We start from the raw sequence: 54,096 nt of genomic DNA, 5'->3' as shown, positions 1-54,096 counted from the left end.
TGCTGACCATGTCGGCCGCGCTGGGCCTGCCTGGCGCGATGCTGCAGCCGCTGGGCAAGGAGTTCGGCTGGAGCACCGAGCAGATCTCTTCCTCGCTCGCGCTTCGCTTCGCGCTCTTCGGCCTCATGGGGCCCTTCGCCGCGGTGCTGATGGAGCGCTATGGCCTGCGCGCGGTGGTCTGCACCGGCCTCGCGCTGGTCGGGCTGGGCATGGCGCTTGTCACCATGGCCTCGCAGCTGTGGCAGCTCTTCGTGCTCTGGAGCCTGATGCTGGGCCTGGGCACCGGCATGACGGCGCTGGTGCTCGGCGCGGTGGTGGCCAATCGCTGGTTCGTCGCGCGGCGCGGGCTGGTGGTGGGCATGCTCACGGCCAGTTCGGCGACGGGGCAGCTGGCCTTCCTGCCGCTGGCGGCCTGGATGATCGAGCACTGGGGCTGGCGCTCGGCCGTCGCGCCGATCGTGGTCGGCACCATCCTCATCGGCCTGCTGGCGCTGCTGCTGATGCGCAACCGGCCATCCGACGTGGGCCTGCTGCCCTACGGTGAGAAGCCGGGCACGCAGCCGGCGGCGCCCACTGCGGCCGCGCCTGCGATGAATTTCGCCACGCCCTTCCGCGTGCTGAAGGAGGTGTCGACCAACCGCACCTTCTGGGTCCTGGCAGGCACCTTCTTCATCTGCGGCCTGAGCACCAACGGGCTGGTGCAGACGCACTTCATCTCGCTGTGCGGCGACTACGGCATGGGCGCCGTGCCTGCCGCCTCGGTGCTCGCGATGATGGGCGCCTTCGACTTCGTCGGCACCATCCTCTCGGGCTGGCTCTCCGACCGCTACGACAACCGCAAGCTGCTGTTCTGGTACTACGGCCTGCGCGGGCTGTCGCTCTTCTGGCTGCCGCACTCCGAATTCACCATCTACGGCCTGGGCATCTTCGCGATGTTCTACGGCCTCGACTGGATCGCCACCGTGCCGCCGACCGTCAAGCTCGCGGGCGCCGCCTTCGGCCCCGCCAAGGTCGGCCTGGTGTTCGGCTGGGTCTTCGCCGCGCACCAGCTGGGCGCCGCCACGGCCGCCTACGGCGCCGGCTTCGCACGCACGCTGCTGCTGACCTACACCCCGGCGCTCTACACCGCCGGCGCGGCCTGCCTGGTGGCGGCGCTGATCGTGATGACCATCCGCCGCCCCGCGGCCAAGTCCGGATCGCCGGCCACGCCGGCCGCTGCCCGCGCCTGAACCGGGAGGGCTCCAGCCATGACTGCACCCCAAGCCTCCACCGAACTCGATCCACGCACGCGCCGCCTGCTCGAGGCGCCCATCGTCCCCACGCTGCTGCGCCTGGCCGCGCCCAACGTGCTGGTGATGGTGGCCCAGGCCTGCGTCGGCCTCATCGAGACCTACTTCGTCGGCAAGCTAGGCACCGACGCGCTCGCCGGCATGGCGCTGGTGTTTCCCATCGTGATGCTGATGCAGATGACCTCCAGCGGCGCCATGGGCGGCGGCATCGCCTCGTCCATCGCCCGCGCGCTCGGCGCGCGCCGCCGCGACGATGCGAACGCGCTGGTGTGGCATGCCATCGTCATCGCGCTGGGCTTCGGCCTGTGCTTCACGCTGGCGCTGCTCTTGGGCGGGCGCTGGCTCTACGGGGTGATGGGCGGCACCGGGGCCGCGCTGGAAGCCGCGCTCACGTACTCCAACTGGGTGTTCGCGGGCGCGACGCTGGTGTGGCTCTTCAATTCGCTCGGCGCCATCATCCGCGGCACCGGCAACATGTCGGTGCCGGCCAACGTGACGGTGGTGGGCGTGGTATTCCTCATCCCGGCATCGCCGCTGCTGATCTTCGGCATCGGGCCGCTGCCGGGCATGGGCATCGCGGGCGGCGCGATCGCGCTGCTGCTGTACTACCTGCTGGGCTCCATCGCGCTCATCGCCTACCTGCGCTCGCCGCGAAGCCTGCTCAAGCCCACGCTCGACGCGCTGAAGCTGCGCTGGCCGCTGTTCCGCGACATCCTGCGCATCGGCCTGGTGGGCGCGGTGTCGACGGTGGCGACCAATCTCTCCATCGGCATCGCCACCGCGCTGACCGGCCATTTCGGCTCGGGCGCGCTGGCGGGCTACGGCACGGCCTCGCGGCTCGAATACCTGCTGGTGCCGCTGGTCTTCGGCCTGGGCGCGCCGCTGGTGGCGATGGTCGGCACCTGCATGGGCGCGGGGCTGCGCGAGCGGGCGTTGCGCGCCACCTGGGCCGGCGCGGCCCTGGCCTTCACGCTCACCGAGACGATCGGCCTCGCGGCGGCGTTGTTCCCGCGCCCGTGGCTGCTGCTGTTCGGCAACGACCCGGCGATGCTGGAGACCGGTTCGCACTACCTGCGCGTGGTCGGGCCGATGTACGGCCTCTTCGGCGTCGGGCTGGTCCTGTACTTCGCCTCGCAGGGCGCGGGCAGGCTGCTGTGGCCGATGCTCGGCAACATCGCGCGCCTGGCGGTGGCGGCCAGCGGCGGCTGGCTGGCGCTGAACTGGGGCGCCGGTCTCACCGGCGTGTTCGCGGCGCAGGGCGTGGCGCTGGCGGTGTACGGCATCGTGACCGCATCGGCCATCGCGGGCGGTGCGTGGTTCGGCCGCGTGGGCTGGCCGCGCACCACCACCGGACTGCTGCGGCGCATGGCTCAGGCCTGAAATCCATCGACTCATCCACCTACCAACGAAAGACTCGTCATGAAAATCAAGGACTCCGTGGTCTTCATCACCGGCGCCAATCGCGGCCTCGGTCTCGCCTTCGCGAAGGCTGCGCTCGCCGCGGGTGCGCGCAAGGTCTACGGCGCTGCGCGCGACCCGAAGAGCGTCGACCTGCCCGGTGTGACGCCGGTCGCGCTCGACGTGACGCAGCCCGCGCAGATCGAGGCGGTCGTACGCGCCTGCGGCGACGTGACGGTGCTGGTCAACAACGCGGGCATCTCGCGCGGCTCCAGCTTCCTGGGTTCGCCCGATGCGGTGGCCGCGGCGCGCGCCGAGTTCGAAACCAATTTTTTCGGCCCCTGGGCGCTCACGCAGGCCTTCGCGCCCGTGCTCGCGGCCAACGGCGACGGCGGCGTGATCAACGTGCTGTCGGCGCTGGCCTGGACCACCTTCCCGAGCGTGGCGACCTACAGCGCGACCAAGTCGGCCGCATGGTCGCTGAGCAACGGGCTGCGCAACGAACTGGCCAGGCAGGGCACGCAGGTCACGAGCCTGCACGTGGGCTACATGGACACTGACATGGCCTCGCACGTGCAGGGCATCCCGAAGGCATCGCCCGACGAGGTCGCCCGCCAGGCATTGGCCGGCCTGGAAGCAGGCAAGGCCGAGGTGCTTGCCGACGAGACTTCGCGGCAGCTCAAGCAGGGACTGTCGAGCCCGACACCGCCCTACGCCAGCGTGCCCCAGGCGGCCTGAGCAGAAGACCCGGGCGCGAGGCCCGGGCCTTCATTCATGCCGCTCAGTAGCGGTAGGGGTTGTTGGGACGGCGGTCGTAGCGGTTGGGCACACCGTCGCCGTCGTTGTCCCTGCGGCCATAGCGGCGGCGGTCGTCCCAGCGGCGGTCGTAGTGATGGCCATGGCGGTAGCCGGGGCCGTAGTAATGGCGCGGCGGAGGCGGCGGCGCGTAGTAGCGGCGCGGCGGTGGCGGCGGCGGAACGACGTACACCTGTGCCTGGATGAACGAGCCGCCCGTCTGTGCCTGGGCGGGTGCGCTGATGGCGGCCAGCGAGAGCAGGGCCGCGGCGCCGAATGCGAAAGTGAGCTTTTTCATCTGATCCCCCGGTTGTGAATTGGAGCCTTCATCCTCGCGGCCTTTTGTTAAGTTGCTGTAAGGCTTGAGCGAAATCGGATGAAGAGCTGTAAGCCGGTGCGCGCAGAGCGCGGCACGGGCGAGACACAATTGTGAAGGGAGTCTGCCCCGCGGAGCCCGTCCGCGGGGTAGGCCGTCGGCTCTATCGGCCGAAGGCTCAGCCGCGCGGTGCGGGCAGGAGTCGGCGCAGTGCCTCGAAGAACAGGTCGGACTGCTCGCGTTCGCCCTGGATCTGCGCCGCCACGTGGGCGGCCAGCTTCGGGTCCACCGGCGCCAGCGGGCGACCGGTCGACTGCGCGATCACCTGGTGCAGGCAGGCGCGCTCCAGGTAGTAGAGGTCGTCGTAGGCATGGGCGATGGTGCCGCCGGCCACGATCACGCCGTGGTTCGCGAGGAAGGCCACGTCCTTGCCCGCCATGGCGCGCGCGATGCGCTCACCCTCGGCGTCGTCGAGCGCGAGGCCGTTGTATTCGGCGTCGATGGCGATGCGGTTCATGTAGCGCATCGCGTTCTGGCTCGCGGTCGGGTCGAGCGCGCGGTCGACCGTGATCGTGAGCGCCGTGGCGTACGGCATGTGGCAGTGCAGCACCACCGCATGGCCGGTGAGCCGGTGCACCGCGCCGTGGATGAAGAGGGCGGTGGGCTCCACGCGGTGGCGGCCTGCCAGCACCTCGCCGTGAACGTCGATCAGCACGATGTCGTCGGGGCCGATCTCGCTCCAGTGCAGGCCGCGGGGGTTGATGAGGTAGCGGTCCTGCGCGCCCGGCAGCATCACGCTGAAATGGTTGCAGACGCCTTCCGACAGTCCGTGATGGTCGGCGGCGCGCAGGGCGAGGGCGAGGTCTTCGCGCAGCTTCCGGACGGCGGGGCTGGCGTAGAGGGCATCGGCGGACATCGGTGGGGGTCTCCTGTTTCTTCTTGGGGTCAGGCGAGCGTGAGGCCTTGCCAGGCCGCGACGAATTTCCGGGCGTCCTCGCGCACCGCCGCGGCCTGCTTGCCGGGCTTGTAGAGCGAGGAACCGATGCCGAAGCCGGCGGCACCGGCCGCGCGCCATTCGGCCATGTTGGTGGGAGCGATGCCGCCCACTGGCATCACCGGCGTGCCGGCGGGCAGCACGGCCAGCAGGGCTTTCACCACCGCGGGCGAGGCCAGCTCGGCCGGGAACAGCTTGAGCCCCGTGGCACCGGCCGCGAGCGCGCCGAAGGCCTCGGTCGGCGTCATCACGCCGGGCAGGCACACCATGCCAAGGCGCACCGCCTCGGCGATGACTTCGGCATCGAAGTTGGGCGAGACGATCAGTTCGCCGCCCGCCTCATGCACCTCGCGCACCTGCCGGGCGCCGAGCACCGTGCCAGCGCCTACTAGCGCTTGCGGGAAGCGCTTGCGCATCAGCGCGATGCTTTCGAGCGGCTGCGGAGAATTCAGCGGCACTTCGAGCAGGCGGAAGCCGGGCTCGACGATGGCGTCGCCCACGTCGGCTGCCTCGGCGGGCGTCAGGCCGCGCAGGATGGCCACCAGCGGCAGCTCGCGCATCGCGGCGTTGAATTTGTCGATAGGGGTGGTGGAAGAGGTCATGCCGCAGTCCTGTCGGAATCCAGAAAGCCGGACAGGGCGTGGAGCCCGGCCCAGGTGGCCTCGGAGCCCAGCGTGCGCGTGGCGACGCCGGTGGCGCGAAGGGCCAGCGTGTAGCGTTCGGTGAGGTTGGACGAGCCGATCAGGATCACCTCGCCCGATGCCTGCAGTGCCTGCGTGCGCAGCTCCTCGCCGATCAGCAGGCCCGAGAGGTAGCTCGACAGCTCCTGCTTCGGCATGCGTTCGAAAAGCGCCAGCGTGCGCGCGCCGAAGGCGTTGTGCAGCAGGCCGTGTCCGTTCTCGGAGCGGGTCACGCCTTCGAGGAAGGCCGCCTCGTCGAGCGGCGCCGAGGCGTCGAGCGTGCGCGCCAGTATGGAGTGCTGGCTCAGCAGCGCGTAGAACTCGCCCGTCATGTAGGTGCGAAAGCCCGCGACGCGGCCCTTCTTCACCGTGGCCCACTTGTTGTGCGTGCCGGGCAGCACGAAGAGGCCTTCGCTCAGGCCGGTGAGCTCCATCGCGCCGAAGATCTGCACCTCTTCGCCGCGCATCACGTCGGGCACGCCCGCATGCTCGTCGCTCAGGCCGGGCACCAGCGCGATGCGCGCACCCGGGAAGGCGTCGATGTCGATGATCGTGCGGCCCACTTCCACTCGGCCGGCGGGGCAGGCGCAGTAGGGCGCCTCCACCCAGCCCTGCTTGCTGCCGGCCATGCCGGAGATCAGGCAGCGCGCGCCTTCGAGGCGCATCCAGTCGCCGAACAACTTCTCGAAGACGGCGGGAAAGCCGCCTTCGGGCACGGTGAGAATGCCGCGCGCATCGCTGCGCTCCTCGAGCACCTTGCCGTCGGCGTCCAGCAGCGCACCGCGCAGTGAACTCGTGCCCCAGTCGATCGCTACCAGTCTTGTCATCTAGTGATTGTCGCGCGGCACGAAGGCGCCGCGGCGACCGCGCAGGAAGGCCAGGTCGGCGCCCTGGTCGGCCTGCAGCACCGTATCGACATACAGCTTCCAGTAGCCTGATTCGAGCGGCGCCTTGGGCGCGACCCAGCTGGCACGGCGCCTGGCGAGTTCTTCGTCGCTCACGTGCAGGTGCAGCCTGCGGTTGGGCACGTCGAGCTCGACGATGTCGCCGTCCTGCACCAGCGCCAGCGGGCCGCCCGCGGCCGCCTCGGGCGCGGTGTGCAGCACCACGGTGCCGTAGGCGGTGCCGCTCATGCGCGCGTCGCTGATGCGGACCATGTCGGTGATGCCCTTGCGCAGCACCTTGGGCGGCAGCGGCATGTTGCCCGCCTCGGCCATGCCGGGGTAGCCCTTGGGTCCGCAGTTCTTCAGCACCATGATGCAGTTCTCGTCGATGTCGAGGTTCTCGTCGTCGATGCGCCTGTGCAGGTCGTCGGCGCTCTCGAACACCACCGCGCGGCCCTTGTGCACCAGCAGTTCCGGAGTGGCCGCGCTGGGCTTGATGATGGCGCCGTTGGGCGCGAGGTTGCCGCGCAGCACGCAGATGCCGGCCTTGTCCTTGAAGGGTTCGGCCAGGGGGCGGATGACCTGCGGGTTGAAGTTCTCCGCATCCTTCACGTTCTCCCAGATGCTCTGGCCGGTGACGGTGAGGACGTCCTTGTGCAGGTGCTGGGCGATCTCCTTGATGACCACCGGCAGGCCGCCCGCGTAGCAGAAGTCTTCCATCAGGAACTGGCCCGAGGGCTGCAGGTTCACGAGGCAGGGCAGCTCGGAGGCGAGGCGGTCGAAATCCTCGAGCGTGAGTTCGACGCCCATGCGTCCCGCGATGGCCAGGAGGTGGATCACGAAGTTGGTCGAGCCGCCGATGGCCGCGTTGACCTTGATCGCGTTCTCGATGGCCTGGCGCGTGAGGATCTTCGACATGTTCATGTCTTCATGGACCATGCCGACGATGCGCCGCCCCGCCTGCCGCGCGAGCACGTTGCGGCGGCCGTCAACGGCAGGGTAGGCCGCGTTGCCCGGCAGGCCGATGCCCAGCGACTCGACCATGCTCGCCATGGTGCTCGCGGTGCCCATCGTCATGCAGTGGCCGTGGCTGCGGTGCATGCAGCTCTCGGCCTCGAAGAAATCCTGCAGCTTGAGCGTGCCGGCGCGCACCTGCTCGCTCATCTGCCACACGCCGGTGCCGGAGCCCAGCTCCTGGCCGCGCCACTTGCCAGAGAGCATCGGGCCGCCCGACACGCCGATGGTCGGCAGGTCGACGCTGGCGGCGCCCATCATGAGCGCGGGCGTGGTCTTGTCGCAGCCCATGAGCAGCACCACGCCGTCGAGCGGATTGCCGCGGATGCTTTCCTCCACGTCCATGCTCGCGAGGTTGCGATACAGCATCGCGGTGGGCCGCAGCAGCGTCTCGCCGAGCGACATCACCGGGAACTCGAGCGGGAAGCCGCCTGCCTCGTACACGCCGATCTTCACCTGCTCGGCGAGCGTGCGGAAGTGCGAGTTGCAGGGCGTGAGTTCGCTGAAGGTGTTGCAGATGCCGATGACCGGGCGGCCGTCGAACTGGTCGTGCGGCACACCCTTGCCCTTCATCCAGCTGCGGTAGATGAAGCCGTCGCGGTCGTTGCGGCCGAACCATTGCTGGCTGCGGAGTTCTTCGGGTTTCTTCCTTGGGGCGGTGCTCATCGGATGTCTCTCTTTGTTGTCGAAACCTGGGCCCGATCGTCAGGGTTTGTCCTGCCGGTGGGGCGTTTCAATCATCATATGATAAGCCCGCACAACGCGCCGGACCCTTAGTGTTTTCGAGCGACGCGATACCAGTTTTCACATCACGCATGATCAAGAACATCCACGGTCGCACGCTCGAACTCCTCGGTGAAGCCGTGGTGTCGGGCCGCTATGCGATCGGCGCGTCGATCCCTTCCGAGCCCGTGCTCGGCGAGGAACTCGGCGTGAGCCGCACCGTGGTGCGCGAGGCCATCAAGTCGCTGGTCGCCAAGGGCCTGATAGTGACGGGCCCCAAGGTCGGCACGCGCGTGCTGCCCAAGGACAAGTGGAACTGGTTCGACCCCGACGTCATCACCTGGCAGGCGCGCGCCGGCCTCACGCCCGAATTCCTTCGCGACCTGCAGGACCTGCGCCGCGTGGTGGAGCCCGCGGCCGTGCGCCTCGCCGCAGAGCGCGCCACCGAAGAGGACATCGGCGAGATCGAGCGCGCCTTCGCGGGCATGAAGGAGGCCGTCGAGAACGGCGGCGACTACGTCACCTTCGACCTGCGTTTCCACAACGGCCTGCTGGCCGCGGCGCGCAACCGCATGCTCGCGCAGATGAGCAAGGTGCTCAACGCGCTGCTGCGCACCAGCTTCGAGATATCGACCACCAAGCCCGATGGCCCCGCGCTCTCGCTGCCGCTGCACCGCGAGGTGCTCGACGCCGTGATCGCGCACGACCCGGACAGATCCGAGCGCGCGATCATCCGGCTCATCGACGGCGCACGCCAGGACATCGAGGACGTGCTGGGCTCGCGCCGCCGCCTGCCGCGCCTGAGCAGGCCGCCGCCCAGGCTCAGGGCCAGCTAGCCGCACCGGCGGCCTTCGCGTTTCACGTCCGGTTCTTTCACCCCACGCTCGCACGACGAGCCAATTCCACCCAGAAGAGAAGGAGACAACGTCCATGAAACTCGTCAAGTCGCTGATCGCGCCGACGCTGGTCGCGATGGGCCTGCTGTCGGCAGGCCACGTCGCCGCGCAGGAAAAACTCACCGTCTGGTGGGTCAAGGGCTTCTACAAGGCGGAGGACGACGCGCTGTACGCCGCCATCAAGAAGTTCGAGGAGAAGAACAAGAACGTCAAGATCGAACTCTCGCAGTACCCGATCCAGGACATGATCCCCAAGACCGTGTCCGCGCTCGACTCGGGCAGCCCGCCCGATGTGGCGTACGCCGACGTGTACGACTTCCAGGTCACCGGCAAGTGGGCCTACGACGGCAAGCTGGAAGACATCAGCAGCGTGCTCACGCCGATGAAGGACCGCTTCGCGCCCAACACGCTGGAGACCACCTACCTCTACAACGACCAGACCAAGGGCAAGGCGTACTACGCCTTCCCGATCAAGCAGCAGACGATGCACATCGAGTACTGGCTCGACATGCTGACCGAGGCCGGCTTCAAGGAGTCCGACATTCCCACCGCGTGGAAGGACTACTGGGCGTTCTGGTGCGAGAAGGTGCAGCCCGCCAGCCGGCAGAAGAGCGGCAAGCGCAACTTCGGCATCGGCATGCCGATGGGCGTGGATTCGAGCGACGCGTTCTATTCGTTCCTGACCTTCATGGACGCCTACAACGTCAAGCTGGTGGACGACAACGGCAAGCTGCTGGTCGACGACCCGAAGGTGCGCACCGGCCTGATCGGCGCGATGACCGACTACACCACGCCCTACACCAAGGGCTGCACGCCGCCTTCCTCCACCAGCTGGAAGGACCCGGACAACAACGTCGCCTTCCACAACAAGACGACCGTGATGACGCACAACGCGACGATCTCCATCGCCGCCAAGTGGCTCGACGACTCGAACAACGCCTCGCTCACGCCCGAGCAGCGCGAGGAAGCGCGCAAGAACTACACCGAGCGCATCCGCACGGCCGGCTTCCCCAACAAGCCCGACGGCAGCAAGATGGTCTACCGCACGGCGGTGAAGACCGGCGTGATCTTCAAGGACGCGAAGAACAAGGCCCGCGCCAAGGAGTTCGTGTCGTTCCTGATGCAGGAAGAGAACCTCACGCCCTACGTCGAGGGTTCGCTGGGCCGCTGGTTCCCCGTGACCAAGGCCGCGCAGCAGCGTGACTTCTGGAAGGCCGATCCCCACCGCCTGTCGGTCTACAACCAGTACGCCGCCGGAACCGTGACCTTCGAATTCACGAAGAACTACAAGTTCACCGTGCTCAACAACGAGAACGTCTGGGCCAAGGCCATGAACCGCATCGTCACCGACAAGGTGCCCGTGGACAAGGCCGTGGACGAGATGATCGCCCGCATCAAGACGGTGGCGGGGCAGTAAGCCGCGCAGAGGCACCCCCCGGCACTTTCACCACCAGCAGCACGCCATGAGCAGCGCAACTGCCACCACCACCGCCGCCGCGCCGAGCACCCCGGCGCCTGTCGTCAATCCCGGAGCGCGGCATGCGCGCTGGCAGTTCTGGGGCGCGGTCATGGTCGTGCCCTACCTGCTGGTGTTCGTGGTGTTCGTGCTGTACCCGGTGGGCTACGGCCTCTGGCTGGCCCGCCAGCCGCAAAGCTACGTGAAGCTGGTCGAAGACCCGATCTTCTTCCGCTCCGTGATCAACACGGCCGTCTTCCTGGTCGTGGCGATCAACCTCAAGATGCTCGTGGCACTCGTGCTCTCGGGCTTCTTCGTGACCTCGCGCTGGTGGATCAAGATCGTCTCGGCGATCTTCATCCTCCCGTGGGCGATGCCCTCCATTCCCACGATCCTGTCGATCCGCTTCATGCTGAACCCCGAGTGGGGCGTGATCAACAGCACCATCTTCCGCCTGACCGGCGCCGACGGCCCCAACTGGCTCAACGACCCTTCGCTGGCACTGGCCTTCGCGATGATCGTGCACATCTGGAAGTCGCTGCCGTTCTGGACGCTCATCCTCGTGGCGGGCCGCCTGGCCATTCCCACCGAGCAGTACGAGGCGGCCTCGGTCGACGGCGCCTCCTCGTGGCAGAAGTTCCGCTTCGTGAGCTGGCCCGCGCTCAAGACGCTCTACATCACCTCGCTCATCCTCTCGATGATCTGGACGCTGGGCGACTTCAACAGCGTCTACCTGCTGACCGGCGGCGGGCCTGCCGACTTGACGCACGTGCTCGCCACGCTGGGCATCCGCTACCTGCGCCTCGACCAGGTCGACCTGTCGATGGCTTCCATCGTGGTGGCGATGCCATTGGTCCTGCCACTCGTGTACTTCATGATGAAGAGGCTGTCGAAATGAGCCCCCACGTTCATCACTTCGTGTATTCACTGCCTCCCGAGGGGGCTCCCGCCCTCCTGGAGGCGGCTCGTCGGAGGGCGATATGAAGCGCTGGACCCCGAAAGCCGTGCTCACCGAGGCCCGGCTGCTGCTCATCGGCATTCCCGTGCTGCTGTGGACGCTGATCCCGGTCTACCACATGGTGCTGTTCGCGATCTCGTCGAAGGACTCCGCGACCTCGGGCCACCTGTGGCCCAAGAACCCGACGCTGGACAACTTCCGCATCGTGTTCCACCAGAAGCACTTCTACCTCGACCACTTCTGGCTGCAGCTGTGGAACTCGCTGCTGATCGCGCTGTCGGTGGGCGTGCTCACGCTGTTCGTGGCGACCACCGCCGCCTTCGCCATCAGCCGCCTGCGCGTGCGCGGCGGGCGCACGGTGATGAACATGGCGCTGTTCACCTACTTCATCCCGGCGGCCTTCCTCGCGGTGCCCATGTACAAGACCATGGGCAACTACGGCCTGCTCAACAGCCAGTGGGCGCTGATCCTGGCGATGGTGACCATCGCCTCGCCGTACTGCATCTGGGTGCTGAAGCAGGCCTCAGACAAGCTGCCCTACGAGCTCGACGAAGCCGCGCGCATGGACGGCGCCTCGCCGCTGCAGCTGTTCCGCCTCGTGTACCTGCCGCTGATGGTGCCGTCGCTGGTGGCCGTGGGCACGTATTCGCTGCTGCTGGCCTGGAACGAGTACCTCTATGCCTTCCTGCTGCTGTCGAACGACAAGAGCGTGACGCTGGCGGTGGCGCTGGGCAACTTCCTGTCGGCCGACGATTCGCCGTGGGAGCTGCTGATGGCCACGGGCCTGATCTATGCGCTGCCGCCCGCGGCCATCTACTACGCCTTCAAACGCTACATGGTCGGCGGGATCACCGCCGGAGCGGTAAAGAGCTGACCCCAGGCTTCGCGCACTTCGTGTCGCTTCGCCAACTCCCTTTCGGGGGGCGGCACCTGCGGCCCGGCAATGCCGGTTCCGCGGTGTTCCGCGAAGCACCCCAGGTGCAAAGACACACTGAAGAGAGAGATCCCATGGCATCCGTATCCTTTCGCAATATCCAGAAATCCTTCGGCAAGGTCCAGATCATCAAGGGGCTGGGCTTCGACATCACCGACGGTGAGTTCGTGGTGCTGGTCGGCCCGTCGGGCTGCGGCAAGTCGACGCTGCTGCGCATGCTCGCGGGCCTGGAGGACATCAGCGGCGGCGAGATCGTGATCGACGGGCGCGTGGTCAACGACCTCGAGTCGAAGGACCGCGACATCGCCATGGTGTTCCAGAGCTATGCGCTCTATCCGCATATGACGGTGGGCGAGAACATGGGCTTCAGCCTGCGCCTGCGCAATGCCGAGAAGTCGGTGACCGACGAGCGCGTGGCCAAGGCCGCGAAGATCCTCAACCTCGATGCGCTGCTCGGCCGCTATCCGCGCGAACTCTCCGGCGGCCAGCGCCAGCGCGTGGCCATGGGCCGCGCCATCGTGCGCGACCCGAAGGTTTTCCTCTTCGACGAGCCGCTGTCGAACCTCGATGCCAAGCTGCGCGTGGCGATGCGCGCCGAGATCAAGGCGCTGCACCAGCGGCTGAAGACCACCACCGTCTACGTGACGCACGACCAGATCGAGGCCATGACCATGGCCGACCGCATCGTCGTGATGCACGACGGCATCGTCGAGCAGATCGGCACGCCGCTGGAGCTCTACGACCGGCCCGACAACCTGTTCGTCGCGCAGTTCATCGGCTCGCCGTCGATGAACGTCATCGAGGGCACGGTGCGGCGCTCGGGCGGCGAATGCTGGGTCGAGGCGCAGGGTGCGCGCTGGCCGGTGCCGGCCGCCACCGCGGTTCCCGACGGCCAGCCGGTGCACTACGGCGTCCGCCCCGGCGACATGACGCTGGGCGGCGGCTCGCACGGCGTGGAGGCCAGGGTCGTCGTGGTGGAGCCCACCGGGGCCGAGACCGAACTGCTGGTGCAGGTCGGCGAGGCGAAGCTGGTGCTCGCGGTGCACGGCCGTGTCGATGCCGGGCCCGACGACATCGTGCGGTTGGCCATCGAATCGGAGAACGTCCACCTGTTCGACCGGCAGACCGGCCGCCGCATGGGTTGAAGAAGCCGCTTGCCGCGAAGGAAGATCAGGCCGTGCGCAGCCGAAGCAGGGCGCGCACGAAGCCGTGGTCCGAACGCGAGCGGTCGCGCCCTTCGTGCAGGTGGTCGTTGAAGTAGTCGACGCGCCGCACGTCGCCCAGGCTGTGCCGGCTGGTGGCGACGAACTCCTCGCTCACGAGGATCTGGTCGAGCACCTCCGGGTAGCCCTGGTGGATGTGCGAGTAGGCCACGTCCTTCTTCAGCGCCGCCTCGCCCTGCATCTCGTAGGCGTTGAAGAGCGCCACGTCGCGCGCGGCCTTGTCGTAGGCCACCTCCGAGGTGGCCGCCACGAGCTGCGTGGTGACGCTGTGCGGGTTGTCGTTGAAGTCGCCCATCACCACGAGCGGCACGTTCGTGTCCTGCAGCAGGTCGATCACGATGCAGCGCAGGGCCGCGGCCTCGGCGCCGCGCATCAGCAGCGAACGCAGCGAGGCCATCACGCCTACCTTGCGGTCGTCGCGGTCCTCGAGAGCATTGCCTTGCGCATCCTGCAGGAACTTGGGGCGCTTGGACTTCAGGTGCACCGTGAGCACGTGCACCTGCTGGCCATGCTTCATGCACACCGTGGCGAGCAGGGGAGGCCGCTCGAAGCGCGTGTGCGGACCGAGCCCTGGCACATCGACACCGAAGCCCGGCGGAAAGTCGACGAAGGAGCGGATCGCATCCACCTTCAGCCGCGTCGCGATGCCGACGCGCGGCGTGCCCTGTGCGCCCGGCCTCGCGGGCGTGCCCGCGGGGCTTCCGGGCGGCGGCGAGTTCTCTGCGCCGGGCACCGAGACGAAGTCGTAGCGCAGCCCGCTGCGCGCGATGCAGGCCTTGAGTGCCGACTCGTCCCACACCTCCTGCACGGCCAGCACGTCGGCATTGAGCGCATGGAAGCGCTCGCCGGTCCACTCGATCTTCCGCTCGTACTCGCGCTCGGTGTAGGCATCCTGGTTCTCGTAGTACACGCGGTTGGGCGCCGCGAGGTTGAGGAGGTTGCAGGTGGCTACGAAGAGGGTGGCGTAGTTGGGCGGGATGTATTGCATGGGGTGACGATTGTGTCCCGGGTTACGATTCCCGGCCAAGGTGCACCCGCCATGTCATTCGAGGCCGAGGCCGGCGGCACAAACAACAATGAAACGAGGGAGCCGCCCCGGGGCGGAATGTATGAAGTTGATCCATATCACCGCTTGCGCCGTGGCTGCGTTGCTCGCTGCGGGCTGCGCTTCCAGGGGCAATCCATCGATGTCCTTCGGCGGCAAACTTGTCGAACACAGCTTGCTGCGCATCGACGATCACGTTTCCTTTGCGCTGGAAGACGGGCCCGAGACCCGCAACTTCACTGTCTCGTGCGATGCCGAGCAGGCGTGGTTGCTCTACACCGACTTGCGCACCGGCCGAAGCTATCCGGTGACCGGGCCGCGCTTTGGCGTGCGCAAGGAATTGGTGGAGCGCCAGGCGCAGGCCCTGAAAGCGTTGCCCGAGGTCGAGCGTGCGTGCCGAGCGGCGCGGCCCGACTGGCGCGAAGTGCAACGCAGCCCGGACGGGACATTCACGCTCATGGACATCGCAAGCGTCGACACATCGGACGGCGCATTGTTCTTCTGGGGTGCGTTCGACTATTCGCGAATGGACTTCGACCTGCCTTACCGGGCCCCCTTCGGCCAGAAGCGCGAGCGCTTCAGGCTCGAATGCCAAACGAAGTCCTATGCCCAGGTGAGCGGCTTCGACATCGACGAGCGCGGTCGTGTCACGGACGGGCGGATCGATGGCGCCAAGGCGAAGTCGAACGCTATCGGCACCGATACGAACTCGGACTACCAGGCGCTCTTCAAGGCGGCCTGCGGCGGCACTTCGGCGGCGCAGGCGCTACCTGTTTTCGCTCCTCGCGCCAAGTCGATGCCCGATCCCCGAGGCCTGACGGCACTCAGCCCGGAGGTGACGGCCGCCGTTTCGCGATCGGGCCTTCCCCCGGCGCCCAAGCGCCTGAAGCGCGTCGTGCTCGAAGGCACATGGACCAGGGACGGCAAGACGACTCCAACCCGCAGCGAGGTCCAGATCGAGCCGGACGCCACAGCTTCCCTTTTCCGGACCCGCACCAGGGAGGCCGACGGCACGCGGGGTCAATTCGCCTCGTTCGCAGGTTTGGCCGATTTGAGTGCCTTCGTCAACTTTCTTCCCGGCCCCGCCACGATCAGCCAGGTCGTGACCGATCTCTCGCTGACAGGGGACTGGCAACGCATGACCGTCGGCTCCGAGTTGCGTTACGCCACGAAGAAGCTGAGCCTGTTCAGCATGATGGGTGGAACGACCTACGACTACACGACCGTCTGCAAGATCGTCGGGGTCAGCGCGGCTGCCGAACTTCATGCCGATCTGAGCGGCGAGGCCAAGCGCCTGCAGTGCCATATGGAGCCCGACTCGCTCGGCCGGACCAGCACCTATGCCTACCTGACCGACTATGGCTACGCGGTGCAGCTCGGGGAGGCCGGGGCAAAGCCGCCTTCCGAAGGCGTCAAGAAGATCACGGCGGTCGAGCAATGAGCGGCGTGTCCATCACACATCGGCGCGGTTTTCTGTGCAACCTGGGGCAGGTGATGACTTGCGCAGCCCTGCCTGCCCTCGCCGCATGCGGCTCCGGTCCCAGGACGCCGCCGCCGTTGCCCAAGATCACTCGCGTCATGGTGATCCCCGTCGCCCCCATCGAGAAGATGCACACCGAGAACAAGGGCATCCCCCTGGGCGTGCTGTGGCAGTCGCTGGCCGACCGGATCAAGGGCGCCGATTTCAACGAGCGCATGGAGGCAGTGCGCCGCGGGATGGGCCCCAAACTGACGGCTGCGCTGGTGCAGCAACTGAATGCGCAGGGCTACCAGGCAGAAGCGCTCGAAGGCGTGACGCGTCCGGCGGCGTCGCCGGACAACATCGATTACAGCCGGCTGCCAACCACCGAGCCGGTGTTGCACGTGTACTTCAACGAGGTCGGCATGTATTCGGCGCGCTTCTCCACCGACTATGTCCCGCGGGTCAACGTGAGCGCCTACCTGATGGATTCGAAGGACGGGGACACCGTCTATTCCGAAACCCTGTACTACGGGGCCGATGCGAGTGGAGACAAAACGGTCAATGTGCCGGCCGACCCCGGCCACCGATGGGGCAGCTTCGGTGAGCTGGTCGCCCAGCCGCAAGCGGTTGCCGCGAGCTATGACGCGGCGGTAGTCGCGCTTGCAACCCGCATCGCCAGGAACATCCGGGCGCAGACGGCACCACCCCTCTGAGGGCGGTTGCTGCCCGAGGGCAAAAAAAGAAGGGGCACCGAGGTGCCCTTTTCAGTTTTCAAGCAGGTGTGCTGCTCGCGGCGCCTTCTCAGCGGCCGAACGAACGGCCGCCGCCGCCACCGGAGCGATTGCCACCGCCGCCGTAGCCACCGCCGCCGCCCGAACGGCCACCGCCGCCCGAACGGTTGCCGCCGCCGTAGCCGCCGCCACCCGAACGGCCGCCGCGTCCGCGGCCGCCCATGTGGTCGACGCTTGTGCGCAGCGGATCGGGCTGGCCGGCGCCGCCGCCGATCGCTTCGGCGCGCAGGTGCGCAACCTGGTTGGCCTGCGTGGGGCTGTGGCTGTTGCCGTGGTGGCGCGGCTGGCGCTCCTCGTGCGGCGCGTGATGGTGATGCTGCGGGGCGCGTGCCGGTCCCTGCGGGCTGCGGGGCTGCTGCTGCGGGCGTGCGCCCTGGCCGCGCGGGCCCTGGCCTTGTCCTTGGCCCTGGCTGCCGCCATTGGCATTGCGGCCCTGGCCGTTGCCGCCACCCTGGCCGCCGCCACGACGCTGGCCGCCGCCATTGCCGTTGCTGCCGCCCTGGCTGGCCTTGTTCTCGCGGATGCGCTGGAGCATCTCGGTGCGCGCGGCCTTGGCGGCCGCCTGCATGACTTCGCGGCTCGGCGGACGGCCGGCGCCGCCCCAGATGGTCTGGCGGCCCATGGCGATGGGCTCGGCGCGCTCGCCTTCCTCGGGGCCGAAGCCCTCGATGACCTGCACGGGGATCGTCTGCTTGGTGAAGCGCTCGATCTCCTGCATGAAGCCTTCCTCGTCCAGGCACACGAAGCTCACGGCCTCGCCGCTGGAGCCGGCGCGGCCCGTGCGGCCGATGCGGTGCACGTAGTCTTCGCTGACGTTGGGGATCTCGTAGTTCACGACGTGCGGCAGCTCGTCGATGTCGATGCCGCGAGCGGCGATGTCGGTGGCCACCAGCGCGCGGAGTTCACCGCTCTTGAAGCCGGCCAGCGCCTGGGTGCGGGCGCTCTGGCTCTTGTTGCCGTGCAGCGCCATCGCCTCGATGCCGTTCTTGGTGAGGAATTCGGCCACGCTGTTGGCGCCGAACTTGGTGCGCGTGAAGACCAGCACCTGGCTCCACTTGTTCTCGTTGATGATGTGCGCGAGCAGCGCCTTCTTCTTGCCGCGGCCCACGGGGTGGATCACCTGGGTGATGCGCTGCACCGTGGTGTTGCGCGGCGTGACCTGGATGCTCTGCGGGTTGCGCAGCAGGGTGGCGGCCAGGTCGCGGATCTCGTCGCTGAAGGTGGCCGAGAACAGCAGGCTCTGCTTTTCCTTGGGCACCAGCGCCAGGACCTTCTTCACGTCGTGGATGAAGCCCATGTCGAGCATGCGGTCGGCTTCGTCGAGGATCAGCATCTGGACCTGGCCGAGGTCGAGCATGCCCTGCTGCTGCAGGTCGAGCAGGCGGCCGGGGGTGGCCACTAGGATGTCGACGCCCTTCTTGAGCTTGCTGATCTGCGGGTTCATGCCGACGCCGCCGAAGATCACGGTCGAGTCGAGCTGCAGGTACTTGCCGTAGGTGCGCACCGACTCTTCGACCTGCGCGGCGAGTTCGCGGGTGGGGGTCAGCACGAGGGCACGGATGCCGGTGCCGCCAAACTTGTTGGTGGCGCTGCGGCTCATGGTGAGCTTGTGCAGCATCGGCAGCGTGAAGGCGGCGGTCTTGCCGGTGCCGGTCTGGGCGCCGCCGAGCAGGTCATGGCCCTCGAGCACCGCAGGGATGGCTTGCGCCTGGATGGGGGTGGGGGTGTCGTAACCGTGCTCGTGCACAGCCTTCAAGATGGCGGGAGCCAGCTTCAGTTCGTCAAAAGTCATTGAAAACAATAAGCGCCATACACGGCGCAGTGGCATCGGCCCGCTTGGCGTCTTGTTGACGCCGAGCCAGTCAAGGCAGATGAGGGTCAGGGGTGGGAGCCGGAAAGTCCGCCCTCGCAAAAGGGTGAAATGGGCCTTTCTTCGTCCCCGGCAGAGAGCCGGTGTCGCGGGCAACTGGACCCGGCAACGGAGCCTATTGTCGCATGAGTCGATAATCGGTGGTTTGCCGCGCCCGAATGCCTCCATTCCGGCGGCCGCGCGTTCCCTCGAATCCCGCTACCCAAGGTAACCAACCACACATGGCTCAATACGTCTATTCGATGAACCGTGTCAGCAAGACCGTGCCGCCCAAGCGGCAGATCTTGAAAGACATTTCGCTGTCCTTCTTCCCCGGCGCCAAGATCGGCGTGCTCGGCCTGAACGGCTCGGGCAAGTCCACGCTGCTCAAGATCATGGCGGGCGTCGACAAGGAAATCGAGGGCGAGGCGCTGCCCATGCCCGGCCTGACCATCGGCTACCTGGAGCAGGAACCCAAGCTCAACCCCGAGCACACGGTGCGCGAATCCGTCGAGGAGTCGATGGGCGCCGTCAATGCGGCCAAGAAGCGCCTCGAAGAGGTCTACGAGCTGTATGCCGCCGAAGACGCCGACTTCGACGCGCTCGCAGCCGAGCAGGCCGAGCTCGAAGCCATCATCGCCACCGCCGGCACCGATTCGGAGCACCAGCTCGAGATCGCCGCCGACGCCCTGCGCCTGCCGGCCTGGGACGCCAAGATCGGCGTGCTCTCGGGCGGCGAGAAGCGCCGCGTGGCCCTGTGCCGCCTGCTGCTGAGCAAGCCCGACATGCTGCTGCTCGACGAACCGACCAACCACCTGGACGCCGAATCGGTCGAGTGGCTCGAAGTGTTCCTGCAGCGCTTCCCGGGCACCGTGGTGGCCATCACCCACGATCGCTACTTCCTCGACAACGCCGCCGAGTGGATTCTCGAACTGGACCGCGGCCGCGGCATTCCATGGAAGGGTAACTACAGCACCTGGCTCGAGCAGAAGGGCGAGCGCCTGGCGCAGGAGCAGAAGAGCGAGGAAGCCCACGCCAAGGCCCTGAAGAAGGAACTCGAGTGGTCGCGCCAGAACCCGAAGGCGCGCCAGGCCAAGAGCAAGTCGCGCCTGGCCCGCTTCGAGGAGCTGAGCGACGTCGAATACCAGAAGCGCAACGAAACGCAGGAAATCTTCATTCCTGTGGCCGAGCGCCTGGGCAGCCAGGTGTTCGAGTTCAAGAACGTCAGCAAGTCCTTCGGCGACCGCCTGCTGATCGACAACCTGAGCTTCAACGTGCCCGCCGGCGCCATCGTCGGCATCATCGGCCCGAACGGCGCCGGCAAGTCGACGCTGTTCAAGCTGCTCGCGGGCAAGGAGAAGCCGGATTCGGGCGAGGTCGTCATCGGCCAGACTGTGAAGATGGCTTTCGTCGACCAGGCGCGCGACGCGCTGGCCGACCAGAAGACCGTCTGGGAAGACATCTCGGGCGGCCTGGACATCATCAACGTCGGCAAGTTCCAGATGGCCAGCCGCGCCTACGCGGGCCGCTTCAACTTCAACGGAGCCGACCAGCAGAAGAAGGTCGGCACGCTGTCGGGCGGTGAACGCGGCCGCCTGCACCTGGCCAAGACGCTGATCGCCGGCGGCAACGTGCTGCTGCTGGACGAACCGTCGAACGACCTGGACGTGGAAACCCTGCGCGCGCTGGAAGACGCGCTGCTCGAGTTCGCCGGCACGGTCATGGTGATCAGCCATGACCGCTGGTTCCTCGACCGCATCGCCACGCACATCCTCGCGGCCGAAGGCGACAGCCAGTGGACTTTCTTCGACGGCAACTACCAGGAGTACGAGGCCGACAAGAAGAAGCGCCTGGGCGAGGAAGGTGCCAAGCCCAAGCGCATGCGCTACAAGGCGTTGAAGTAGGGCTCGCCCCCAGGCTGCGCGACACTTCGTGTCGCTGCGCCAACCCCCTGCCGGGGGCAACACCGGAGGCCCGGCAAAGCCGGTTCCTCGGTGTTCCTGGAAGGGGCCTCAGGTCATCTCGGCAAGAGCGTGCGGTTCCGCAAGGGGCCGCGCGCTTTTTTCATCGTCCGCCGCGAACACGTCGCGCGCCGCGAAGAGGCCGTTGAGCGCGGCCGGGAAGCCCGCGTAGACCGCCATCTGCATCATGACCTCGACCACCTCGTCGCGCGTCACGCCCACGTTCAGCGCGGCCTGGATGTGCACCTTCAGCTGCGGCGTGGCATTGCCCATGGCGGCGAGCGCGGCCACCGTCGCGATCTCGCGGGAGCGCAGGTCGAGGCCGGGGCGCGAGTAGATGTCGCCGAACGGGAACTCGATCACCAGTCGGCCGAAGTCCGGCGCGATGCCGGCCAGGCTCTCGACCACCTTGACGCCGCCTTCGCCGTCGATCTCATGAAGCTTGGCCAGGCCACGCGCGTAGCGCTGGCTGTCGCCCTGAACCTGGTCTTGCCGTTGTTGTTGTGTGTTCGTCATCGCTCGTCTTTCCTTTCCGGGCCTTGCCCGACAGAGGAGGACGCTCGTTCGTCTTCTCGACCTTGCGGTAGTGGTCGATCTTGAGCGACAGCGCCTGCATGGATTGCTGCAGCGCCGCCACCTTGGCCTGAACCTCGGCGAGATGCCGCTCGAGCATCTCGCGCCGTTCGCCGACGCTGGCGTCCCCCTGGCTTCGAAGCCTGACGAAGGCCTGCATGCCCTGGATGGACATGCCGGTCTCGCGCAGGCGCAACAGGAAATCCAGCAGGTCCATGTCGGCGCTCGCATAGCGCCGCTGGCCGCCCGGCGCACGGGACACCGCGGCGATCAGTCCGATGCGTTCGTAGTACCGCAGCGTGTGGGCCGTGAGGCCGGTTCGTTCTGCGACTTCCGCGATGGTCAGGCTGGTTTCCATGGCATCGATTCTCGAAATTAGAGCGCGCTCTAAGTCAAGCGCCTTGTCGAACTATTTTTGAACGCCGTCCAGGTCGGCGTCCAGCCAGCCGCGCAGGCTGTTCACGAAGGCCAGGGCCTGCACGCGGGGCAGATCCTCCACCCGCACGACCGCTTCGGCAAGCTGGCCGTCGCGCACGCGGTTGGCCCGGCCGATGCCGTTCAGCAATCCGCAGTGCAAGGGCGGCGTGACCCAGCGGCCATCGAGCAGCAGGGCGATGTTGCCGCGCGTGCATTCGGTGATTTCGCCATCGCGGTTCCACAGCAGCGTGTCGAACACGCCGGGCTGCGTGGGCGCAAAGGCTTCGTAGTGGGCGCGGCGGGTGGTCTTGAAGCGGGTGAATTCGCCATGGGCCTCGTCGAACGGGCGCGTGGCGAGCTGCAGGCGCACGCGCGCGGGCGGCGCCTCCATTGCGAAGGCTTCGGCGCGCGGCATGCCCTGCGCATCGAGCAGCAGGCGCACGCGCCACGTGCCGGCGCTGTGCCGGGCCTTCAGGTCGTCGAGGCAGGAGGCGACCGACGCATGGTTCCACGGGCGCCCGAAGTGCGCCGCGGCGGCAGCCATGCGCGCCAGATGCGCCGGCGCGTCGCGCAGCTCGCCGTCCGTCAGCGCGAGGGTCTCGAGCAGGTCGAACGATGGCGTCGCGGCCCTGCCTGCCCGGTCCAGGAAGGCGCGCTTGTGTCGCCATTCCTCCCACTCGGCGTCGGCCCGCGCATCGGCGGTGATGCCGCTTCCGATGCCGCAACGGGCCTTGCCGTCGCGCAGCGTCACGGTGCGTATCGGCACGTTGAAGGTCGCGTGCCCGCCGGGCTGCACGACGCCCACTGCGCCGCAGTAGACGCCCCGCGGCCCGGGCTCCAGATCGCGGATCATGCGCATCGCGCTCACCTTGGGCGCACCGGTGATCGAGCCGCACGGGAACAGCGCCGCGAACACGTCCGCCAGCGTGGTGCTTTCGCGCACCCTGGCTTCGACGTCCGAGGTCATCTGCCACACCGTCGGCAGGGCCTCGGTGTGGAAGAGGCGCGGCACCTGCACCGAGAATGGCCGGGCGATGCGCGAGAGGTCGTTGCGGATCAGGTCCACGATCATCACGTTCTCGGCCCGCTCCTTCGGCACCGTGCGCAGCCGCTGCGCGAGCGCCTCGTCCTCCGCCTGGGTGGCGCCGCGTGGGGCGGTGCCCTTCATGGGCCGCGTCAGGATGCGGTCGTCCTGCCAGTCGAAGAAGAGCTCGGGCGACACCGACAGCACCTGTTCCTCGCCGGTGTCGATGAAGGCGGTGTAGCCGTCGGGCTGGGCCTGCCGCAGCGCCATGAACAGGGCTTGCGCGTCGCCGTGGAAGCGTGCGTGCAGTGCGGCGGTGTAGTTGAGCTGGTAGAGCTTTCCGTGCGCGATCGCGCGATGGATGGCCTGCATGCGGACATCGAAGTCGGCCCGCGAGAGATCGAGTTCCCAGCCGATCGGTGCAAGGGCAGCGTCGCCCGTGGCGTCGGGCCACGGCAGGGCTTCGTCGTGCACTCCGAACCATGCCAGCGGCCCGTCCGCCGCGTGCACGGCGAATGCGCGGTCGAAGGCCGCCGCCGCCTCGTAGCGCAGATAGCCCACGCACCAGTGCCCCTCGCGCGCCAGTGCCTCGACGGCGTCGAGCACGGGCCGCACCTCGGCCGCGGTGCGCGCCGCCAGCACGCGCGACGGCGCACCGAAGCACAGGCGCAGCCGGCCAGCCTCGCCGTGCGGCCGTGCGAAGTCGATCAGCGTGCGCGAGGTCGCGGGCCGGGTTTTGCGGGCGTCGTCAGACGGCATCGTTCGCCGCTGCCGTGGCCGGGTCGGCCACGTCCGCCTGCGGCGCCTTGGCCAGCACCCGCTTGCGCACCGCATAGATGTTGTTGCGCAGCGCGTAGAGCTCGTCGGCATACGACAGCGGCACCGCCACCTTGTTGACCACGCGGTCGAGCTGGTCGAGCTCCTCGAGCAGCGACTTGCGCTCGTCCTCCTTCGCCAGCGCCCGGGTGTCGACCTTCGCCTCGATGTCGCGCAGCCGCGCATACCAGCGGAACACGCGCCGGCGCACGCGGAACTGGTACAGCGGCGGCACCACGCGGCTCAGCGGCAGCATCAGCACCAGCAGGCCGCCGAGCACCAGCCACATGCGTTCGACGAGGTTGCTGGCCCAGAAGGGCAGGTAGCGCTGCCATGCCGGCGGCGTGCCGTTGATGGCGCGGTCGCCTTCGGGGCTCACTGGCAGTTCGCTGGTGCGGGTGTTGGGGAAGTCGCGCGCGCGGTTGAACCAGCCGGCGCCGCTGTGCACCGTCTGCGCGGCCTGCGCGAAGAGCTGGCGCAGCGCCGGGTGGGTCTCGTCGCGCGACAGCAGCGAGGTGGTGGCCGCGAGCAGCGACACGTCGTGCGGCGGCGCGTCCTTCGACAGGTCGATCATCCCGCGCGACAGCGTCACGGCCGAGAGGAAGGGAAAGCGCCGCGAGTAGGCGTCGGCCTGCCCGAAGTCCATGAGCTTGATCGAGTCGGAGCGCAGCAGCCGCTGCACCTGGGGCGACTGCGGCGCGGAAGACAGCACGATGGCGTCGAGGAGGCCGGCCTCCAGCGCCTCGGCGGCCGAGGCCTGCTCCAGGTTCGACAGCAGCAGGTCGTCGGGCCCGAGCCTGTTGGCCTTGAGCATGCGCTCCATGATGTCGGGCAGCCCGCTGCCGGGCAGGTCGACGTTCACGCGCAGGCCGCGCAGCTGGGTGAGCGAGGTCAGCGTGGCGGTCTTGCGATCGATCTTCTGGGCGGAGTCGGTCCGGTAGAAGAGCCAGATCGGCTCGTAGAACAGGCTTCCCAGCGAGGTGAGGCCGGCTTCCTCGTCGGCCACCGGGTCGGCGCTGCCGCCGCGCACGAAGCCCACGTCGGCGCCGCCGGTGCGCAGCAGCTGCAGGTTCTCGGTCGAGCCCGAGGTGGGCTTGAGCTCCACGTCGATGCCCTCTCGCTTGAGCGCCTCGGCATAGCGCTTGCCGAACTGGGCGTAGGCGCTGCCCGTGGGGCCGGTGGCCAGCGTCACGTGCTTGGGCGGCTGCGGCTGCAGCCACCAATAGGCTGCGATCAGCAGCCCGATGACGATGAACACGATCGGCCCCGCCGAAGCGATCAGGTCGCGGATCGACAGCAATATCAGCTTCAGTGTCCTTGGGAACGCCATGTTGTTGCCTCCCGTGGTCAGCCGCGCGCCTTGCGCAGGTCCGCGGCGCAGGGAATGTGCAGCTCGCCCACCGTCACCGTGCGCGCGGCCAGCACCGCGCGCAGCGTGGCAATGGCGGCGACTTCGGCGGCCATGGTGCTCAGCACCGTCATGCCGGGCGCGTCGCCTTCCAGCGGCACGCGGCCGGTGGCCAGCGCGAACAGCGTGTCGCCGTCGCTCATGGTGTGCACCGGGTTGATGGAACGCGCCAGCCCATCGTGCGCGACCATGGCGAGCCGGTTGGCCTGCACCTTGGTCAGCACCGCGTCGGTGGCGATCACGCCGATGGTGGTGTTGGTGCCGGCCAGCAGCGGCTTGGGGCTGTCGCCGCGCAGCAGCGCGCGCCGGGTGTCGAGCAGGCGGGTGCCGTCCTCGGTGCGCGCGCCGGCCACGGGCTGGCCGGTGTTCGGGTCGATCACGTCGCCCAGCGGATTCACCGCGATCAGCGCGCCCACGGTGACGCCGCCGACCTTGACCGATGCGGTGCCGACGCCGCCCTTCATCGCGCGATGCACGCCGAAGAGCTTGCCCACCAGCGCGCCGGTGCCGGCGCCCACGTTGCCTTCCGCCGGCGCGGCGGTGCTGGCGGCCTCGCAGGCGGCATAGCCGGCGGCCGCGTCGGGTCGGATGCGCGCGTCGCCCATGGGCAGGTCGAACAGCACGGCGGCCGGCACGATGGGCAGGGTGCCGAAGCGCACATCCATGCCGATGCCGCGCTCCTCCATCCAGCGCATCGCGCCCTCGGCCGCCGCCAGGCCCCAGGCGCTGCCGCCCGCGAGCATCACCGCGTGGATCTGCTGCACGAGGTTGCCGGGGGAGAGCAGGTCGGTCTCGCGCGTGCCGGGCGCGGCGCCGCGAACGTCCACGCCGGCCACGGCGCCCTCGCGCGCCATGATCACGGTGCAGCCGGTGGGGCGGCGCGTCTCGGTGAAATGGCCGACCTCGATGCCGGCGACGTCGGTGATGGCACCGGCGGAATGGGAGAGGAGAGAGGAAGACGGTGCTGACATGGCGGCCGATTATGAGACCGCACCCTCTACCATCGCCGTCCATGACGGTTGCAAGAAGTTTCTCTTCCCCGGGCGGTGCGCGCCACGTGGTGGTGATCGGCGCGGGCGCGGTCGGCAGCGCCACCGCCATCGAGGCGCTGCGCGCGGGACTGCGCGTGACGGTGCTGGAGCCCGGCGAGCCCGGCGGCCCGCACGCCACCAGCTACGGCAATGCCGGCTGGCTCTCGTCCCACTCGGTCGTGCCCCCCGCGCTGCCGGGCGCATGGCGCAAGGTGCCGGGCTGGCTGGCCGATCCGCTCGGCCCGCTGGCCCTGCGCTGGCGCTACCTGCCGCGCGCCATGCCGTGGCTGCTGCGCTACCTGGCCTCGGGCTGGACCGAGGCGCGCGTGCAGCGCACCGCCGACGCGCTGCGAACGCTGCTGGCCGATGCGCCTGTGCTGCATGCGCGGCTGGCAGCCGAGGCCGGCGTGCCCCAGCTCATCGAGCGGCGCGGGCTGCTGCATGCCTACCGCTCGCGCGCCGAGTTCGATGGCGACGCGCTCGGCTGGCGGGTGCGCCGGCGCACCGGGGTGCAGTGGGAGGAATGGCCGCAGGACGAACTCCGCCGCCGCGAGCCCGACCTCGACGCGCGCTACACGCTCGGCATCTTCGTGCCCGAGGCCGGCCACTGCCGCGATCCGGGCCGCTACGTGGCCGCGCTGGCGCGGCACGCGCTCGGCTCGGGCGCCGAGCGCGTCATGGCTCGGGCGACCGGCTTCCGCATCGAGGGCGGCCGGCTGCGCGCCGTGCTCACCGAGGCGGGCGAGATCGCCTGCGACGCCGCCGCCATCTGCGCCGGTCCGCGTTCGGGCCCGCTGGCGGCGGTGGCCGGCTCGGCGGTGCCGCTGGAGTCGGAGCGCGGCTACCACGTGGTCGTCGAAGACGCGACGGTCGGCCCGCGCACGCCGACCATGGTGGCCGACGGCAAGCTCATCGCGCACTGGATGGACGGCGGCCTGCGCGCCGCCGGACAGGTCGAGATCGCCGGCCTCGACGCCGCGCCCGACTGGCGCCGTGCCGAGATCCTGCACGCGCACCTGCGATCGATGTTTCCCTCGCTCGCACCAGCCGCGCCGGGCTCGGCCTCGGTGAAGCACTGGCTGGGGCATCGCCCGAGCCTGCCCGACGGCCTGCCGTGCATCGGGCCGGCCGCCGCCACGCCCGACGTCGTGCTGGCCTTCGGCCATGGGCACGTCGGCCTGTGCGGCTCGGCGCGCACCGGGCGGCTGGCGGCGCAGCTGCTGGCGGGCGTGGCGCCCGAGATTCCACCGGAGCCCTTCGACCCGGCGCGATTCGGCCGCTAGGCTCAGTTCGCCGGCGCGATCGACAGCACCGTGAGCGCGCCGTCGACCTTGTCGGCGGTGAACTGCACCTTGTCGCCCGGCTTCACCTTGGACAGCAGCGCGGGGTCGCTCACGCGGAACACCATCGTCATGCCGGTCATCTCGAGGTTGGGAATGTCACCGTGCTTCAGCGTGATCTTCTTCGCGTCGAGGTCGACCTTGCGTACCTCGCCCTCGACGGCGGGCAGGGCAGCCTGGGCGAAGGCCGCGGCGGCGAGCAGGGCGGTGCAAAGGGCGGTGAACAGTTTCTTCATGATCGGTTTGCTTCCTTGTTTCATCGAGGGGTGAGTCAGCGATAGCTCTGGTAGACGCGCGTGCTGCCGTCGGCCAGCACCAGCAGCACGTCGTAGGGATCGCGCTGGTCGCCGTAGGCGGGGCCGTCCATGCCGGGCGAGCCGACCGGCATGCCGGGCACTGCGAGGCCGACGGCCTTGGGCTTTTCCTTCAGAAGCCGCTGCACCTCGCGTGCGGGCACATGGCCTTCGACGGCGTAGCCGCCGACCAGGCCCGTGTGGCACGAGCCCAGCTTGGCGGGCATGCCCAGCCGGTTGCGCGCGGCCACATTGCCTTCGTCGTGCACGCGGGTGGCGAAGCCGTTCCTGTTGAGGTGCTTCACCCAGTCCTGGCAGCAGCCGCAGTTCGGGTCCTTCCAGATCTCGACCATCGGCGCGGCGGCCCGCGCCGTCGTCGTGGCGAAGGGCAGGGCCGCGCAGGCAAGTGCCAGCAGCATGTTTCTTCTTTGCATCACGTTCTCCTTCAGGACTTGCCGCCGGTGGCGGGCAGCACGCGGACGCGGCCGGCCATGCCGAGTTCGTAGTGGTCCTTCACGAGGCAGGCGAAGTCGAAGTCGCCCGCGCGGTTGAAGGTCCAGACCATGCTGCCGGTCTTGCCGGCGGGCACGTGGACCATCCACGGGTCGTCGTGCTCCATGTCGGGAAACTTCTTCATCATGGCCGCGTGGGCCTCGATCTCGGCGGTGGTGCCGAGCACGAGTTCGTGCAGCTCCTTGCCGCGGTTCTTCAGCCGCAGGCGGACGGTGTCGCCCTCGCGCACCTCGATGACCGAGGGCGTGAATGTCATGTCGTCGGCCATCGCGATGTCGATGGTGCGCTTCACCGCGGCGGCCTTGCCCGCGATGCCCCAGGGCTTCTGCTCCGGGGCGAGTTCGGCTGCGCCTTTCGGCTTGGGCTTGTCGTGGGCCTCGTGAGCGAAGGAGGCACTGGCGAGTGCCGCGAGCATGAGGCCGGCGGCGATGGACTTGAGGTGTATCTTGTTCATGAAGTGAGCTCCGTGAAGAAAGGAGAAGAGGTCAGTGGTTGTGCGCGTCGTGCCCCGAGGGCTTGCGCACGGTCGCATCGGGCCTGGCCCCGGTTGGCGAGGCGGGCGTTTCCTTGCGGGCTGCCGGCGGCACGTTCGCGTTCGGCACCTCGCGCGCCACGGTGCCCGCCGGGTGCCTGAACCAGCCCGGATCGCGGTAGTCGCCCGGCTTCTGGTCGCGCCGCACCTTCAGCAGGGTGAACATGCCGCCCATCTCGGCCGAGCCGAAGGGGCCGGCGCCGGTCATCATGGGCACGGTGTTGTCGGGAATGGGCATCTCCATCTCGCCCATGTCGGCCATGCCCTTGTCGCCCATCACCATGTAGTCGGGCACGAGCTTCCTGATCTTTTCGGCCACGCCCCTGTGGTCGACGCCGATCATGGTCGGCACGTCGTGCCCCATCGGGCCCATGGTGTGGTGCGACTTGTGGCAGTGCAGCGCCCAGTCGCCTTCCTCGTCGGCGATGAATTCCATCTGCCGCATCTGGCCCACCGCCACGTCCACCGACACCTCGGGCCAGCGCGCAGTGCGCGGCACGGGGCCGCCGTCGGTGCCGGTCACCTCGAACTCGTGGCCGTGGATGTGGATCGGGTGGTTGGTCATCGTGAGGTTGCCCACGCGTATGCGCACGCGGTCGCCACGGCGCACGTTGAGCGTGTCGATGCCCGGGAACACGCGGCTGTTGAAGCTCCAGATGTTGAAGTCGGTCATGGTGTTGACCTTGGGCGTGGCGCTACCGGGCTCCACGTCGAAGCTGCCGAGCAGGAAGCAGAAGTCGCGGTCGGCCTTCTCGATCAGCGGATGGTCGGCCTTGGGGTGCGTGACCCAGAAGCCCATCATCCCCATCGCCATCTGCACCATCTCGTCGGCGTGCGGGTGGTACATGAAGGTGCCGGGCCGGCGCGCGGTGAACTCGTAGACGAAGGTCTTGCCCGAAGGTATGTGCGGCTGGGTGATGCCGCCCACGCCGTCCATGCCGTTGGGCAGCCGCTGGCCGTGCCAGTGCACGGTGGTGTGCTCGGGCAGCCTGTTGGTGACGAAGATGCGTACGCGGTCGCCTTCCACCACCTCGATGGTGGGGCCGGGCGACTGGCCGTTGTAGCCCCACATGTTGACCTTGAAGCCCGGCGCCATCTCGCGCACGACCGGCTCGGCGACGAGGTGGAATTCCTTGACTCCGGCATTCATGCGCCAGGGCAGCGTCCAGCCGTTGAGCGTGACGACGGGGTCGTAGGGCCGGCCGTCGGGCGGTGAAAGCGGCGGCGCGGTGGCGGTGGAGCCCTGCGACACCGGTTCGGGCAGCGCTGCCATCGACACGCGGCTCACGCTCGTGGCGGCAACGGCCGTGGCAGCGCCCGCGAAGAAGTTGCGGCGGTTCATGTCAGTGGCCTCCCGTTGCCGGCGCTTCGGCGGCCGAAGCGGTCTGCAGCGCCGACATGCCGCCGGGCGAACTGCCCGTGAGCGCCAGCTGCAGGTCGGTGTCGGCGATCCAGAAATCGCGCTGTGCCTCGATGCCCGCGTTCACCGCGAGCATGCTGGCGCGCGTCTCGGCCAGCAGTTCCCACACGCTGGCGAGCATGCCGTTGTAGCGCAGCACCATTTCCTCGTTGACCTTCCTGCGCAGCGGCAGCACCTCGTCGCGGTAGCGGCGCGCCAGCGCATAGGCCGTGTTCCAGCTCTGCCAGGCTTCGCGCGCCTCGCTCGCGGCGAGCACGCCCACGTCGCGCACGCGCGCGGCCGACTGCAGGTACAGCGCCTCGGCACGGCCGTTGCGCGACTGGCCCCAGTCGAAGATGGGAATCGGCAGGTCGAGCTCGAAGCCGCGCTGGGTCTTCTTCGTGCGGTCGGCGTCGTTCTCGAAGGTGGTGTTGCGCACCAGGCCCAGCTCCATCGCATTGACGACGCTGGTGGCGCGGGTGAGGCCCAGCGAGCCGGCCACGGCGGTGTTCTGCGCCTGCGCCGAACGCACGTCGAGCCGGTCGCGCAGGGCCAGCGCCTGCACGTCGCCGAGTTCGGGCGCGGCCTGTGGCAGGGGCGGCAGGCGGTCGGGCAGGGTGTAGCGGGTGGCGCGCTCGCCGCCCAGGCCCATCAGGCGCGTGAGCTGTTCGCGCGAAGCCACCGCGGCCTGGTCGGCGCGCGCCAGCTGCGCGGCCGCGTCGGCCAGCAGCAGCTGCTCGCGCGTGCGCTGCAGCGCGCTCCAGTTGCCGACCTGGGCCATGCGGTGCGCGAGCTCGGCGCCGGCTTCGGCGGCTTCCTTCGCGTCGCGCAGGTAGGCCACGCTCTGCTGCGCCGCCACCGCGCGCACCCAGGCGCGTCGCGTGTCGGCGGCCAGCACCAGCACGCTCTGCGCGGCCTGCAGCTTGGCGGCCTCGTGCCGCTGGCCGGCCCACCGGGCCTGCCATGGCAGCGTGACGAGGCCCAGCACGTTGAAGCTGAGCATCCGCTCGAACTCGCGCTCGCGGCCCTGCGCAAGGCGGCTGAACGACAGCACCGGGTTCGGCAGGCTCGCGGCCTGCACGCGGTCGGCGTCGCTCAGCTGCAGGGTGGCGAAGGCGTCCTGCACGCGCGGACCGTTGATGAGCGCGATGCGCACCGCGGCCTCGACGTCCAGCGGCTTGGCCAGCAGCGCATCGACGCTCTTCAGCGAGGCCTCGTCGGGCGCGCGCCGGGCGGTCGTGCCCGCCATGAGCGGATTGGTGCCGACAAGCGCCTGCACGTCGGCGCTGCCGCCGTCGGGCGAGAGGCTCGCGCAGCCGGCGAGCACCAGCGCGGCGGCCAGCGCTGTGCCGATCTTGACGGTCCTGATGGATGGGAGCCGGGGCGGGCGCGCTTCACTGCGCCTGCGATGGCCACGGATGCCGGCAGGCTGCCGGCGAACGGGGGAATTCACTTTCGATCTCCATGAGCAATACGACGGACGCTGCGAGCCGTATCAACGGGCTCACTGCGGACGGACTACGGGCAGGGAGATCAGGAAATGGGCGGCTTCAGGCCCTGGACGGGCTCCGCGCTGACGAAGCGGGCCGCGTGCGCCGGGGGCGACGCCTGGGGCGCGCCGTGGACGATGGCGACAAGGGGCATGCCGCCGAGCGCCACCGTGTGGCAGACCTGGCAGGCGACGCAGGTGCCGCAGCCCTGGTGGTCGCCGTGGCTGGTGGTGCCGGAGCCGCCGTCGTCATGGCTGCTGCCGTGGGCGGACATGTCCATGGCCATCGCCATGTCGCCGCCGCCCGCATCCGCGTCCATTGCCTCGTGGCAGTGGGCTTCGGCCGCGGCGGAAGCCACGGTCGCGGCTTCCATGGCCGCCGGCAGCGAGTGGCGCACCATCTCGACTGCCATCGCGTCGCCCAGCCAGCCGCGCACGGGCAGCAGGACGATCATGATGGCGAGCAGCAGGGTGCGCATGGGGCGGGATGATAAACCGGCCAAACGGCGCGCCGGTCAAGAAACCAGCTGGCCTCGGGCCTTGTCGACCCACACCTGCAGGTTGTCGAGCAGGTCCTTCTGGCTGAACGAACAGCTTTCCTCGCTGAAGAGCGCGCTCGATTCGAGCCGGTCGAGCAGCCCCAGCAGCACCTCGCCGTAGCGCGGGGGCAGGGCGCCCAGCAATTCGGTGCTGGCGCGGGCCTCGTCCGACAGCGTGGTGACGGAGCCGCCCTGGCTGTCGCGCAGGGCCGCGATGCGCGCGGCGACGTTGTCGAGTTGCTGCAGCGCGGCGCTCACGATGCGTTCCTTCCGGGCGGCGGCAGCGAGAGGCCGCGTTCGCGCATCAGGTCGCGCAGGATGTCGGGGTAGTCGGTGATGATGCCGTCGGCGCCCCAGTCCATCAGCCGCTGCATGTCTGCGCGCTGGTTCACCGTCCAGGGCAGCACCTTCAGGCCGAGCTTGTGCGCCTCGCGGATGACCTCGGGCGTGAGGTCGGCGAAGGCCGGCGACCAGACCACCGGCCCCGGCGCGTTGGCCGATGCGGCCCGGACCATCTGCGGCACCGAGGCGAAGCTGGCGGCATCGAGGCCGTCGGTCCAGCGGCTGTCCTTCAGCGTGCGCGGCGTGGTGAGGTAGGCGCGCGGCATCTGCGGCGCGAGCTTGCCGACCAGCGTGAGCGTGCGCCAGTCGAAGCTCTGGATGGTCACGCGCCCGGCCATGTTCGCCTTGTCGATCTCGGCGAGCAGCGCGCGCACCATCGGCTCGGGCGCGGCGGTCTCGTCGGGCTTCGAGGGGTCGATCTTGGTCTCGATGTTGAAGCGGACCGTGGCCGCCTCGGCGCCGCGCGCCTGCACCTGTGCGAAGAGCGAGGCCAGCGTGGGGATGCGCTCGCCGTCGCGCGGAATCTGCAGCGCGAACTGCTTGCCGTAGTTGCTCGCCGGGTTGATGCGGCCCACGTCGTAGGTCTGCAGCTGCGCCAGCGTGAGCGTGCGGATGGGCGCACTGCTCCTGGGCGCGAGCCATGCGCCGCTCGCATCGCGGGTGTGGTCGGGGTTGAGCGAGGTGTCGTGCGAGATCACCACCACGCCATCGGAAGTGAGCCCGATGTCCAGCTCGAGCGTGGTGACGCCCATGTCGACGGCGTTGGAGAAGGCGGCCAGCGTGTTCTCGGGTGCCAGCCCGCGTCCGCCGCGATGCGCCTCGAGGTCGAAATGCTGCGTGGCCGTGGGCATGATGGCCGTGCAGCCGGCAAGGACCAGCACCGAAGCCAGAAGGGTGTATTTCATTTGAGCTGTACCTTGATCCCGTTGTCCTGCACCGTGATGTCGCCGATCTCGTAGGTCTTGCGTCCGACCGTGAGTTCGTCGGCCGTGAAGCTGCGCAGCACCTGCCCCTGAAGCAGTTCCTGCGCGACCACCGCGCCCACCTTCTGCAGCCGCTCGGCGTCGCGGCCCTCGATGCCCTGCAGCTCGAGCCGCTCGGCCTTGGGCTGGTCCAGCCGCAGGGCGCGTGCCGTGGCGTCGTACTTCAGCGCGCTGCTGACCGACACCACGCCCTGCACCGGTGAGGCTGCCAGCAGCGGGCTCGCGATGGTCAGCGTGGCGGTGATGGCCGCGCGGTTGGCCCTCGAATCCAGCCCCAGCTGCGGATCACGCAGGCCGACCATGAAGATCTCGGCGTAGCGCTCGGCCACCGGAAAGCGTTTGGCGATCTGCGCCTGCAGCTCGTCGCGGCTGGCGGTGTATTCGCTGGTGAAGAAATTGAAGCCGGCCAGCGCGGCGAAGGGCGCCTGCAGGGCCGCGGCGCCCAGCAGCGCGTGCAGCACCCGCCGACGGGAGCTGGTGGAAGGAAGCACGGGGCGGAAGTTCATAGCCGTGGGAGCTTGCCACAGGCGCGCAGGGTTCCCTGGACCCGCCTTCTGTGGCGCCGAATTTTCAAACTACATGTAAATTTTTTCCATCCCGAAAGTAAAGTTATGTAGTGCGAAATGGTTATATTCGGCGGGCGCACCAGGCACGCATTCCTGCGACGACAGGAATGCCACCCATGCGAGCGACGGGAGCAGGCGTTGGCGCCGGCTCTTTCCCCTCTCACACGGATGCTTTTCATGCTGCTTCAACCCGATGGCACCGGGGATGCTTTGGTGCGCGCGGCCGGTCCTGCCGTACGCGACGATGCGCCATCGCCGATTGCCCGGCCCCGCGGTAATTCCCACTTTGCGTCCGCGATGGCTTGGATGGCGCTCTGGGCCGTCACATGGCTGTGCGTGCTTTCGGCCTTGCACCTGACGCCGCCGACGGATTCCGTCGAGCAGCTCACCTGGGTCCGCTCCATCGAGTGGGGCTACCACAAGCACCCGCCGCTGCCCACGATGATGATCTGGCCGCTGGTGCAGCTCTTCGGCATCCACGAATGGGTGGTGAGCGCCGCCGGCGCGCTGGTGATCTGCGGCGCGCTCGTGATCTCGTGGCGGCTCGTGCGCGAGCTGGCGGGCAGCCATTTCGCGGCGCTGGCCATGCTGGGTTCGCTGAGCATCACCTACTACAGCGGCCGCCTCGACTTCTACAACCACAACACGGTGCTGCTCCTCTTCGTGGCGGCGTCTGCGTGGTTCTGCTGGCGCGCCTTCGCGGACCGCTCGCGCGTCGCCTGGCTTGCGCTGGGGCTCATGCTCGGCCTCGGGGCGCTGGCCAAGTACCAGGTCGCGCTGGCGGCCCTGAGCGTGATCGCCTTCTGGCTCACGCAGCGCGGCTGGCGCGACCCGGTGCACCTGCGCGGTCTGCTGGGCGCGGCGGCCGTCGCCTTCGCGGTGTTCGCACCGCATCTCTGGTGGCTGGTGACGCACGACTTCCTGCCCCTGCGCTACGCCCGCCACACGTCGCTGGGCGCCGCGATGACGTGCGCGCAGCGCACCGCCCACGCACTGCTTTGGCTGGCCGACCAGCTCAACAGGTTGAGCCCGGCGCTGCTGCTGGCCGCGGGCCTGCTGTGGAAGACGAGGAGCGCCGCCGCACCCGCGTCGCGGCAAACCGGGACGCCGCCACCTGAGGTCGGCCCCGACGCGCGGGCATTCCTTTTCATCTGGGGCCTGCTGCCGCTGACGGTCATCGTGCTGATCGGCCTGGCCACCGGGGCCGACCTCCAGTTCCAGTGGGGCACCGCGTTCATGTCCTTCACCTGTGCGGCGCTGATGCTGCTGCTGCCGATGGGCCGCTGGCATCGCATCGAGCGCCGTGACGCGACCACGGGTTTCCTGGCGGTGCAGATCCTGCTGTTCGCGCTGACCTGGGTGATGTCGCCGATGAGCGGACTGGGCCTGTCCAAGAGCAAGTCCGCAGGCTTCCGATCGGAGCACTTCGCTGCGCGCATCGGTCCGCCGGCGCGTGTCGTGCTGGATGGGCCCGTCATGATCGTCGGCGGTTCCTCGCGCATCGCGAGCGCCATCGCGCTGAGGCTGCCCGAGCGGCCGCTGGTGCTGCTCGAAGGCGACCTGGTCGCAAGCCCATGGGTGTCGGTCGCGCAGGTCGAGCGCCACGGCGTGCTGTGGGTGGGCGACGAGCATTCGCTGCCGCCGCCGCCCGGCCTCGAGCGGCACTGGGTGACCGGCAAGCTCTGGTGGGCCGTGCAGTTGCCCAGGCCCGACGCTGACTGAGCCGGCTCAGGCGCAGGGAACGCGCAATTCGTAGCGGGCGAAGGCCCGTTCGCCCTTGTGGATCACGCTGTGCAGTGAAAAGCCGAAGCGCTCGTACAGCGAGCGCAGCGGCGCCCGGTCGGCCACGCAGTCCAGCCGCAGGAAGGGGCGGCCGAGCCCTGCGGTGCGTTCGCGTGCGAATTCCAGGAGCCGTATCGAAACCCCGCGCCCCGCCCAGGCCCGGCTGACTGCGAGCTTGTGCACGTAGAGCGATGTGCCGGTCTCCATCTCGGGCCAGAAGCCCGGGTCATCGAGGTCGATCCGCATCACGCCCGCCACCTCGCCGCCTTCGCGGGCGATGAAGTAGCCGCCGGCATCGGTGTCGCGCTGCACGCGCTCCAGCCCGACGTCGGCCTCCGACCACAGCGGCCGGCCCTCGCCGGCGATCCATTGGGCGGCTTCGCTGAGGACGGCCGCGACGGTGGCGGCCTCGGAGGGCCTGGCTTGTTCGATCTGCATCGGGGGCAGAGCATAGCGGCGCGTCGGCTCAGGCGTGCCGCTCCACGTCGAAGCCTTCTTCCGGCGAGGGCGCCGCGAAGTGGCTGCTGATCAGCTCGAACTGCTCGTCCGTCGTCTCGAAGGGATGCGTGCCGCTCGCGTTGCGCGCCCGCAGGCGCTGTCTGCAGACCTCGTCGGGTACGTCGAGAAAGTGCAGCCTGTGCGCCGCGCCGGCCGCCTCGAAGATGCCGCGCATCCACCGGCGGCTGGCCACGGTGTTGGCCGGAAAGTCGAGCACGACCGACACGCCGGCCCTGAGCAGGCCGGCCACGTGGTCCGCCATGGCCTGCTTGAGCCGGCCCGCGCAGCGCACGTAGTCGGGCAGTTCGTGGATCTCGCCGGGGTACAGCGCCGCCAGCCAGGCGTCTTCGCTGATCAGCACGGTGGCGGGCGCTTCGGCGAGCTGCCGCATGAGCGTGGACTTGCCGGCGCCGATCTTGCCGCAGACCATGTGGAGCACGGGGCGGGGGAGTAGCGGTGTCATCTCGATCTCCTGAAGGCTTGAAGAGAAGAGCCCCAGGAAACGAAAAACCCGCCTCCTGGGGCGGGTTGCATGGCGTGTACCTGATGTGTCGTTCGAAGTGCCGCGCGCTAACCCACCGTCTTACGGATGGGTCGAATAATGGAGGCGGTACGCAGGCAGGCCATGGGCAGAGGATAACCGCAAGGCTCCGGCTCAGTCGTGCAGCGAGGACAGGAACTGCTTCAGCTCCGCCGTCTGCGGATTGCCGAAGAGCTCCGCCGGCGGCCCCATCTCGTGCACGCGGCCCTGGTGCATGAAGATCACGCGGTCGCTGACCTTGCGCGCGAAGTTCATCTCGTGCGTGACCATGAGGAGCGTCATGCCCTCGTCGGCCAGCGACTCCACCACCCGCAGCACCTCGCCCACCAGCTCGGGGTCGAGGGCGGACGTGATCTCGTCGCACAGCAGCACGGCCGGCTCCATCGCCAGCGCGCGGGCGATGGCCACGCGCTGCTGCTGGCCGCCCGAGAGCTGGTCGGGCATGGCGTCGAACTTCTCGGCCAGGCCCACGCGTGCGAGCAGCTTGCGGGCCTGCGAGGCGGCTTCGAGGCTGGTGCGCTTCTTGACCAGCGTGGGCGCGAGCATCACGTTGCGGCCAACCGACAGGTGCGGAAACAGGTTGAAGCTCTGGAAGATCATGCCCACACGCTGGCGCAGCTCGCGCATGGCCATGGCGCTCTCGTGCAGCAGCGGCTTGCCGTCCACCGTGAGCGAACCTTCCTGGAAGACCTCCAGGCCGTTGACGCAGCGCAGCAGCGTGCTCTTGCCTGAGCCGCTCTTGCCGATGATGGCGATCACCTCGCCGCGCTTCACGTCGAGGTCGATGCCCTTGAGCACCTCGTTGGTGCCGTAGGACTTGCGCAGCGCCGTGATGCGCACGATGGGCGAGCCCACCGAGGTGGCGGGCGTCTGTTGTTGCGAAGGGTCAAGCACGGCGGCCATGGGATTTCCTCTCGAGGTTCTTGGCGTACAGGCTCACCGGGAAGCACAGCACGAAATAAAGCAGGGCCACGCAGCTGAACACCACGAAGGGCTTGAAGGTGGCGTTCGAAATCATGCTGCCGGCCTTGGTGAGTTCGACGAAACCGATCACCGACGCGAGCGCGGTGCCCTTGATGACCTGCACCAGGAAGCCCACCGTGGGCGCGATGGCGATCTTCACCGCCTGCGGCAGGATCACGTGGCGCAGTTGCTCGCCGAAGCTCAAGGCGAGGCTGCCCGACGCCTCCCACTGCCCCTTGGGGATCGATGCCACGCAGCCGCGCCAGATCTCGGTGAGGAAGGCGCTGGTGTAGAGCGTGAGCGCTACGCTGGCGGCGGTCCACGCCGACACGTCCACGCCGAAGAGCGCGATGCCGAAGTAGGCCAGGAAGAGCTGCATCAGCAGCGGCGTGCCCTGGAAGAGCTGCACGTAGAGGCCCACGGCCCGGCCGATCGCCTTGCCGCCGCGCAGCCGCAGGAAGAGCAGCAGTGCGCCCACGATGCCGCCGCCGATGAAGGCGATGAGCGAGAGCACGACAGTCCAGCGCAGTGCCAGCAGCAGGTTGCGCAGGATGTCCCAGAGAGAAAAATCAGCCATGTCGGGGTGCTTTCGCTTGGTTGCTCAGCGGCCGAAGAAGAACTTCGGCCCGGCCCAGTCGAGCAGCCGCCGCAGCGCCACCGACAGCGCCAGGTAGATCAGCGTGGCGACGATGAAGGCCTCGAAGGCGCGGAAGTTGCGGCTCTGGATGAGGTTGGCCGCGTAGCTCAGCTCCTCGGTGGAGATCTGCCCGCACACTGCCGAGCCCAGCATCACGATGACGATCTGGCTCACCATCGCGGGCCATACCTTCTTGAGCGCCGGCGGCAGCACCACACGCAGGAACACCTGCGAGCGGCTCAGCGCCAGGCTCACTGCCGCCTCGATCTGCCCCTTGGGCGTGGCCTCGATGCCGGCGCGGATGATCTCGGTGGAGTAGGCCCCCAGGTTCAGCACCATCGCGATCACCGAGGCCACTTCCGGCGTGAGCTTTACGCCCGCCGCCGGCAGCCCGAAGAAAATGAAGAACAGCTGCACGATGAAGGGCGTGTTACGGATCAGCTCCACGTAGGTGCCCACGATGGCGCGCAGCCACTTCGGGCCGTCGGCGCGCGCCCACGCGCAGAAGGTGCCCACGATCATGCCCAGCACGGTGCCGACCGCGGTCAGGCCGATGGTCCATGCAACGCCCCGCAGCAGCAGCGGCCATTCGGAGAGCACCGCGCCGAAATCAAACTCGATGTTCATAAGTCAGTCTTCTCTTCGTGGAACGCCGCGGAACCGGCTTTGCCGGGCCGCAGGCGTCGCCCCCGGCGAGGGGGTGTGCGCAGCGACACGAAGCGCGCGAAGCATGGGGGAGTAATTGTTCAGACCGGCAGGTCGCCGGCAGCCTTGCCCAGCCACTTCTTCGACAGGGCGTCCAGCGTGCCGTCCTTCTTGGCGGCGGCGATGATCTCGTTGACCTTGGTCTTCAGCGCGGTCTCGCCCTTGGCGACGCCGACGAAGCAGGGGCTGTCCTTGAGCAGCAGCTTGAACTCGGCGCTGACCTTCGGGTTCTTGGCGAGCATGTCGCCCGCGACGGCGGCGCTGGTCGCAATGGTCTGCGTCTGGCCGGCCACGAAGGCGGCGATGGTCGCGTTGTTGTCCTCGAAGCGGCGGTAGTCGACGTTCGGCGGCGCCACCTTGTTCAGCTCCTGGTCTTCCATCGCGCCGCGCGTCACGGCCACGGTCTTGCCGGCCATGTCGGCGAAGCTGGTGAGCTTCATGCTCTTGGGGGCGTACACGGCCTGGAAGAAGGGAGCGTAGGCCGACGAGAAGTCGATCACCTTCTCGCGCTCGGGGTTCTTGCCCAGCGTGGAGATCACGAGGTCGGCCTTCCTGGTCTGCAGGTACGGGATGCGGTTGGCGCTGGTCACGGGCACCAGCTCGACCTTCACGCCGAGCTTGGAGGCGATGAGCTCGGCCATTTCCACGTCGAGGCCCTGCGGCTTCATGTTCTTGTCGACCGAGCCGTAGGGCGGGTAGTCGGTGGGAACGGCGATCTTGATGGTCTTGGCCTTGAGCACGTTGTCCAGCGCGTTCTGGGCGTGCGCGGCGCCGGCCGAGGCCAGCATGGCGGCGGAAGCGAGCGCCAGGGCGATGCGGCGTTTGGAAGCAGAGAAGGTCATAGCAGGGCTCCTAGGTAAGTCGAAGAATCGGAATCGGGCGGCGCGCCGGGCTTGCGGCGCCTGCCCTTGGGCGTTGCGGGGGCAGTGGCGGCGGTGTTGTGCAGCGGCGCCAGCGCGTCGCGCAGCTGCGCCAGCGGATCGGAGGGGGCCTGCACGCGCAGGGCCGACTGCACCGTGCCGATGTGCTCGGCCATCAGCGCCTCGGCGGCGGCGTGGTCGCCGCGCTCCAGCGCCGCGACGATGCGCACGTGGTCCTCGCAGGACTGCACCGCGTCGTGCGTGGACTGGTAGAGCATGGCGATCAGGGTGGTGCGCGCCGTGTAGTCGCGCAGCGTGTCGGCCAGCAGCGTGTTGCCCAGGCACTCGGCCAGGCAGACGTGGAAATCGCCCAGCAGGAAGCTGCGGTTGCCGACGTCGCTCTCTTTCAGTGCGGCCTTTTCACGCTGCAGGTGCGCCTTGAGCTGGCGCAGGGCGGTCTTCTCGATCTTGCCCACGCTGCGGATGAGGCCCAGCTCGATGACGCGCCGCGCCTCGAAGGCCTCGCGCGCCTCGTCCTGCGAAGGCTCGATGACGAACCAGCCGCGCCGCGCGCTCACGGTGACGATGCCGCGCGCCGCCAGCCGCGTGAGCGCCTCGCGCACGATGGTGCGGCTGCAGTCGAACAGCATCGCCAGCTGCTGCTCGCCCAGGCGAGAGCCCGGCGCGAGCTTCTGCGCCATCACCGCCTCGACGATGCGTGCACTGATTTCGGATGCGGAGATGGCCATATGCCTGCATACCAGCAGCTTCTGTGCCAACTGGTATGCAAGATTTGCGCACCTGAATGGAGCATGTCTCCGGTCGGGAGGCCGGCGCGGTGCGCCGATTCAGTGCCGGGGGCGCCCCAGCGCGCTGGCAGGCAGTGCCACAAGCATGAGCAATGCCGAGAGCACCAGCGCCCCGCTCAGCACGTAGAGGCTGGCGGTGAAGCCGCCCGTGAGCTGCTTGAGCCAGCCGACCATCATCGGCGCCACCAGCCCCGCGCTGCCGCCGATGGTGCTGATGAGCGCAATGCCCGCGGCCGCTGCGCTCTTCGACATGAAGTTGCCCGGCACAGCCCACAGCACGGTGAACGCCGCCGAGATGCCCATGGCCGCCAGCGCGAGGCAGAGCACGGCGGCGATCGCGTCGTGCATGAAGAACGTGGTCAGCGCCAGCCCGGCCGCACCCGCGACCGCGCTGAGCGCGAAGTGCCAGCGCCGCTCCTTGCTGCGGTCGGAGTGCCGGCCCACCACGATGTTGGCCGCGATGCCCGCCACCGCCGGGATCACCGAATAGAAGCCGATCTGCAGCACGCTCAGCCCCATCGACTTGAGGATCGTGGGCTGCCAGAACGACAGCGCGTAGATGCCCAGGATGATGAGGAACGACATGAAGCCGATCAGCCAGACCCGGCCGTCGCGCATCGCCGCGCCGAAGGTGTGGCGCTCGGCGGCGCCGTGCGCGGCCTGGTCTTCGGCCAGCAGGCGGGCCACGCGCTGCTTCTCGGCGGCGCTGAGCCAGGCCGCCTGCGCCGGACTGTTCGACAGCCAGCCGAAGGCCGCGATGCCCAGCAGCACGCTCGGCAGCCCCTCCAGCAGGAAGAGCCACTGCCAGCCGCGCAGCGACAGCGCGCCGTCGAGGTACGTCATCGTGAGCCCCGCGATCGGTCCGGCCACGATGGGTGCCGCGCCGAAGGCCATGAAGAAGAGGGCCGTGGCCTGCGCGCGGCGGTGCGAAGGGAACCACAGCGTCAGGTAGAACAGCACGCCCGGCGCGAAGCCGGCCTCGAACACGCCGATGAGGAAGCGCAGCACGTAGAACTGCGCGGGCGTGGTCGCGAACATCATCGCCGCCGAGGCCAGCCCCCACAGGCCCATGATGCGCAGCAGCGTGGCGCGCACGCCGATCTTCGCGAGCATCAGGTTGCTCGGAATCTCGAACACCGCGTAGCCGATGAAGAAGATGCCGGCGCCCAGGCCGAACACCGCGTCGCTGAAGCCGAGCTGCTCCTTCATCTGCAGCTGCGCGTAGCCCACGTTGGTGCGGTCCAGGTAGTTCAGCACGTAGCAGGCGCACAGCAGCGGCATCAGGCGCCAGGTGATCCTGCGGAAGAGGGCAGCGTCCTCGCGCGCATCGGCATCCGCCGGGGATTGCGCTTGCGCCCCGGCCAGGGTGGCTGTGTTCATCGTCTGTCTCCTCGTTGTCGAATCGTTCGCTCAGGCCTTCACCGGCGTTCCGAAGCTGGTCTCGCCCCAGAGGAAGCTGGCTGGCGCCCCCGGAAAGAGCCAGTGCGGCGTGCATTCGGCCGACGGCACCACGTTGCTGAAGCCGTGCGCTGCCGAGCTGCCTGCAAGCGTCTTCTCCAGCACCATCGACAGGTACTGGTCGTTGCTGCTTTCCTGCGTGTTGCCGTTGAGGATCACCTCCGCGCCGGTGGCCTGCGCGTAGCGGCGGATGCCGTTGTGCCGCGACTGCAGCGGCGTCCAGCTGTCGGCCGCCACGCCGTTCTCGCTGCTCACCCGCAGGCCGTCGCCCGTGCGGTAGACCAGAGAATGGTTGCCTTCGGTATGGCCCGGCGTGTGCACCAGCGCCAGACCGCGGCCGAGCTGGATGCTGCCGTCGAAAGCGACGATTCTTTCGGCCGGGATGCCGTCGAGCCCGTGCGGGCAGTACCACTCGGCCTGCACCGGCATCAGTCCCTGCACGCTCGCGAGCTCCTGGCGGTGCACCAGCAGCCTGGCGTTGGGCAGCAGGCCCGGCGTGGCGGCGCTGCCCAGCCACCGGCGCAGGTCCTGCGTGTGCAGGTGGTCGTAGGTGATGTAGTCGACCTGCTCCGGCGCGATGCCGCAGCTCGCCAGCGCCTGCGGCACGGTCCGGTAGACCGGCGCGATCGCCTTGTGCAGGAACTTCGGCGTCTGCTCGGCCAGGCGGTTGAAGTAGGGCGTCTCGTTGCCGGCCTCGAAGTCCGCCGGCGTGAACAGCAGCGTACGCAGCCGGCCCTCGAAGTCGTCGTACTGGACGACCACCGTGCGCGCCAGCAGATGCACCATGTGCGGCTTGAGCAGCTGCTGCGAATAGACGCCCGTGAAGGCGAACCACGCCGGGTACGGAATGCGCAGCAGGTCGAAGCTGCGCGCGAAGCGCACCGGCGGCGCGTCGAGCAGGCGCTCGCGCAGGCCCTCGGCGGCGCGGCGGATGGCGCGCAGGCGCTCCTGCGGCATGGCGGCGTCGCGCGCGCCGTCGAAATCCGCCAGCTGTGCGAAGCCGGAGGGTTCGGGGTCTCTGGTCATGGGGTCTCCTTGTCAGCCTTCGAGGGAAGCGAAGCGAAATGAGCGGGCGCTCAGTACGTCGAGCGCCCGCCCGAGATGTCGAACACCGCGCCGGTGCTGAAGGAACAGTCGTCCGACGCGAGCCATGCCGCCATGGCGGCCACCTCGTCGACCTCGACGAAGCGCGCCATCGGCACGCGCGAGAGCAGGGCGGTGCGCAGCTGCTCGCGGTGTTCGGCCGGAACGGCGGCGAACACCTCGGTGTCTGCCGCCGAGGGCGTGATGCAGTTCACCAGCACACCGGACGAGGCCAGTTCCTTGCCCAGCGACTTGGTGAGCGCGATGAGACCGGCCTTCGAGGCGGAGTACGCGGCGTTGAAGCCGTTGCCCTCCTTGCCTGCGACCGAGGCGATGTTGACGATGCGGCCGCGCCGCTGCGCGAGCATCGCCGGTGCCACTGCCCGGCAGCACAGCCATGCACCCGTGAGGTTGACGTCGAGCACGTTGCGCCACTGCGCGGGCGTGTGCTCCCAGGCCGGCACCGTCGGCCCCAGCACCCCGGCGTTGTTGACGAGGACGTCGATGCCGCCGAAGCGCTCCTGCGACTGCGCGGCCGCGCGGGCGATCTGGTCTTCCTCACGCACATCGACGACTGCCGACGCGGCGTTGCCGAACGGCGCGAGCGTCTCCATGGCATGGGCGAGCGCCAGCGCGTCGAGGTCCCACAGCGCGACGCTTGCACCGGCCGCGAGGTAGCGCCGCGCGATCGCCAGCCCGATGCCGCGCGCGCCGCCGGTCACGATGGCATGCCGGCCCGCGAGCGCATCGCCGTGCAGCGCGTTCATGCCGTGGCCGTCTCTGCTGCCGCTGCTGCGCGTGCGGCGGCCGGCTGGCCCAGCAGCCCGCCCACCAGTGCGCCGACCTGCTCCGCCGGCACGCCAGCCAGCAGCTGCCGCAGCATCGTGAGCGTGTCGAAGTACACGCGCTCGCACACCAGCCGGTCGCCCTCGAAGATGAAGAAGGCGTTCATGCGGCAGCGGAAGCTGTTGCCGGTGGGAGGCAGGCCCTTGAGCGGCCCCTTGTGCGTGCCCAGCAGCCAGAACTCGACGATCACCGAGTCGTCGGCGTGGCGCAGCTGGATGATCTCGTGGCGCTGGTCGGGAAAGGCGCGGCGCGTGTCGATGTAGTACTGGCGCACCTGGGCGATGCCGTCGTGCACCTCGCCGCTGGGAACCAGCTCGTAGTGCGGATGCGGGAAGGTGCCGAGCACGGCGTCGAAGTCCTGCCGGGTCTCGTCGGCGAAGTGGTCGAGCACGAGGCGCTCGCGGCGGGCTTGGAGTTCGGTGCGTGGGGTGTCGTCTTTGCTCATCGGGTGCGCTCCATGTGACAGGAATGGCTGCTGACGTCGGGTTGGCGCGAATGCGCCGGCCCGGGCTCGCTGCGTACTATCGGCACGCCCCTGAAACAAGACTGTCCGGTGTTGGCAATCGACGCTACGGACAAACCCGCGATGCCACGCACGCTCCCTTCATCCCCCGACACGGCCCCGGACGCGCAGCCATCGCCGGTGCACAACGGCGACATGCGGCTGGCCCAGGACGTGCAGCGGCGGCTGCTCGAAGTGGCGCACCGGCGCACGCTGGCGCGCGGCGAATCGCTCTTCCACAAGGGCTCGTCGCCCGACGCTCTATTCGGCGTGGTGGCCGGCTCGCTGCGCGTGAGCGTGGTGGCGCCGGGCGGGCGCGAGGCGGTGATCGCGATGCTCGAACCCGGCCACTGGTTCGGCGAGGTGTCGCTGCTGGTGGGGCGCGAGCGCGTCTACGACACCTGCGCGGTCGACACCACCGAGATGGCGGTGGTCGCGGCGGCCGATTTCCATCGGCTGGTGGCCGAGCATCCCGACGTGCACATGGCCTTCACCCGGCTGGTGTGCCTGCGGCTGCGCCAGGCGCTGGCCTGGATCGACGACGTGATCCTGATGCCGCTGCCGGTGCGGCTCGCGCACCGCCTGCTCACGCTGGACGTGCGCGCGGAGGGCGCGGATCAGGGCACGGGCAAGGGCGGCGGCACGCTGCTGGGCGTGTCGCAGGAAGACCTGTCGTTCATGCTCGGCGTGTCGCGCCAGAGCGTGAACCGGCAGCTCAAGCTGTGGGAGGAGGACGGCACGCTGCGCGTGCGCTACCGCGCCATCGAGCTGCTGGACCGCGCACGGCTCGAGCGGCACGCGGCCACGCCGCCCTGAGCGGCGTTCTGCGCGGGATCAGTCCATCCGCGCGCCGGATGCCTTCACAGCCTTCTCCCAGCGCGGTGTTTCCGTCGCGAGGAAGCGCGCGAAATCCTCGCTGCCAAGGAAGGCCGGGTCGGCGCCCTGGCTCACCATGCGTTCGCGCACCTCGGGGTTGCTGAGCACCTGCCTGAAGGCGTCGCTCAGCTTGGCGACCACGTCTTTCGGCGTGTCCTTCGGCGCGAGGAAGCCGTAGAAACCCACCACCTCGAAGCCCTTGACGCCCGACTCGATCACGGTCGGGATGTCGGGCAGGGCGGGGTTGCGCTCGCGGCTGGTCACGGCCAGGGCGCGCACCTTGCCCTGCTTGTGGTAGTTGGCCGCCTGCGGGATCGACTCGGCCATGAACTGCACCTGCCCGCCCATCAGGTCGGTGAAGGCCGGGGCGCTGCCTCGGTAGGGGATGTGCACCATGAAGATTCCGGTGGCGGTCTTGAACATCTCCGGCACCAGGTGGCTGATGCCGCCGTTGCCGGCCGAGCCGTAGTTGACCTGACCGGGCCGCGCCTTGGCGTAGTCGATGAACTGCTTCAGGTTCTGCACCGGCAGCTTGGGCGTGACCAAGAGCGCCAGCGGCTGCATCGCGGTGCGCGCGATGGGCACGAAGTCGCGCTGCGTGTTGTAGGGCAGCTTGCTGTAGAGCGCGCCGTTGATCACCGCCACGCCCGTATTGGCCAGCATCAGCGTGTAGCCGTCGGCCGGGCTCTTGGCGACCGCGTCGGCACCCACCGAGCCGCCCGCGCCGGGCTTGTAGTCGACGATCAGCGGCTGGCCCAGCACGGCCTGCAGCTTGTCCGTCAGCAGGCGCGCATGCTGGTCGAGGGGGCCGCCGGCGGGAAAGCCGATGACGATCTTGATCGGCTTGTCGGGAAAGGCGGCCATCGCCGCCGTGGCGCCGAGGCCGAGGGAAAGGACCGCGAGTGCGGTCCGGATGGGCTTGTTCATGATCCGTCTCCTGTTTTTGTGAGGAGACGATCATAGGCAGACCGCTCAGCCGGCCAGCGTGGCCTTCAGCGTGATCTCGGGCACGCTCGCCAGCGCCTTCGACAGCGGGCAGCCGGCCTTGGCGGCGGCCGCGATCTGCTGGAACTTCGCCTCGTCGAGGTTGGGCACGCTGGCGTCTAGTTCGAGCGCGATGCGGTCGATCTTGAAGCCGTCGCCGTCCTTGGCCAGCCGCACGGCCGCGCGCGTGTCGATCTTCGTGGCCGCCAGGCCTTCCCGCTCCAGCGCGAAGGCGAAGGCCATCGTGAAGCAGGCGGCATGCGCTGCGCCGACGATTTCCTCGGGGTTGGTGCCGCGCTTGTCGTCCTCGAAGCGGCTGGCGAAGCCGTAGGGGTAGTCCTTGAGGGCGCCGGTCTCGGTGCTGACCAGGCCCTTGCCGGTCTTGCCGGCGCCTTCCCAGTGAACGCTCGCGTGCTTTTCTGCTGCCATGGAAGCTCCTTCGGTGGGTGAGTGGGTGAGTGGGTGGACGGGAGGGGAAAGAAAAAGAGAACAGCCCGCAGGTATCGCGCGGAAGGCGGCGCCTGTCTGTAGTCGCAGAGCGCGTCCGGCAGGGCCGGGCATGTGAGAAAAAATGGCGTCACCTAGGCGACGCCCCCGGGGGCTTCCCCGATGCGAGCGGCGGACGTGGCGGCTTAGGCTGGCGGGAATCCACCTTCCCGCCCTCTCGTCCATCCCCCGCCCGTGCCCACCATGGAACAACGCCCGCATTACAAGTTCTGGCCCAAGCGCCTCCCGCACTCGATCACCGTCCCCGCCACCTCGCTCTGGCACAACCTCGCCACCTCGGCCGCGCGCTACCCCGACAAGCCCGCGCTGGTGTTCTTCGGCCGCGTGACCAGCTACCGCGAGTTCGCCGCGCAGGTCGACCGGCTGGCCGGCACGCTGCACGCGCTGGGCGTGAAGCGCGGCGACCGCGTGGTCCTGGACATGCAGAACTGCCCGCAACTGGTGATCGCGCATTTCGCGATCCTGCGCGCCAACGCGGTGGTGGTGCCGGTCAACCCGATGAACCGGGCGGAGGAGCTCAAGCACTACATCACCGACCCCGACGCCAAGGTGGCCCTCATCACCGGCGACCTGGCGCCCGAACTGGCCAAGGCCAGCAACTCGCTGCCGCCCGAGCAGCGGCTGGACCACATGATCGTGACCCAGTTCACCGACGCCTTCGACGCCGAAGCCTCGGGCGACGACGCCCCGGCGCCCGCCTGGAAGGAGTGGCTCACCACGCGCCACCCGCTGCCCGTGCTCGATGGCGGCAAGGTCGTCGCCTGGACCGACGCGCTCGAGGCCGGCCACCCGCCGCCCGAGCACGTGGTGGGCGCCAACGACATGGCGCTGCTGCCCTACACCAGCGGCACCACCGGCCTGCCCAAGGGCTGCATCCACAACCACTCCAGCCTGATGCACAACGCCGTCTCAGGCCAGATGTGGGGCTGCTCGACCTCCGAGACGGTGGTGCTCGCGGTGGTGCCGATGTTCCACATCACCGGCGTGGTGAGCATGATGCACACCGCCATCCTCGCGGCGGCCACGCTGATCATCATGCCGCGCTGGGACCGCGACGTGGCCGGCCGGCTCATCTCGCGCTGGAAGGTCACGGCCTGGACCAACATCCCGACCATGGTCATCGACCTGATGGCCAGCCCCAACTTCAAGGACTACGACCTGTCGAGCATGACCTACATCGGTGGTGGCGGCGCCGCCATGCCCCAGGCCGTGGCGCAGCGCCTCTTCGAGCAGTACGGCCTGAAGTACCAGGAGGGCTACGGCCTCACCGAGACCGCCGCACCCTCGCACACCAACCCGCTGGACAACCCCAAGCAGCAGTGCCTGGGCATCCCGTTCATGAGCACCGATGCGCGCGTGGTCGACCCCGACACGCTCAAGGAAATGCCCATCGGCGAATCGGGCGAGATCATCATCCACGGCCCCGAGGTGTTCCAGGGCTACTGGAAGCGGCCCGACGCCACCGCGGCGGCCTTCGTCGAGTTCGAGGGCAAGCGCTTCTTCCGCTCGGGCGACATGGGCCGCATGGACGAGGACGGCTACTTCTTCATCACCGACCGCCTCAAGCGCATGATCAACGCGAGCGGCTTCAAGGTGTGGCCCGCCGAGGTCGAGCTGCTCATGTTCCGCCACCCGGCGATCCAGGAAGCCTGCGTGATCTCGACCAAGGACGACTACCGCGGCGAATCCGTCAAGGCCGTGGTGGTGCTGCGCCCCACGCACAAGGACACCACCGAGCAGCAGATCATCGACTGGTGCCGCGAGAACATGGCCGTCTACAAGATCCCGCGCAAGGTGCAGTTCGTCGACGCGCTGCCCAAGAGCGGGAGCGGGAAGGTCATGTGGCGCCTGCTGCAGGAGGCGGAGAGCGAGGCGAAGTGAATCCGGCTGAAGGGGCGGGCACTTGACCGGTCAGTGCCCGAGCCCCAGCGACTTCAGCAGCTTCCCGGCTTCTTCCCTCCCGTTCGGCGTCACCTGAGGCGCCGCCATCGCCTTCGTCAGGTAGTCGACGACCTTGCGGTGGTTCTTGTGCGGGCCTTCCCACAGGAAGAGGCGTCCCAGCTCAAGTGCCGCGTCGCCGTCGCCCGCGGCGTAGGCGCGCTCGAACCAGTAGCGGGCCCAGCGGAAGTTGCCTTCGTCGCGATAGCAGATGGCGAGGTTGGCGCAGCCTGCGATGTCGCCGGCCCTGGCGGCCTTGCGGTACCACTGGCGGGCGGCGGTGCTGTCCTGCTTCACGCCGATGCCGTGGTCGAGGAAGTAGCCGACGCTGTTGAGCGCGTGGGTCTCGCCGGCGACGGCGGCCTTGAGGAACAGCGACAGCGCCTTCTTGTGCGCGCCTGCATCCCATGCGTCGTTGGCGGCGGAAAACCAGTCGTCCCGGGTGGGTTCCTGCATGTGCGGGGTCTCCTTCGAAGCGCGGTTCGGGTAAGAACGCGAGAAAGAAAGGAAAAAAACTGTGTCCCGAATTGTTCCGGTGCGCGGATCACTTAGCCTCGACCGGACCGGCCATTCTGCCTATCTCCTGGTCTTTCCGGCTTCTTCATGCACTTTCGCGCGCTGCCTTCCTGTCTTCTTTCTCTGCTTCTTCTTGCCTTTCCCCACCTTTCCCAGGCTGCACCACGCAACTGCCTCGTCGTCGGCATCAGCGACGGCGACACGCTCACCGCGCGCTGCGGGCGCATCGGCGCCTATGAGCGCGTGAAGGTGCGCATCGCGGCCATCGACGCGCCCGAGAAGGCCCAGCCCTACGGCCAGCGCAGCAGGCAGGCGCTCAGCGGCATCTGCTTCGGCGAACAGGCGCTCATCACCGAGGTCGACACCGACCGCTACGGCCGCACCGTGGCCGACGTGAGCTGCAATGGCGAGGACGCCGGCAGCCGAATGGTGTCCGAAGGGTGGGCCTGGGTGTACGACTACAACCACCTCGCCACCAGGCGCGGCGGAGGCCTGTTCAAGCTGCAGGAGCGCGCGCAGGCTCGCCGCGCCGGCCTATGGGCCGATCCGCAGCCGACGCCGCCGTGGGAGTGGCGCAAGCACCAGCGCGAGGAACAACAGGCGCAGCCGCACTGGGGCGGCGGCCGGTGGGGAGGGCTCTTCTGAGCCTGTGAGTTCCGGCTCCGGCGGGGCGGGGCGCTCTCAGGGCGAATCGACGGTCGTGGCCCCGCTCGAATCTCGATTCACCCTAGCAACTGCCCCAGCAGCGCAGCCCGGGCACGATGAGGCCCGCTGCGAAGCTGATCGCGCAGAAAACCAGCAGGATCAGCGCCGCCATCTTCAGCCCCTCGGCGCTCCATCGCGGCGCGAAGCTGCTGAAGAGGAAGCCCGAGGCGAAGGTTCCTTCGAGCCGCTCGGCGCCGCCCCAGCGCAGCACCCAGAGGCACAGCAGCGCCTCGGCGGCATGCGCGGCGAGCCAGATGAACAGCGAGAGCATCGCGGCTCGTTCTCAGGACTCGCTCTTGCCCTGCACGTCGGCCACCACGCGCGCATTGCGCTGGAAGCTCCAGTAGGCGCTCGCCCAATCCATCATCACCACGATGCGGTTGCGGAAGCCGATCAGGAAGTAGGCGTGCGCGAACAGCCAGAAAAGCCACGCGAGCCGGCCGCTGAAGCGCAGCGGGCCGAAGGGCGTGCCCAGGTCGACCACGGCCGAGTTGCGGCCGATGGTGGCGAGGTTGCCGTAATCGGCGTAGCGGAACGGCACCGTCGGCCGGCCCGCGATGCGGCGCAGGATGTTGGCGGCGGCCGCGCGCCCCGCCTGCTTGGCGCCGGGTGACACGCCGGGCACGGGCTTGGGCGGCTTGCCGGGGGCGTAGCTCATGGCGGCGGCGAGGTCGCCGACCACGCTGATCTCGGGGTGCCCCGCGATGCTCAGGTCGGGCTCGACCTTGATGCGGCCCGCGCGGTCGCATTCGACGCCGGTGGCTGCGCCCAGCATCCGCCCCAGCGGCGAGGCCGCCACGCCCGCGGCCCACACCACGCAGCTGCTATCGATACGGTAGCTCTGGACCGGTGCACCGTCAGCACCGCCGCCGGTCTGCACTTCGAGCCCGGCGTTGTCGATGGCGGTGACCCGGGCGTTCAGGCGCACCTCGACGCCGAGCTTCTGCAACTGCTCCAGCGCCTTGACGCTCAGCGACTCGGGCATGGCCTGCAGCACGCGCGGCCCGCCTTCGATCAACAGCACCTGGGCGCTGGCCGGATCGATGTGGCGGAACTCGCCCGACAGCGTGTGCTTGGCGATCTCGGCCAGCGTGCCGGCCATCTCGACGCCGGTGGGCCCGGCGCCGATCACCACGAAGGTGAGCAATGCACGGCGGCGTTCCAGGTCGGCGGTGATCTCGGCGGTTTCGAACGACAGCAGCACGCGGCGGCGGATCTCGAAGGCATCGGCCAGCGTCTTCAGCCCGGGTGCGGCGGTGGACCACTCGTCATGCCCGAAGTAGCTGTGTGTGGCGCCGGCGGCGACGATCAGGTGGTCGTAAGGCACGGTGTCGCCGTTGGCCAACTGCACCGATCGCGCAGCAGGGTCGATGCCGCTGACCTCTCCCAGCAGCGTCGTGATGTTCTTCTGCCCGCGGAACAGCCCGCGCACCGGCGCCGCGATGGAAGGCGCTGCGAGCCCTGCGGTCGCCACCTGGTAGAGCAGCGGCTGGAACAGGTGGTGGTTGGTCTTGTCGATCACCGTCACGTCCACGTCGGCGTCCTGCAGCTTGCGCGCCGCTTCGAGGCCGCCGAATCCGCAGCCGACGATGACGACTTTGGGCCTGCCCGAGGGGTTGGTCGTTTGCATGCGTCGGATGATACGCAGCCCTCCTGCACGCACCGGCATCTTGTGCCACAGTGGCAGACTCTCGCGCTCGCCCCAGGGCGGCTTTGCCGAAGTCGCGGCGGCAGGCCTGCGGCGCCTTGTCCTACGTGCCGTCGCGATCCGGATGGGCTACAAATTGCGGCTACCCGACTGGAGATTCCATGACGCTTTCCCGGCCGACCATTCCGGCGGCGGGCGCACTGCGCGACAGATTCCGCGAAGTGCGCGCAACCAGCCTGGCGCTTGCCACCCCGCTGTCCGCCGAAGACCAGTGCATCCAGTCGATGCCCGATGCCAGCCCCACCAAGTGGCATCTCGCGCACACCACATGGTTCTTCGAGAGCGTGCTGCTGCAGCCGCACGCGGGCGGCTACCGGCCCCTCGATCCGCGCTTCCACTACCTCTTCAACTCGTACTACGAGGCGCTCGGCCCGCGCCATCCTCGCCCGCAGCGCGGCCTGCTCACGCGGCCGTCTCTGGACGAGGTGCATGAATACCGGCGCCACGTCGACGAGGCCGTGCTGGCGCTGCTGGAGGAGGGCGGATTCGACTGGAGCGTGATCGAGCCCATCGTCACGCTCGGCCTGAACCACGAGCAGCAGCATCAGGAGCTGCTGCTCACCGACATCCTGCACGCGTTCTCCTGCAATCCCATGCTGCCGGCCTACAAGCCCGCCGGCGGCCCTGCGCTGCGGCTGGCCGCGGTGCCCCCCGCCATGCGCTGGATCGAACAGCCCGGCGGCATGGTCGAGGTGGGGCATGACGGCAACGGCTTCTCCTTCGACAACGAGACACCGCGCCATCGGGCGCTGCTGCAGCCCTACGCGATTGCCGACCGGCTCGTGAACTGCGGCGACTACGCCCAGTTCATCGCCGACGGCGGCTACCAGCGGCCCGAGCTGTGGCTGTCCGACGGCTGGGCCGCGGTGCAGGCCAACGGCTGGCGGCACCCCGCCTACTGGCTGGCGCAGGACGATCCGCGGCTGCGCTTTGCCGGCCCCGCTGCCCAGGCGGGCGCGGGCTGGCACGTGTTCGGCCTGCACGGCGTGCGGCCGATCGAGGCCGATGCACCCGTGTCGCAGTTGAGCTTCTACGAGGCCGCGGCGTACGCCGAATGGGCCGGCGCGCGGCTGCCGACCGAGTTCGAGTGGGAAGCCGCGCACGATGCGCCCGGCATCTCGCAGATGACCGGGCATGTCTGGCAATGGACGCGGTCGTCGTACGACCCGTACCCTGGCTTCAGGCCGCTGCCGGGCATCGCCGCCGAATACAACGGCAAGTTCATGGTGGGGCAACTGGTGCTGCGCGGCAGCAGCGTCGCCACGCCGGCCGGGCATGCGCGGCCCAGCTATCGCAACTTCTTCCCGCCGGCGGCGCGCTGGCAGTTCTCGGGGCTGCGGCTCGCGAAAGACCTCTGATCATGCGCAATCCAAGTTCCTCTTCGTCGCTGTCCTTCGTGCCCGCAAAGGACGGCCGGAAGCCGCACGTTTCTTCGCAGGCTGCCGCTGCGGTCGCAACCCCGCTGTCGGAGTTCGGCCGCGAGATGCAGGCCGGGCTCGCGCGCTCGCCGCGCAGCATCTCGCCCAAGTTCTTCTACGACGCCGCAGGCTCGCAGCTCTTCGACCGCATCTGCGAGCTTCCCGAGTACTACCCGACGCGCACCGAACTGCGCATCCTCGGCGAATGCGCCGCGGAGATCGCGGGGCAGATCGGGCCGAACGCGGAGATCGTCGAGTTCGGCGCCGGGTCGCTGACCAAGGTGCGGCTGCTGCTCGATGCGCTGGAGACGCCGAAGCGCTACCTGCCCATCGACATCTCGGGCGAGCACCTGGAGGCGGCGGCCGAGCGGCTGAAGGCGGACTATCCCGATCTGGCGATCCAGCCCATCGCGGCCGACTACACCATGCCGCTGGTGCTGCCGGCGCCCATGGCCGGTTCCGGCCGCCGCGTCGGGTTCTTCCCGGGCTCGACCATCGGCAACTTCGAGCCGGACGAGGCACTGGCCTTCTTGCAGCTTGCCGCGCGGATGTTGCGCGGTGGCGGGCTGCTGATCGGGGTCGATCTCGTGAAGGATCCTGCTCGGCTGCATGCTGCATACAACGATGCGCAGGGGGTGACGGCGGAGTTCAACCTCAACCTGCTGCGGCGGGCGAATGCGGAGCTCGATGCCGGCTTCGATCTCGACGGGTTCTCGCATGCGGCGTTCTACAACGCCCCGCATCGGCGGATCGAGATGCATCTTGTGAGTCGGCGGGCGCAGAGTGTTTGCTTGGATGGGCAGGAGTTTGCGTTCGAGGAAGGGGAG

The 54,096-nt window shown here is 68.8% G+C and carries 55 protein-coding genes (2 of these 55 running past the window's edge); 18 read left to right on the top strand and 37 right to left on the bottom strand.

The window, feature by feature from the left end; translation table 11 throughout:
- The 3 genes in view from FHY06_RS12705 to FHY06_RS12695 are tightly spaced (at most 39 nt apart) and all read left to right on the top strand, a layout consistent with a single transcriptional unit that may run on beyond the window.
- A protein-coding gene (locus FHY06_RS12705; protein WP_126185535.1) for an MFS transporter crosses the window boundary here: on the top strand, positions 1-1,229 show its 3' portion. 85 nt of this gene lie to the left of the window's left edge; the window shows 1,229 of its 1,314 coding nt (coding positions 86-1,314); its start codon lies beyond the left edge, outside the window; its stop codon occupies positions 1,227-1,229.
- Positions 1,230-1,247: 18 nt separating this feature from the next.
- Positions 1,248-2,669, top strand: coding sequence for an MATE family efflux transporter (locus FHY06_RS12700; protein ID WP_126185536.1), 1,422 nt, complete (start codon positions 1,248-1,250; stop codon positions 2,667-2,669).
- 39 nt (positions 2,670-2,708) lie between these two features.
- A complete protein-coding gene (locus FHY06_RS12695) occupies positions 2,709-3,425 on the top strand; it encodes an SDR family oxidoreductase (protein WP_184605360.1) in 717 nt (238 codons plus the stop codon).
- Positions 3,426-3,468: 43 nt separating this feature from the next.
- Here the strand turns inward: FHY06_RS12695 and FHY06_RS12690 are convergent, their stop codons facing one another.
- The 5 genes from FHY06_RS12690 to FHY06_RS12670 form a co-directional block, all read right to left on the bottom strand.
- The gene (locus tag FHY06_RS12690; RefSeq protein WP_019654883.1) at positions 3,469-3,780 is read right to left on the bottom strand and encodes a hypothetical protein; all 312 of its coding nucleotides are present in this window, start codon (positions 3,778-3,780) and stop codon (positions 3,469-3,471) included.
- Between the two features lie 196 nt (positions 3,781-3,976).
- Positions 3,977-4,714 carry an aldolase gene (locus FHY06_RS12685; protein ID WP_132755457.1) on the bottom strand — a complete coding sequence of 246 codons (738 nt, stop codon included), beginning with the start codon at positions 4,712-4,714 and terminating at the stop codon, positions 3,977-3,979.
- A gap of 29 nt (positions 4,715-4,743) precedes the next feature.
- Positions 4,744-5,394, bottom strand: coding sequence for a 2-dehydro-3-deoxy-6-phosphogalactonate aldolase (locus FHY06_RS12680; RefSeq protein ID WP_184605359.1), 651 nt, complete (start codon positions 5,392-5,394; stop codon positions 4,744-4,746).
- Positions 5,391-6,299: a 2-dehydro-3-deoxygalactonokinase gene (locus FHY06_RS12675; protein ID WP_184605358.1), complete on the bottom strand. Its 909-nt coding sequence runs from the start codon at positions 6,297-6,299 to the stop codon at positions 5,391-5,393. The genes FHY06_RS12680 and FHY06_RS12675 overlap by 4 nt, the downstream gene beginning before the upstream one ends.
- Positions 6,300-8,036, bottom strand: coding sequence for an IlvD/Edd family dehydratase (locus FHY06_RS12670; RefSeq protein WP_019654887.1), 1,737 nt, complete (start codon positions 8,034-8,036; stop codon positions 6,300-6,302).
- Between the two features lie 149 nt (positions 8,037-8,185).
- Here FHY06_RS12670 and FHY06_RS12665 point away from each other — a divergent pair, with 149 nt between their 5' ends.
- The 5 genes from FHY06_RS12665 to FHY06_RS12645 all read left to right on the top strand — a co-directional run bounded on the left by FHY06_RS12665 (position 8,186) and on the right by FHY06_RS12645 (position 13,482).
- On the top strand, positions 8,186-8,929 hold the full coding sequence (locus tag FHY06_RS12665; protein ID WP_019654888.1) for a FadR/GntR family transcriptional regulator: 744 nt from the start codon (positions 8,186-8,188) through the stop codon (positions 8,927-8,929).
- Between the two features lie 94 nt (positions 8,930-9,023).
- Entirely contained in the window at positions 9,024-10,406 is a 1,383-nt protein-coding gene (locus FHY06_RS12660) for an ABC transporter substrate-binding protein (protein WP_184605357.1), read from the top strand.
- 46 nt (positions 10,407-10,452) lie between these two features.
- Positions 10,453-11,343 (top strand): carbohydrate ABC transporter permease, encoded by an 891-nt coding sequence (locus FHY06_RS12655; RefSeq protein WP_019654890.1) that lies wholly within the window; start codon positions 10,453-10,455, stop codon positions 11,341-11,343.
- 82 nt (positions 11,344-11,425) lie between these two features.
- Complete coding sequence (locus FHY06_RS12650) at positions 11,426-12,277, top strand: carbohydrate ABC transporter permease (protein ID WP_019654891.1); 852 nt, start codon at positions 11,426-11,428, stop codon at positions 12,275-12,277.
- Between the two features lie 134 nt (positions 12,278-12,411).
- Positions 12,412-13,482 carry an ABC transporter ATP-binding protein gene (locus FHY06_RS12645; protein WP_019654892.1) on the top strand — a complete coding sequence of 357 codons (1,071 nt, stop codon included), beginning with the start codon at positions 12,412-12,414 and terminating at the stop codon, positions 13,480-13,482.
- 25 nt (positions 13,483-13,507) lie between these two features.
- Here the strand turns inward: FHY06_RS12645 and FHY06_RS12640 are convergent, their stop codons facing one another.
- Positions 13,508-14,548, bottom strand: a complete 1,041-nt coding sequence (locus FHY06_RS12640) for an endonuclease/exonuclease/phosphatase family protein (RefSeq protein ID WP_184605356.1) — start codon at positions 14,546-14,548, stop codon at positions 13,508-13,510.
- A 199-nt stretch (positions 14,549-14,747) separates the two neighbouring features.
- Between FHY06_RS12640 and FHY06_RS12635 the strand changes: the two genes are divergently transcribed.
- On the top strand, positions 14,748-16,046 hold the full coding sequence (locus FHY06_RS12635; protein WP_184605355.1) for a hypothetical protein: 1,299 nt from the start codon (positions 14,748-14,750) through the stop codon (positions 16,044-16,046).
- Positions 16,043-16,780: a hypothetical protein gene (locus tag FHY06_RS12630; protein ID WP_260310321.1), complete on the top strand. Its 738-nt coding sequence runs from the start codon at positions 16,043-16,045 to the stop codon at positions 16,778-16,780. The genes FHY06_RS12635 and FHY06_RS12630 overlap by 4 nt, the downstream gene beginning before the upstream one ends.
- A gap of 88 nt (positions 16,781-16,868) precedes the next feature.
- Here FHY06_RS12630 and FHY06_RS12625 read toward each other — a convergent pair whose 3' ends face one another.
- Positions 16,869-18,650, bottom strand: coding sequence for a DEAD/DEAH box helicase (locus tag FHY06_RS12625; protein ID WP_184605354.1), 1,782 nt, complete (start codon positions 18,648-18,650; stop codon positions 16,869-16,871).
- Positions 18,651-18,949: 299 nt separating this feature from the next.
- Here FHY06_RS12625 and ettA point away from each other — a divergent pair, with 299 nt between their 5' ends.
- A complete protein-coding gene (ettA, locus tag FHY06_RS12620; RefSeq protein ID WP_019654898.1) occupies positions 18,950-20,611 on the top strand; it encodes an energy-dependent translational throttle protein EttA in 1,662 nt (553 codons plus the stop codon).
- A gap of 108 nt (positions 20,612-20,719) precedes the next feature.
- On the opposite strand, the gene FHY06_RS12615 is transcribed toward ettA, so the two are convergent.
- The 5 genes from FHY06_RS12615 to FHY06_RS12595 are packed head-to-tail and all read right to left on the bottom strand — an operon-like array spanning position 20,720 to position 25,877.
- Positions 20,720-21,184 (bottom strand): carboxymuconolactone decarboxylase family protein, encoded by a 465-nt coding sequence (locus tag FHY06_RS12615; RefSeq protein WP_145760685.1) that lies wholly within the window; start codon positions 21,182-21,184, stop codon positions 20,720-20,722.
- Complete coding sequence (locus tag FHY06_RS12610) at positions 21,102-21,599, bottom strand: MerR family transcriptional regulator (RefSeq protein WP_145760684.1); 498 nt, start codon at positions 21,597-21,599, stop codon at positions 21,102-21,104. Before FHY06_RS12610 ends, FHY06_RS12615 begins: the two co-directional genes overlap by 83 nt.
- Before the next feature lie 51 nt (positions 21,600-21,650).
- Positions 21,651-23,441, bottom strand: a complete 1,791-nt coding sequence (pabB, locus tag FHY06_RS12605) for an aminodeoxychorismate synthase component I (protein WP_184605353.1) — start codon at positions 23,439-23,441, stop codon at positions 21,651-21,653.
- A complete protein-coding gene (locus FHY06_RS12600) occupies positions 23,431-24,828 on the bottom strand; it encodes a TAXI family TRAP transporter solute-binding subunit (RefSeq protein ID WP_184605352.1) in 1,398 nt (465 codons plus the stop codon). Before FHY06_RS12600 ends, pabB begins: the two co-directional genes overlap by 11 nt.
- Before the next feature lie 17 nt (positions 24,829-24,845).
- Positions 24,846-25,877, bottom strand: coding sequence for a P1 family peptidase (locus FHY06_RS12595; RefSeq protein ID WP_184605351.1), 1,032 nt, complete (start codon positions 25,875-25,877; stop codon positions 24,846-24,848).
- Positions 25,878-25,918: 41 nt separating this feature from the next.
- Between FHY06_RS12595 and FHY06_RS12590 the strand changes: the two genes are divergently transcribed.
- Positions 25,919-27,220 carry an NAD(P)/FAD-dependent oxidoreductase gene (locus FHY06_RS12590; protein WP_184605350.1) on the top strand — a complete coding sequence of 434 codons (1,302 nt, stop codon included), beginning with the start codon at positions 25,919-25,921 and terminating at the stop codon, positions 27,218-27,220.
- A gap of 2 nt (positions 27,221-27,222) precedes the next feature.
- Here FHY06_RS12590 and FHY06_RS12585 read toward each other — a convergent pair whose 3' ends face one another.
- From FHY06_RS12585 to FHY06_RS12545, 9 genes are all read right to left on the bottom strand, one after another.
- Positions 27,223-27,513, bottom strand: a complete 291-nt coding sequence (locus FHY06_RS12585; RefSeq protein WP_020723084.1) for a copper-binding protein — start codon at positions 27,511-27,513, stop codon at positions 27,223-27,225.
- Positions 27,514-27,548: 35 nt separating this feature from the next.
- Positions 27,549-28,004, bottom strand: a complete 456-nt coding sequence (locus FHY06_RS12580; protein WP_145760680.1) for a DUF411 domain-containing protein — start codon at positions 28,002-28,004, stop codon at positions 27,549-27,551.
- 11 nt (positions 28,005-28,015) lie between these two features.
- Positions 28,016-28,537 carry a cupredoxin domain-containing protein gene (locus FHY06_RS12575; RefSeq protein ID WP_184605349.1) on the bottom strand — a complete coding sequence of 174 codons (522 nt, stop codon included), beginning with the start codon at positions 28,535-28,537 and terminating at the stop codon, positions 28,016-28,018.
- Positions 28,538-28,568: 31 nt separating this feature from the next.
- Complete coding sequence (locus FHY06_RS12570) at positions 28,569-29,957, bottom strand: multicopper oxidase family protein (protein WP_184605348.1); 1,389 nt, start codon at positions 29,955-29,957, stop codon at positions 28,569-28,571.
- A gap of 1 nt (position 29,958) precedes the next feature.
- Entirely contained in the window at positions 29,959-31,467 is a 1,509-nt protein-coding gene (locus FHY06_RS12565; protein ID WP_184605347.1) for a TolC family protein, read from the bottom strand.
- Between the two features lie 80 nt (positions 31,468-31,547).
- Positions 31,548-31,982: a hypothetical protein gene (locus FHY06_RS12560; RefSeq protein ID WP_019654910.1), complete on the bottom strand. Its 435-nt coding sequence runs from the start codon at positions 31,980-31,982 to the stop codon at positions 31,548-31,550.
- 36 nt (positions 31,983-32,018) lie between these two features.
- Positions 32,019-32,300, bottom strand: a complete 282-nt coding sequence (locus FHY06_RS12555) for a hypothetical protein (protein WP_145760675.1) — start codon at positions 32,298-32,300, stop codon at positions 32,019-32,021.
- On the bottom strand, positions 32,297-33,289 hold the full coding sequence (locus tag FHY06_RS12550) for a glycerophosphodiester phosphodiesterase (RefSeq protein WP_184605346.1): 993 nt from the start codon (positions 33,287-33,289) through the stop codon (positions 32,297-32,299). Before FHY06_RS12550 ends, FHY06_RS12555 begins: the two co-directional genes overlap by 4 nt.
- Positions 33,286-33,873, bottom strand: a complete 588-nt coding sequence (locus FHY06_RS12545) for a DUF1439 domain-containing protein (protein WP_132755423.1) — start codon at positions 33,871-33,873, stop codon at positions 33,286-33,288. Before FHY06_RS12545 ends, FHY06_RS12550 begins: the two co-directional genes overlap by 4 nt.
- A 357-nt stretch (positions 33,874-34,230) precedes the next feature.
- Between FHY06_RS12545 and FHY06_RS12540 the strand changes: the two genes are divergently transcribed.
- Positions 34,231-35,655, top strand: a complete 1,425-nt coding sequence (locus tag FHY06_RS12540) for an ArnT family glycosyltransferase (RefSeq protein WP_221404236.1) — start codon at positions 34,231-34,233, stop codon at positions 35,653-35,655.
- 6 nt (positions 35,656-35,661) lie between these two features.
- On the opposite strand, the gene FHY06_RS12535 is transcribed toward FHY06_RS12540, so the two are convergent.
- The 11 genes from FHY06_RS12535 to FHY06_RS12485 form a co-directional block, all read right to left on the bottom strand.
- A complete protein-coding gene (locus FHY06_RS12535; protein WP_019654915.1) occupies positions 35,662-36,153 on the bottom strand; it encodes a GNAT family N-acetyltransferase in 492 nt (163 codons plus the stop codon).
- Positions 36,154-36,181: 28 nt separating this feature from the next.
- Positions 36,182-36,676 (bottom strand): P-loop nucleotide/nucleoside kinase family protein, encoded by a 495-nt coding sequence (locus FHY06_RS12530; protein ID WP_184605344.1) that lies wholly within the window; start codon positions 36,674-36,676, stop codon positions 36,182-36,184.
- Between the two features lie 192 nt (positions 36,677-36,868).
- Positions 36,869-37,657 carry an amino acid ABC transporter ATP-binding protein gene (locus FHY06_RS12525; RefSeq protein WP_019654917.1) on the bottom strand — a complete coding sequence of 263 codons (789 nt, stop codon included), beginning with the start codon at positions 37,655-37,657 and terminating at the stop codon, positions 36,869-36,871.
- Positions 37,641-38,294, bottom strand: coding sequence for an amino acid ABC transporter permease (locus tag FHY06_RS12520; RefSeq protein WP_019654918.1), 654 nt, complete (start codon positions 38,292-38,294; stop codon positions 37,641-37,643). The genes FHY06_RS12525 and FHY06_RS12520 overlap by 17 nt, the downstream gene beginning before the upstream one ends.
- Positions 38,295-38,318: 24 nt before the next feature.
- A complete protein-coding gene (locus FHY06_RS12515; protein WP_019654919.1) occupies positions 38,319-38,981 on the bottom strand; it encodes an amino acid ABC transporter permease in 663 nt (220 codons plus the stop codon).
- A gap of 119 nt (positions 38,982-39,100) precedes the next feature.
- Positions 39,101-39,901 carry a transporter substrate-binding domain-containing protein gene (locus FHY06_RS12510; protein WP_019654920.1) on the bottom strand — a complete coding sequence of 267 codons (801 nt, stop codon included), beginning with the start codon at positions 39,899-39,901 and terminating at the stop codon, positions 39,101-39,103.
- On the bottom strand, positions 39,898-40,668 hold the full coding sequence (locus FHY06_RS12505; protein WP_020723086.1) for a GntR family transcriptional regulator: 771 nt from the start codon (positions 40,666-40,668) through the stop codon (positions 39,898-39,900). Before FHY06_RS12505 ends, FHY06_RS12510 begins: the two co-directional genes overlap by 4 nt.
- A gap of 99 nt (positions 40,669-40,767) precedes the next feature.
- A complete protein-coding gene (locus FHY06_RS12500) occupies positions 40,768-42,108 on the bottom strand; it encodes an MFS transporter (protein WP_184605343.1) in 1,341 nt (446 codons plus the stop codon).
- 30 nt (positions 42,109-42,138) lie between these two features.
- A complete protein-coding gene (locus FHY06_RS12495) occupies positions 42,139-43,212 on the bottom strand; it encodes an MBL fold metallo-hydrolase (protein WP_184605342.1) in 1,074 nt (357 codons plus the stop codon).
- Positions 43,213-43,262: 50 nt separating this feature from the next.
- A complete protein-coding gene (locus FHY06_RS12490) occupies positions 43,263-44,036 on the bottom strand; it encodes an SDR family NAD(P)-dependent oxidoreductase (protein WP_184605341.1) in 774 nt (257 codons plus the stop codon).
- Positions 44,033-44,560 (bottom strand): ester cyclase, encoded by a 528-nt coding sequence (locus tag FHY06_RS12485; RefSeq protein WP_019654925.1) that lies wholly within the window; start codon positions 44,558-44,560, stop codon positions 44,033-44,035. Before FHY06_RS12485 ends, FHY06_RS12490 begins: the two co-directional genes overlap by 4 nt.
- Before the next feature lie 141 nt (positions 44,561-44,701).
- On the opposite strand from FHY06_RS12485, the gene FHY06_RS12480 reads away from it, so the two are divergent.
- Complete coding sequence (locus FHY06_RS12480; protein WP_184605340.1) at positions 44,702-45,433, top strand: Crp/Fnr family transcriptional regulator; 732 nt, start codon at positions 44,702-44,704, stop codon at positions 45,431-45,433.
- Between the two features lie 18 nt (positions 45,434-45,451).
- Here the strand turns inward: FHY06_RS12480 and FHY06_RS12475 are convergent, their stop codons facing one another.
- Positions 45,452-46,420 carry a Bug family tripartite tricarboxylate transporter substrate binding protein gene (locus FHY06_RS12475; protein ID WP_019654927.1) on the bottom strand — a complete coding sequence of 323 codons (969 nt, stop codon included), beginning with the start codon at positions 46,418-46,420 and terminating at the stop codon, positions 45,452-45,454.
- Positions 46,421-46,465: 45 nt separating this feature from the next.
- Positions 46,466-46,906, bottom strand: a complete 441-nt coding sequence (locus FHY06_RS12470; protein ID WP_019654928.1) for an OsmC family protein — start codon at positions 46,904-46,906, stop codon at positions 46,466-46,468.
- A gap of 261 nt (positions 46,907-47,167) precedes the next feature.
- On the opposite strand from FHY06_RS12470, the gene FHY06_RS12465 reads away from it, so the two are divergent.
- Positions 47,168-48,865: a long-chain fatty acid--CoA ligase gene (locus FHY06_RS12465; protein WP_184605339.1), complete on the top strand. Its 1,698-nt coding sequence runs from the start codon at positions 47,168-47,170 to the stop codon at positions 48,863-48,865.
- 30 nt (positions 48,866-48,895) lie between these two features.
- On the opposite strand, the gene FHY06_RS12460 is transcribed toward FHY06_RS12465, so the two are convergent.
- The gene (locus tag FHY06_RS12460; protein WP_019654930.1) at positions 48,896-49,378 is read right to left on the bottom strand and encodes a tetratricopeptide repeat protein; all 483 of its coding nucleotides are present in this window, start codon (positions 49,376-49,378) and stop codon (positions 48,896-48,898) included.
- Between the two features lie 147 nt (positions 49,379-49,525).
- Here FHY06_RS12460 and FHY06_RS12455 point away from each other — a divergent pair, with 147 nt between their 5' ends.
- Positions 49,526-50,083, top strand: coding sequence for a thermonuclease family protein (locus FHY06_RS12455; protein ID WP_019654931.1), 558 nt, complete (start codon positions 49,526-49,528; stop codon positions 50,081-50,083).
- An 82-nt stretch (positions 50,084-50,165) separates the two neighbouring features.
- Here the strand turns inward: FHY06_RS12455 and FHY06_RS12450 are convergent, their stop codons facing one another.
- Positions 50,166-50,414, bottom strand: coding sequence for a hypothetical protein (locus tag FHY06_RS12450; RefSeq protein ID WP_126185557.1), 249 nt, complete (start codon positions 50,412-50,414; stop codon positions 50,166-50,168).
- Between the two features lie 12 nt (positions 50,415-50,426).
- The gene (locus FHY06_RS12445) at positions 50,427-51,773 is read right to left on the bottom strand and encodes an NAD(P)/FAD-dependent oxidoreductase (protein WP_184605338.1); all 1,347 of its coding nucleotides are present in this window, start codon (positions 51,771-51,773) and stop codon (positions 50,427-50,429) included.
- A gap of 179 nt (positions 51,774-51,952) precedes the next feature.
- Between FHY06_RS12445 and egtB the strand changes: the two genes are divergently transcribed.
- Both egtB and egtD read left to right on the top strand, forming a co-directional pair.
- The gene (gene egtB, locus FHY06_RS12440; RefSeq protein ID WP_184605337.1) at positions 51,953-53,209 is read left to right on the top strand and encodes an ergothioneine biosynthesis protein EgtB; all 1,257 of its coding nucleotides are present in this window, start codon (positions 51,953-51,955) and stop codon (positions 53,207-53,209) included.
- Between the two features lie 2 nt (positions 53,210-53,211).
- Positions 53,212-54,096, top strand: partial view of an L-histidine N(alpha)-methyltransferase gene (egtD, locus tag FHY06_RS12435; RefSeq protein ID WP_184605336.1) — the 5' portion only. 135 nt of this gene lie beyond the right edge of the window; 885 of the gene's 1,020 nt are visible here — the first part of the coding sequence; it begins with the start codon at positions 53,212-53,214; the stop codon falls past the right edge of the window.

Source organism: Variovorax atrisoli (assembly GCF_014195185.1).
In the GTDB taxonomy this organism is placed as follows: domain Bacteria; phylum Pseudomonadota; class Gammaproteobacteria; order Burkholderiales; family Burkholderiaceae_C; genus Variovorax; species Variovorax atrisoli.
This window is presented reverse-complemented; position numbering and strand designations above follow the sequence as displayed.

Coding starts and splice junctions, on each gene's coding strand:
- FHY06_RS12690 (WP_019654883.1), bottom strand. CDS start 3,780: ATGAAAAAGCTCACTTTCGCATTCGGCGCCGCGGCCCTGCTCTCGCTG.
- FHY06_RS12610 (WP_145760684.1), bottom strand. CDS start 21,599: ATGGAAACCAGCCTGACCATCGCGGAAGTCGCAGAACGAACCGGCCTC.
- FHY06_RS12495 (WP_184605342.1), bottom strand. CDS start 43,212: ATGACCAGAGACCCCGAACCCTCCGGCTTCGCACAGCTGGCGGATTTC.
- FHY06_RS12700 (WP_126185536.1), top strand. CDS start 1,248: ATGACTGCACCCCAAGCCTCCACCGAACTCGATCCACGCACGCGCCGC.
- FHY06_RS12485 (WP_019654925.1), bottom strand. CDS start 44,560: ATGAGCAAAGACGACACCCCACGCACCGAACTCCAAGCCCGCCGCGAG.
- FHY06_RS12465 (WP_184605339.1), top strand. CDS start 47,168: ATGGAACAACGCCCGCATTACAAGTTCTGGCCCAAGCGCCTCCCGCAC.
- ettA (WP_019654898.1), top strand. CDS start 18,950: ATGGCTCAATACGTCTATTCGATGAACCGTGTCAGCAAGACCGTGCCG.
- FHY06_RS12615 (WP_145760685.1), bottom strand. CDS start 21,184: ATGACGAACACACAACAACAACGGCAAGACCAGGTTCAGGGCGACAGC.
- FHY06_RS12635 (WP_184605355.1), top strand. CDS start 14,748: ATGTCCTTCGGCGGCAAACTTGTCGAACACAGCTTGCTGCGCATCGAC.
- FHY06_RS12630 (WP_260310321.1), top strand. CDS start 16,043: ATGAGCGGCGTGTCCATCACACATCGGCGCGGTTTTCTGTGCAACCTG.
- FHY06_RS12665 (WP_019654888.1), top strand. CDS start 8,186: ATGATCAAGAACATCCACGGTCGCACGCTCGAACTCCTCGGTGAAGCC.
- FHY06_RS12520 (WP_019654918.1), bottom strand. CDS start 38,294: ATGGCTGATTTTTCTCTCTGGGACATCCTGCGCAACCTGCTGCTGGCA.
- egtB (WP_184605337.1), top strand. CDS start 51,953: ATGACGCTTTCCCGGCCGACCATTCCGGCGGCGGGCGCACTGCGCGAC.
- FHY06_RS12490 (WP_184605341.1), bottom strand. CDS start 44,036: ATGAACGCGCTGCACGGCGATGCGCTCGCGGGCCGGCATGCCATCGTG.
- FHY06_RS12685 (WP_132755457.1), bottom strand. CDS start 4,714: ATGTCCGCCGATGCCCTCTACGCCAGCCCCGCCGTCCGGAAGCTGCGC.
- FHY06_RS12505 (WP_020723086.1), bottom strand. CDS start 40,668: ATGGCCATCTCCGCATCCGAAATCAGTGCACGCATCGTCGAGGCGGTG.
- FHY06_RS12570 (WP_184605348.1), bottom strand. CDS start 29,957: ATGAACCGCCGCAACTTCTTCGCGGGCGCTGCCACGGCCGTTGCCGCC.
- FHY06_RS12550 (WP_184605346.1), bottom strand. CDS start 33,289: ATGAAATACACCCTTCTGGCTTCGGTGCTGGTCCTTGCCGGCTGCACG.
- FHY06_RS12695 (WP_184605360.1), top strand. CDS start 2,709: ATGAAAATCAAGGACTCCGTGGTCTTCATCACCGGCGCCAATCGCGGC.
- FHY06_RS12445 (WP_184605338.1), bottom strand. CDS start 51,773: ATGCAAACGACCAACCCCTCGGGCAGGCCCAAAGTCGTCATCGTCGGC.
- FHY06_RS12500 (WP_184605343.1), bottom strand. CDS start 42,108: ATGAACACAGCCACCCTGGCCGGGGCGCAAGCGCAATCCCCGGCGGAT.
- FHY06_RS12600 (WP_184605352.1), bottom strand. CDS start 24,828: ATGGCGTTCCCAAGGACACTGAAGCTGATATTGCTGTCGATCCGCGAC.
- FHY06_RS12590 (WP_184605350.1), top strand. CDS start 25,919: ATGACGGTTGCAAGAAGTTTCTCTTCCCCGGGCGGTGCGCGCCACGTG.
- FHY06_RS12475 (WP_019654927.1), bottom strand. CDS start 46,420: ATGAACAAGCCCATCCGGACCGCACTCGCGGTCCTTTCCCTCGGCCTC.
- FHY06_RS12480 (WP_184605340.1), top strand. CDS start 44,702: ATGCCACGCACGCTCCCTTCATCCCCCGACACGGCCCCGGACGCGCAG.
- FHY06_RS12655 (WP_019654890.1), top strand. CDS start 10,453: ATGAGCAGCGCAACTGCCACCACCACCGCCGCCGCGCCGAGCACCCCG.
- FHY06_RS12460 (WP_019654930.1), bottom strand. CDS start 49,378: ATGCAGGAACCCACCCGGGACGACTGGTTTTCCGCCGCCAACGACGCA.
- FHY06_RS12650 (WP_019654891.1), top strand. CDS start 11,426: ATGAAGCGCTGGACCCCGAAAGCCGTGCTCACCGAGGCCCGGCTGCTG.
- FHY06_RS12580 (WP_145760680.1), bottom strand. CDS start 28,004: ATGCAAAGAAGAAACATGCTGCTGGCACTTGCCTGCGCGGCCCTGCCC.
- FHY06_RS12450 (WP_126185557.1), bottom strand. CDS start 50,414: ATGCTCTCGCTGTTCATCTGGCTCGCCGCGCATGCCGCCGAGGCGCTG.
- FHY06_RS12560 (WP_019654910.1), bottom strand. CDS start 31,982: ATGCGCACCCTGCTGCTCGCCATCATGATCGTCCTGCTGCCCGTGCGC.
- FHY06_RS12530 (WP_184605344.1), bottom strand. CDS start 36,676: ATGACACCGCTACTCCCCCGCCCCGTGCTCCACATGGTCTGCGGCAAG.
- FHY06_RS12540 (WP_221404236.1), top strand. CDS start 34,231: ATGGCTTGGATGGCGCTCTGGGCCGTCACATGGCTGTGCGTGCTTTCG.
- FHY06_RS12545 (WP_132755423.1), bottom strand. CDS start 33,873: ATGAACTTCCGCCCCGTGCTTCCTTCCACCAGCTCCCGTCGGCGGGTG.
- FHY06_RS12575 (WP_184605349.1), bottom strand. CDS start 28,537: ATGAACAAGATACACCTCAAGTCCATCGCCGCCGGCCTCATGCTCGCG.
- FHY06_RS12585 (WP_020723084.1), bottom strand. CDS start 27,513: ATGAAGAAACTGTTCACCGCCCTTTGCACCGCCCTGCTCGCCGCCGCG.
- FHY06_RS12680 (WP_184605359.1), bottom strand. CDS start 5,394: ATGACCTCTTCCACCACCCCTATCGACAAATTCAACGCCGCGATGCGC.
- FHY06_RS12510 (WP_019654920.1), bottom strand. CDS start 39,901: ATGACCTTCTCTGCTTCCAAACGCCGCATCGCCCTGGCGCTCGCTTCC.
- FHY06_RS12660 (WP_184605357.1), top strand. CDS start 9,024: ATGAAACTCGTCAAGTCGCTGATCGCGCCGACGCTGGTCGCGATGGGC.
- pabB (WP_184605353.1), bottom strand. CDS start 23,441: ATGCCGTCTGACGACGCCCGCAAAACCCGGCCCGCGACCTCGCGCACG.
- FHY06_RS12625 (WP_184605354.1), bottom strand. CDS start 18,650: ATGACTTTTGACGAACTGAAGCTGGCTCCCGCCATCTTGAAGGCTGTG.
- FHY06_RS12675 (WP_184605358.1), bottom strand. CDS start 6,299: ATGACAAGACTGGTAGCGATCGACTGGGGCACGAGTTCACTGCGCGGT.
- FHY06_RS12645 (WP_019654892.1), top strand. CDS start 12,412: ATGGCATCCGTATCCTTTCGCAATATCCAGAAATCCTTCGGCAAGGTC.
- FHY06_RS12455 (WP_019654931.1), top strand. CDS start 49,526: ATGCACTTTCGCGCGCTGCCTTCCTGTCTTCTTTCTCTGCTTCTTCTT.
- FHY06_RS12535 (WP_019654915.1), bottom strand. CDS start 36,153: ATGCAGATCGAACAAGCCAGGCCCTCCGAGGCCGCCACCGTCGCGGCC.
- FHY06_RS12525 (WP_019654917.1), bottom strand. CDS start 37,657: ATGGCCGCCGTGCTTGACCCTTCGCAACAACAGACGCCCGCCACCTCG.
- FHY06_RS12470 (WP_019654928.1), bottom strand. CDS start 46,906: ATGGCAGCAGAAAAGCACGCGAGCGTTCACTGGGAAGGCGCCGGCAAG.
- FHY06_RS12670 (WP_019654887.1), bottom strand. CDS start 8,036: ATGAGCACCGCCCCAAGGAAGAAACCCGAAGAACTCCGCAGCCAGCAA.
- FHY06_RS12515 (WP_019654919.1), bottom strand. CDS start 38,981: ATGAACATCGAGTTTGATTTCGGCGCGGTGCTCTCCGAATGGCCGCTG.
- FHY06_RS12640 (WP_184605356.1), bottom strand. CDS start 14,548: ATGCAATACATCCCGCCCAACTACGCCACCCTCTTCGTAGCCACCTGC.
- FHY06_RS12595 (WP_184605351.1), bottom strand. CDS start 25,877: ATGTCAGCACCGTCTTCCTCTCTCCTCTCCCATTCCGCCGGTGCCATC.